Annotated in this window: 51 protein-coding genes, 1 pseudogene and 1 riboswitch (2 of these 53 running past the window's edge); of the genes and pseudogenes, 27 read left to right on the top strand and 25 right to left on the bottom strand. The window is 69.0% G+C overall.

Annotated features, from left to right (window positions below):
* The 5 genes in view from leuS to ASC81_RS15390 are tightly spaced (at most 40 nt apart) and all read left to right on the top strand, a layout consistent with a single transcriptional unit that may run on beyond the window.
* A protein-coding gene (leuS, locus tag ASC81_RS15410) for a leucine--tRNA ligase (protein ID WP_056268797.1) crosses the window boundary here: on the top strand, positions 1-928 show its 3' portion. The gene continues 1,703 nt to the left of window position 1, outside the view; 928 of the gene's 2,631 nt are visible here — the last part of the coding sequence; its start codon lies beyond the left edge, outside the window; it ends in the stop codon at positions 926-928.
* A complete protein-coding gene (gene lptE, locus ASC81_RS15405; RefSeq protein ID WP_056268795.1) occupies positions 928-1,413 on the top strand; it encodes an LPS assembly lipoprotein LptE in 486 nt (161 codons plus the stop codon). The genes leuS and lptE overlap by 1 nt, the downstream gene beginning before the upstream one ends.
* Positions 1,413-2,483 carry a DNA polymerase III subunit delta gene (holA, locus tag ASC81_RS15400; protein ID WP_056268793.1) on the top strand — a complete coding sequence of 357 codons (1,071 nt, stop codon included), beginning with the start codon at positions 1,413-1,415 and terminating at the stop codon, positions 2,481-2,483. Before lptE ends, holA begins: the two co-directional genes overlap by 1 nt.
* A gap of 40 nt (positions 2,484-2,523) precedes the next feature.
* Positions 2,524-3,126, top strand: a complete 603-nt coding sequence (locus tag ASC81_RS15395; RefSeq protein ID WP_056268791.1) for a methylamine utilization protein — start codon at positions 2,524-2,526, stop codon at positions 3,124-3,126.
* A 6-nt stretch (positions 3,127-3,132) separates the two neighbouring features.
* The gene (locus tag ASC81_RS15390) at positions 3,133-5,526 is read left to right on the top strand and encodes a bifunctional diguanylate cyclase/phosphodiesterase (RefSeq protein ID WP_056268789.1); all 2,394 of its coding nucleotides are present in this window, start codon (positions 3,133-3,135) and stop codon (positions 5,524-5,526) included.
* A gap of 7 nt (positions 5,527-5,533) precedes the next feature.
* Here ASC81_RS15390 and ASC81_RS15385 read toward each other — a convergent pair whose 3' ends face one another.
* The 3 genes from ASC81_RS15385 to thiL are packed head-to-tail and all read right to left on the bottom strand — an operon-like array spanning position 5,534 to position 7,498.
* Complete coding sequence (locus ASC81_RS15385; protein ID WP_056268787.1) at positions 5,534-6,028, bottom strand: CinA family protein; 495 nt, start codon at positions 6,026-6,028, stop codon at positions 5,534-5,536.
* A 4-nt stretch (positions 6,029-6,032) separates the two neighbouring features.
* Complete coding sequence (locus ASC81_RS15380; RefSeq protein ID WP_056268786.1) at positions 6,033-6,563, bottom strand: phosphatidylglycerophosphatase A; 531 nt, start codon at positions 6,561-6,563, stop codon at positions 6,033-6,035.
* Positions 6,560-7,498: a thiamine-phosphate kinase gene (gene thiL, locus ASC81_RS15375; protein ID WP_056268784.1), complete on the bottom strand. Its 939-nt coding sequence runs from the start codon at positions 7,496-7,498 to the stop codon at positions 6,560-6,562. The genes ASC81_RS15380 and thiL overlap by 4 nt, the downstream gene beginning before the upstream one ends.
* 92 nt (positions 7,499-7,590) lie before the next feature.
* On the opposite strand from thiL, the gene ASC81_RS15370 reads away from it, so the two are divergent.
* From ASC81_RS15370 to ASC81_RS15360, 3 genes are all read left to right on the top strand, one after another.
* Positions 7,591-9,888 (top strand): NADP-dependent malic enzyme, encoded by a 2,298-nt coding sequence (locus tag ASC81_RS15370; protein ID WP_056269083.1) that lies wholly within the window; start codon positions 7,591-7,593, stop codon positions 9,886-9,888.
* A 233-nt stretch (positions 9,889-10,121) separates the two neighbouring features.
* Entirely contained in the window at positions 10,122-10,556 is a 435-nt protein-coding gene (locus ASC81_RS15365; protein WP_056268783.1) for a ribonuclease domain-containing protein, read from the top strand.
* A gap of 46 nt (positions 10,557-10,602) precedes the next feature.
* A complete protein-coding gene (locus ASC81_RS15360) occupies positions 10,603-10,998 on the top strand; it encodes a barstar family protein (protein ID WP_056268781.1) in 396 nt (131 codons plus the stop codon).
* Positions 10,999-11,217: 219 nt separating this feature from the next.
* Here ASC81_RS15360 and rsmA read toward each other — a convergent pair whose 3' ends face one another.
* The 3 genes from rsmA to ASC81_RS15345 are packed head-to-tail and all read right to left on the bottom strand — an operon-like array spanning position 11,218 to position 15,607.
* Positions 11,218-11,994, bottom strand: a complete 777-nt coding sequence (gene rsmA, locus ASC81_RS15355; RefSeq protein WP_056268779.1) for a 16S rRNA (adenine(1518)-N(6)/adenine(1519)-N(6))-dimethyltransferase RsmA — start codon at positions 11,992-11,994, stop codon at positions 11,218-11,220.
* Complete coding sequence (locus tag ASC81_RS15350) at positions 11,982-13,277, bottom strand: peptidylprolyl isomerase (protein WP_235533667.1); 1,296 nt, start codon at positions 13,275-13,277, stop codon at positions 11,982-11,984. Before ASC81_RS15350 ends, rsmA begins: the two co-directional genes overlap by 13 nt.
* Positions 13,277-15,607: an LPS-assembly protein LptD gene (locus ASC81_RS15345; protein ID WP_056268776.1), complete on the bottom strand. Its 2,331-nt coding sequence runs from the start codon at positions 15,605-15,607 to the stop codon at positions 13,277-13,279. The genes ASC81_RS15350 and ASC81_RS15345 overlap by 1 nt, the downstream gene beginning before the upstream one ends.
* 137 nt (positions 15,608-15,744) lie before the next feature.
* Between ASC81_RS15345 and ASC81_RS15340 the strand changes: the two genes are divergently transcribed.
* A complete protein-coding gene (locus ASC81_RS15340; protein WP_056268774.1) occupies positions 15,745-16,296 on the top strand; it encodes a hypothetical protein in 552 nt (183 codons plus the stop codon).
* 61 nt (positions 16,297-16,357) lie between these two features.
* On the opposite strand, the gene ASC81_RS15335 is transcribed toward ASC81_RS15340, so the two are convergent.
* The 6 genes from ASC81_RS15335 to ASC81_RS15310 all read right to left on the bottom strand — a co-directional run bounded on the left by ASC81_RS15335 (position 16,358) and on the right by ASC81_RS15310 (position 23,077).
* Positions 16,358-16,915 (bottom strand): PEP-CTERM sorting domain-containing protein, encoded by a 558-nt coding sequence (locus ASC81_RS15335; protein ID WP_056268773.1) that lies wholly within the window; start codon positions 16,913-16,915, stop codon positions 16,358-16,360.
* A gap of 150 nt (positions 16,916-17,065) precedes the next feature.
* The gene (locus ASC81_RS15330) at positions 17,066-18,013 is read right to left on the bottom strand and encodes a LysR family transcriptional regulator (protein WP_056268771.1); all 948 of its coding nucleotides are present in this window, start codon (positions 18,011-18,013) and stop codon (positions 17,066-17,068) included.
* On the bottom strand, positions 18,013-19,488 hold the full coding sequence (locus tag ASC81_RS15325) for a M20 family metallopeptidase (protein ID WP_056268769.1): 1,476 nt from the start codon (positions 19,486-19,488) through the stop codon (positions 18,013-18,015). Before ASC81_RS15325 ends, ASC81_RS15330 begins: the two co-directional genes overlap by 1 nt.
* A 101-nt stretch (positions 19,489-19,589) precedes the next feature.
* Positions 19,590-20,165 (bottom strand): methionine biosynthesis protein MetW, encoded by a 576-nt coding sequence (gene metW / locus ASC81_RS15320; RefSeq protein ID WP_056268767.1) that lies wholly within the window; start codon positions 20,163-20,165, stop codon positions 19,590-19,592.
* The gene (locus ASC81_RS15315) at positions 20,162-21,340 is read right to left on the bottom strand and encodes a homoserine O-acetyltransferase (protein ID WP_056268765.1); all 1,179 of its coding nucleotides are present in this window, start codon (positions 21,338-21,340) and stop codon (positions 20,162-20,164) included. Before ASC81_RS15315 ends, metW begins: the two co-directional genes overlap by 4 nt.
* A gap of 82 nt (positions 21,341-21,422) precedes the next feature.
* A riboswitch (SAM riboswitch) is annotated at positions 21,423-21,498 on the bottom strand.
* A 4-nt stretch (positions 21,499-21,502) separates the two neighbouring features.
* Positions 21,503-23,077: a methyl-accepting chemotaxis protein gene (locus ASC81_RS15310; protein WP_056268763.1), complete on the bottom strand. Its 1,575-nt coding sequence runs from the start codon at positions 23,075-23,077 to the stop codon at positions 21,503-21,505.
* A 131-nt stretch (positions 23,078-23,208) separates the two neighbouring features.
* Between ASC81_RS15310 and ASC81_RS15305 the strand changes: the two genes are divergently transcribed.
* From ASC81_RS15305 to ASC81_RS15290, 4 genes and pseudogenes are all read left to right on the top strand, one after another.
* Positions 23,209-23,838 carry a TetR/AcrR family transcriptional regulator gene (locus ASC81_RS15305; protein ID WP_056268761.1) on the top strand — a complete coding sequence of 210 codons (630 nt, stop codon included), beginning with the start codon at positions 23,209-23,211 and terminating at the stop codon, positions 23,836-23,838.
* Between the two features lie 9 nt (positions 23,839-23,847).
* Positions 23,848-24,792 (top strand): HlyD family secretion protein, encoded by a 945-nt coding sequence (locus tag ASC81_RS15300; RefSeq protein WP_056268759.1) that lies wholly within the window; start codon positions 23,848-23,850, stop codon positions 24,790-24,792.
* Positions 24,789-25,451: pseudogene (ccmA, locus tag ASC81_RS15295) on the top strand (heme ABC exporter ATP-binding protein CcmA); the annotation flags it as partial. The gene ASC81_RS15300 and the pseudogene ccmA, both read left to right, overlap by 4 nt.
* A gap of 85 nt (positions 25,452-25,536) precedes the next feature.
* On the top strand, positions 25,537-26,664 hold the full coding sequence (locus ASC81_RS15290) for an ABC transporter permease (RefSeq protein ID WP_056268758.1): 1,128 nt from the start codon (positions 25,537-25,539) through the stop codon (positions 26,662-26,664).
* Positions 26,665-26,842: 178 nt separating this feature from the next.
* On the opposite strand, the gene sppA is transcribed toward ASC81_RS15290, so the two are convergent.
* The gene (gene sppA / locus ASC81_RS15285) at positions 26,843-28,711 is read right to left on the bottom strand and encodes a signal peptide peptidase SppA (protein WP_056268756.1); all 1,869 of its coding nucleotides are present in this window, start codon (positions 28,709-28,711) and stop codon (positions 26,843-26,845) included.
* 85 nt (positions 28,712-28,796) lie between these two features.
* Between sppA and ASC81_RS15280 the strand changes: the two genes are divergently transcribed.
* A complete protein-coding gene (locus ASC81_RS15280) occupies positions 28,797-30,482 on the top strand; it encodes an FMN-binding glutamate synthase family protein (RefSeq protein ID WP_056268754.1) in 1,686 nt (561 codons plus the stop codon).
* Positions 30,483-30,582: 100 nt separating this feature from the next.
* On the top strand, positions 30,583-31,230 hold the full coding sequence (locus tag ASC81_RS15275) for a response regulator transcription factor (RefSeq protein ID WP_156392146.1): 648 nt from the start codon (positions 30,583-30,585) through the stop codon (positions 31,228-31,230).
* Positions 31,231-31,268: 38 nt separating this feature from the next.
* Here the strand turns inward: ASC81_RS15275 and ASC81_RS15270 are convergent, their stop codons facing one another.
* Positions 31,269-31,895, bottom strand: coding sequence for a glutathione S-transferase family protein (locus ASC81_RS15270; RefSeq protein ID WP_056269081.1), 627 nt, complete (start codon positions 31,893-31,895; stop codon positions 31,269-31,271).
* Positions 31,896-32,247: 352 nt separating this feature from the next.
* Here ASC81_RS15270 and purB point away from each other — a divergent pair, with 352 nt between their 5' ends.
* Positions 32,248-33,624 (top strand): adenylosuccinate lyase, encoded by a 1,377-nt coding sequence (gene purB / locus ASC81_RS15265; protein WP_056268751.1) that lies wholly within the window; start codon positions 32,248-32,250, stop codon positions 33,622-33,624.
* Positions 33,625-33,628: 4 nt separating this feature from the next.
* On the opposite strand, the gene ASC81_RS15260 is transcribed toward purB, so the two are convergent.
* Entirely contained in the window at positions 33,629-34,138 is a 510-nt protein-coding gene (locus tag ASC81_RS15260) for a GNAT family N-acetyltransferase (protein ID WP_056268749.1), read from the bottom strand.
* 74 nt (positions 34,139-34,212) lie between these two features.
* Here ASC81_RS15260 and ASC81_RS15255 point away from each other — a divergent pair, with 74 nt between their 5' ends.
* From ASC81_RS15255 to ASC81_RS28100, 6 genes are read left to right on the top strand one after another with little or no spacing between them, the layout of a single operon-like run.
* Positions 34,213-36,435, top strand: coding sequence for a bifunctional diguanylate cyclase/phosphodiesterase (locus tag ASC81_RS15255; protein WP_056268747.1), 2,223 nt, complete (start codon positions 34,213-34,215; stop codon positions 36,433-36,435).
* Between the two features lie 37 nt (positions 36,436-36,472).
* Complete coding sequence (gene pyrF, locus ASC81_RS15250) at positions 36,473-37,276, top strand: orotidine-5'-phosphate decarboxylase (protein ID WP_056268745.1); 804 nt, start codon at positions 36,473-36,475, stop codon at positions 37,274-37,276.
* A 2-nt stretch (positions 37,277-37,278) separates the two neighbouring features.
* Positions 37,279-40,584, top strand: a complete 3,306-nt coding sequence (locus ASC81_RS15245; RefSeq protein ID WP_056268743.1) for a PAS domain S-box protein — start codon at positions 37,279-37,281, stop codon at positions 40,582-40,584.
* 28 nt (positions 40,585-40,612) lie between these two features.
* Positions 40,613-41,326, top strand: a complete 714-nt coding sequence (locus ASC81_RS15240) for a queuosine precursor transporter (protein WP_056268741.1) — start codon at positions 40,613-40,615, stop codon at positions 41,324-41,326.
* Between the two features lie 22 nt (positions 41,327-41,348).
* The gene (locus ASC81_RS15235) at positions 41,349-41,612 is read left to right on the top strand and encodes a hypothetical protein (protein ID WP_056268740.1); all 264 of its coding nucleotides are present in this window, start codon (positions 41,349-41,351) and stop codon (positions 41,610-41,612) included.
* Between the two features lie 48 nt (positions 41,613-41,660).
* Positions 41,661-41,792, top strand: coding sequence for a hypothetical protein (locus ASC81_RS28100; RefSeq protein WP_255354429.1), 132 nt, complete (start codon positions 41,661-41,663; stop codon positions 41,790-41,792).
* Between the two features lie 50 nt (positions 41,793-41,842).
* On the opposite strand, the gene ASC81_RS15230 is transcribed toward ASC81_RS28100, so the two are convergent.
* Positions 41,843-44,173 (bottom strand): xanthine dehydrogenase family protein molybdopterin-binding subunit, encoded by a 2,331-nt coding sequence (locus ASC81_RS15230; RefSeq protein ID WP_056268738.1) that lies wholly within the window; start codon positions 44,171-44,173, stop codon positions 41,843-41,845.
* Positions 44,170-44,637, bottom strand: a complete 468-nt coding sequence (locus ASC81_RS15225; protein WP_056268736.1) for a (2Fe-2S)-binding protein — start codon at positions 44,635-44,637, stop codon at positions 44,170-44,172. Before ASC81_RS15225 ends, ASC81_RS15230 begins: the two co-directional genes overlap by 4 nt.
* Positions 44,638-44,700: 63 nt before the next feature.
* On the opposite strand from ASC81_RS15225, the gene ASC81_RS15220 reads away from it, so the two are divergent.
* From ASC81_RS15220 to ASC81_RS15210, 3 genes are all read left to right on the top strand, one after another.
* On the top strand, positions 44,701-45,369 hold the full coding sequence (locus ASC81_RS15220; RefSeq protein ID WP_056268734.1) for a hypothetical protein: 669 nt from the start codon (positions 44,701-44,703) through the stop codon (positions 45,367-45,369).
* Positions 45,370-45,436: 67 nt separating this feature from the next.
* Positions 45,437-46,417, top strand: a complete 981-nt coding sequence (locus ASC81_RS15215; protein WP_056268733.1) for an XdhC family protein — start codon at positions 45,437-45,439, stop codon at positions 46,415-46,417.
* Positions 46,418-46,445: 28 nt separating this feature from the next.
* The gene (locus tag ASC81_RS15210; protein ID WP_056268731.1) at positions 46,446-47,072 is read left to right on the top strand and encodes a glutathione S-transferase family protein; all 627 of its coding nucleotides are present in this window, start codon (positions 46,446-46,448) and stop codon (positions 47,070-47,072) included.
* Here ASC81_RS15210 and ASC81_RS15205 read toward each other — a convergent pair whose 3' ends face one another.
* Positions 47,073-47,693 carry a glutathione S-transferase gene (locus ASC81_RS15205; protein ID WP_056268729.1) on the bottom strand — a complete coding sequence of 207 codons (621 nt, stop codon included), beginning with the start codon at positions 47,691-47,693 and terminating at the stop codon, positions 47,073-47,075.
* Positions 47,694-47,734: 41 nt separating this feature from the next.
* On the opposite strand from ASC81_RS15205, the gene ASC81_RS15200 reads away from it, so the two are divergent.
* Complete coding sequence (locus ASC81_RS15200) at positions 47,735-48,214, top strand: hypothetical protein (protein WP_056268727.1); 480 nt, start codon at positions 47,735-47,737, stop codon at positions 48,212-48,214.
* A 6-nt stretch (positions 48,215-48,220) separates the two neighbouring features.
* Here the strand turns inward: ASC81_RS15200 and ASC81_RS15195 are convergent, their stop codons facing one another.
* The 7 genes from ASC81_RS15195 to ASC81_RS15165 all read right to left on the bottom strand — a co-directional run bounded on the left by ASC81_RS15195 (position 48,221) and on the right by ASC81_RS15165 (position 54,776).
* Positions 48,221-49,381, bottom strand: coding sequence for a family 43 glycosylhydrolase (locus tag ASC81_RS15195; RefSeq protein ID WP_056268726.1), 1,161 nt, complete (start codon positions 49,379-49,381; stop codon positions 48,221-48,223).
* Between the two features lie 127 nt (positions 49,382-49,508).
* Positions 49,509-50,789, bottom strand: a complete 1,281-nt coding sequence (locus ASC81_RS15190) for an FAD-dependent oxidoreductase (protein ID WP_056268724.1) — start codon at positions 50,787-50,789, stop codon at positions 49,509-49,511.
* A gap of 28 nt (positions 50,790-50,817) precedes the next feature.
* Positions 50,818-52,197 (bottom strand): amidase, encoded by a 1,380-nt coding sequence (locus tag ASC81_RS15185; RefSeq protein WP_156392168.1) that lies wholly within the window; start codon positions 52,195-52,197, stop codon positions 50,818-50,820.
* Positions 52,197-52,727, bottom strand: a complete 531-nt coding sequence (locus ASC81_RS15180; RefSeq protein WP_056268721.1) for a peroxiredoxin — start codon at positions 52,725-52,727, stop codon at positions 52,197-52,199. The genes ASC81_RS15185 and ASC81_RS15180 overlap by 1 nt, the downstream gene beginning before the upstream one ends.
* 64 nt (positions 52,728-52,791) lie before the next feature.
* Positions 52,792-53,571, bottom strand: coding sequence for a DNA-binding domain-containing protein (locus ASC81_RS15175; RefSeq protein ID WP_056268719.1), 780 nt, complete (start codon positions 53,569-53,571; stop codon positions 52,792-52,794).
* Positions 53,568-54,392: a DUF692 domain-containing protein gene (locus ASC81_RS15170; RefSeq protein ID WP_056268718.1), complete on the bottom strand. Its 825-nt coding sequence runs from the start codon at positions 54,390-54,392 to the stop codon at positions 53,568-53,570. The genes ASC81_RS15175 and ASC81_RS15170 overlap by 4 nt, the downstream gene beginning before the upstream one ends.
* Positions 54,393-54,521: 129 nt before the next feature.
* The gene (locus ASC81_RS15165; protein WP_056268715.1) at positions 54,522-54,776 is read right to left on the bottom strand and encodes a hypothetical protein; all 255 of its coding nucleotides are present in this window, start codon (positions 54,774-54,776) and stop codon (positions 54,522-54,524) included.
* Between the two features lie 221 nt (positions 54,777-54,997).
* Between ASC81_RS15165 and ASC81_RS15160 the strand changes: the two genes are divergently transcribed.
* Positions 54,998-55,482 carry the 5' portion of an N-acetylmuramic acid 6-phosphate etherase gene (locus ASC81_RS15160; protein ID WP_056268714.1) on the top strand. Its footprint extends 397 nt past the window's final position, so 485 of the gene's 882 nt are visible here — the first part of the coding sequence; it begins with the start codon at positions 54,998-55,000; its stop codon lies beyond the right edge, outside the window.

Genomic DNA, 55,482 nt, shown 5'->3' with positions numbered 1-55,482 from the left:
GGGCCTGGTGACGATCAGCGAGCCGTTCGAAAAGCTGCTGACGCAGGGCATGGTCTTGAAGGGCGCGTTCTTCCACAAGCCTGAAGGCGGTGGCAAGGACTACTACTGGGACCACGAGATCGACGTCATCCACGACGACAAGGGCGGCATCGCCGGCGCGAAGCTGAAGAAGGACGGCACGCCGCTCGAGTACGAGATGACGACCATGTCCAAGTCGAAGAACAACGGCGTGGACCCGCAGGCGCTGATCGACCAGTACGGCGCCGACACGGCCCGCCTGTTCGTCATGTTCGCAAGCCCCCCGGAGCAGACGCTGGAGTGGAACGACGCGGCCGTCGAGGGCGCGCACCGCTTCCTAAAGCGCGTGTGGAACTTCGGCGCGCGCAACGCGGATGCCATCAAGTCCGGTGGCCAGGACTACGCCGCGCTGAGCGGCGACGGCAAAGCACTGCGCCGCGAGGTGCACAACGTGCTCAAGCAGGTCAGCTACGACTACGAGCGTATGCAGTACAACACCGTCGTCTCCGGTGCGATGAAGCTGTTGAATGCACTCGAAGGCTTCAAGGCCGAAGGCCAGTCGGCCGCGGTGCGCGATGGCTTCTCGGTGCTGTTGCGCGTGCTCTACCCCGCCACGCCGCACATCGCCCACCAGCTCTGGCAGGACCTCGGCTTCGCCGCCGAACTGGGCGACCTGCTCGACGCGCCCTGGCCGACGGTCGACGAGGCCGCGCTGGTGCAGGACGAGATCGAGCTGATGCTGCAGGTCAACGGCAAGCTGCGCGGCTCGGTCAAGGTGCCTGCGTCGGCCGACAAGGCGGCCATCGAAGCTGCAGCGCTGGCGACCGAGGAGTACGCGAAGTTCAGCGAAGGCCGGGCGCCGAAGAAGGTCGTCATCGTGCCCGGCCGGCTCGTCAACATCGTCGTCTGATGAATCGTCGCCTCGCCCTGTTGAGCGTCGCCGCCCTTGCCGGCTGCGGTTTCGAGCTTCGCCGCGAGCCGGTGCTGCCCTTCCAGACGCTGGCGCTGACCGGCTTTCCGGCCGACTCCCCGCTCGCCGCCGGCCTCAAGCGCCAGATCAAGCGCACACCGGTGCAACTGCTCGACGACCCGGCGCGCGCCCAGGTCGTGCTGGAGGCGCTGCTGGAGCACCGCGACCGCACGGTCGTCGCGTCCAACAGCGCCGGCCAGGTGCGCGAGTTTCAGCTGCGCCTGCAGTTCGACTACCTGATCCGCACGGCCAGCGGCGAGCTGCTTGTGCCCAAGGTCGAGTTGCGCCTGGCGCGTGACATGAACTTCACCGAAAGCGCCGCGCTGGCCAAGGAGCAGGAGGCCGCCAACCTTTACGGGGCCATGCAGTCCGACGCCATCGCCCAGGTGATGCGCCGCCTGGCAGCCGTCAAGCTCCCGAACTGATGCAGCTCCGCGCCGAAGGCCTGAGCGCCCACCTGAGCAAGGGTCTGGCCCGCATCTACACCGTCCATGGCGACGAGCCGCTGCTGGCGCAAGAGGCGGCCGACCAGATCCGCGCCGCCGCGCGCGCCAACGGTTTTGGCGAGCGCCAGGTCTTCATCGTCAGCGGTGCCTATTTCGACTGGGCGCCGGTGCTGGCGGCCGCCCAGGCGATGAGCCTGTTTGCCGAGCGCCAGTTCATCGAGATCCGCATCCCGAGCGGCAAGCCGGGCAAGGACGGCTCCGACGCGTTGCAGCGCTATGCGCAGGCCGCGCCCGACGATGTGCTGACGCTGGTGACACTGCCGCGTCTGGACAAGACGCAGTTGGCGAGCGCCTGGTTCACGGCGCTGGACGGCAACGGCGCGTCGATCCGCGTCGAGCCCGTCGAACGCCGCATGCTCCCCGCGTGGCTGGCGCAGCGCCTCAAGGCCCAGGGCCAGTCCGTGCCCGAGGGCGAGGACGGCCAGCGGGCGCTTGCCTTCTTCGCCGACCGCGTCGAGGGCAACCTGCTCGCCGCCCACCAGGAGCTGCAGAAGCTCGCGCTGCTGCATCCGAAGGGCGAGCTGTCGCTGGAACAGATCGAGGCCGCCGTGCTGGACGTCGCCCGCTTCGACGTCTTCAAGCTCAGCGAGGCCGTGCTGTCGGGCGCCGTGCCGCGGCTGCTGCGCATGCTCGACGGCCTGGAGGCCGAGGGCGAGGCCGCCGTGCTGGTGCACTGGACGCTGGCCGAAGACGCCCGGGCGCTGGCCCGCGTGCGCGCCGCGCTGGACGCCGGCAAGCCACTGCCGCTGGCGCTGCGCGAGGCGCGCGTCTGGGGCGCGAAGGAGCGCCTCATCGAGCGCATCGCGCCGCGGCTCGATGCCGCGCAGGCCGGTGCCCTCGTTCAAGCCGCGCAGATCTGCGACGGCCTCGTGAAGGGCTTGCGCCACCCGGACTGGCCATCCGCGCCATGGGCCGGGCTGCGGCGCCTGGCGCTGATGCTGGCGGGTGCCGCAGGCGCCAAAACCGGGGCAGTTCTCACGGTTCGCTGAGCCCGCATCGGCTATCGTCGGGGCGGAAAAACCTGCCGCCATGCCGACGCCACTTCACGCCCTTCGTCACGCCCTCATTTCCGCGGCTCTCGCGCTGGGCTCGCTCACCGCGCAGGCCGTGCCCGTCACGGTGCAGTTGCGCGGCCCGACCGGCCAGCCGCTGGCGGGTGCCGCGGTCGCCATCGAGGTCAAGGGCAGGGTCGGCAAGACCAGCACAGCCAAGGCGGACGTCGGCCAGCGTGAGCGCCAGTTCACGCCGCAGCTGCTGATCGTGCAGACCGGCACGGCCGTCAACTTTCCCAACTTCGACACCGTGCGGCACCACGTCTATTCGTTCTCGCCGATCAAGGTCATCGACATCAAGCTCTATACCGGCACGCCGACCGAGCCCGTCGTCTTCGACAAACCCGGCGTGGCGGCGCTGGGCTGCAATATCCACGACCGCATGAGCGCCCATGTCGTCGTCGTCGACACGCCGGTCTTCGGGCGCACCGACGACAAGGGCCAGGCCAGCTTCGACCTGCCCGCCGGCGAGCATGCCGTCAAGGCCTGGCGCCCCGGCCAGAAGTCGCCCACGCTGCAAAGCCTCAAGCTCGACGTGCCCGCGGCCGGCGGCACCAGCGTGCTGACGCTGGCGGACTGACCCCGCATGCGCTTGCCTGCCTGGCTGAACCTGCGCCGCCTGGAGGGGCGCATCGTCGCCCTGTTCCTGGCGCTGCTGCTGGTCGTGCAGCTGGTGAGCTTCTTCGCCATCCGCGCCAGCATCACGCGAAACGCCGAGGCCTCGCTGGCCGCCGAGCTGCAGACGGGCGAACGCGTGCTGCGCCGGCTGCTGGCGCAGCGTGCCGGCAAGCTGCATGACGCAGCCGAGCTGCTGGCCAAGGACTACGGGTTCCGCAGCACCGTGGGCCTCTCATTGGCCGAGGCCGGCACGGTCGAGACCATCAAGGACGCCCTCGTCAACCAGGGCGAACGCGTCGGCGCCTCTGTCGTCGCCTATTTCGACGACCAGCAGCAACTCGTGGCCGCAACGCGAGACGGCGCGGCGGCCTTCGGCACGGCGCTGCGCGCGCTGATCCAGAGCAATGACGGCGCCGCGCTGGCCGTGCAGGGCGACCGGGTCTACCAGGTCGTTGCCGTGGAGGTGCGCACGCCCGCGCCGGTGGGCTGGGTGCTGATGGGCTTTGCGCTGGACCGCGAGGTGCTGGACGACCTCCAGGCGCTGTCGGAGCTGCAGAGCGTCGTGCTGCTGCAGACGCCGGACAAGCAGTGGCTGAGCGTCGTCGACAACCTTGATGGCAAGGCCGGCACGGCGCTGCGAGCCAGCCTTGGCCAGGCCGCGCCGGCGGACGGCAGCATTGAGCTGGCCGGCGAGCGCATGCGCGCACGCTTCGTCGCGCTGATCGGTGGCGAGCAGCCGCTGGGTGTGCTGCTGCTGCGTTCGCTGGATGGGGCGCTGGCGCCCTACCGGCAACTGCAGTTGGTGCTGCTCGGCCTGACGGTGCTGGGCGTCGCCGTCTTCGCCCTCGTCAGCGTGCTGTTGGCGCGCGGCATCAGCGGGCCCATCACGGCGCTGTCGGCCTCGGCGCGGCGCCTGGAACGCGGTGACTACGACACACCGGTGCCGTCGACCTCGCGCCTGGACGAAGTGCACAAGCTGGCGCTGGCGCTGGAGAGCATGCGCGAGGGCATCCGCCGCCGCGACGCCCTGGTCAACAACCTGGCCTATGTCGACCCGCTGACCCTGCTGCCCAACCGCGCGCGCTTTGCCGAATTCCTGCAACACCACCTGAGCAACAGCGACACGCCGGGCGCGGTGCTGATGCTGGACCTCGACCGCTTCAAGCATGTCAACGACGTGCTGGGCCACGATGTCGGCGACCGCCTGTTGCAAAGCGTGGCCGAGCGGCTGCGGGCGCTGTGCGCGCCGGCCCACTCGGTGCTGGCGCGGCTGTCGGGCGACGAGTTTGCCGTGCTGCTGGCCCACACCGACGCCCATGCCGCCAGCGAAGCGGCGCTGGCCATCCTGAAGGACTTCGAGCGCCCCCTGCAGATCGACAACGAGACCATCGACCTGGGCGCGGGCATCGGCATCGCCCTTTTCCCCGAACATGGCCATGACGTCAACCTGCTGCTGGGCCGTGCCGAGCTGGCCATGTATGCGGCCAAGACGCGGCAGTGCGGCAGCCTCATCTATCACGCGCAGCTCGATGCCGGCAGCCAGGAGTCGCTGTCACTGCTGACGGAGCTGCGGCATGCCGTCGAGCAGGAAGAACTGCGCCTGTACCTGCAGCCCAAGATCGACCTGATCCACGGCCGCGTCGTCGGCGCCGAGGCGCTGGTGCGCTGGCAGCACCCCACGCGGGGTCTGGTGCCGCCGATGCAGTTCATCCCGTTCGCCGAGCAGACCGGCTTCATCCGCTTGCTCAGCGCCTGGGTGCTTTCCAACGCAGCGCGGTTCGCGCGGCAGGCTGCGGACGCGGGCCTGACGCTGCGGCTGTCGGTCAACCTGTCAACGCGCGACCTGATGGACCAGGACCTGCCGGCCAAGATCGAGGCCATGGTGGCACCGCTGCAGGTTGCACCCGAGACGCTGTGCCTGGAGATCACCGAGAGCGCCATCATGGACGACCCCGAGCGGGCGCTGTCGACGCTGGAGCACCTGCATGCGATGGGCTTCAAGCTGTCCATCGACGACTTCGGCACCGGCTACTCCTCGCTCGCCTACCTGAAGCGCCTGCCGGTGGATGAGCTCAAGATCGACAAGAGCTTTGTCATGGCCATGGAGCGCGACCTGGACGATGCGCGCATCGTGCGCTCGACCATCGAGCTGGCCCACAACCTTGGCCTCACCGTGGTGGCCGAAGGCGTGGAAACCATCAAGGCCTGGGCCATGCTGTCGCGCCTGGGCTGCGACGAAGGCCAGGGCTACTACATCTGCAAGCCGATGCCGCAGGAGCAGTTCATCGCCTGGGCGCGGAGCTGGCAGCCGCCCGACGCGTCGGCGCTGACGGCCGAGAGCGTCATGGCGAAGCTGGGTTGATCGCCGCCTAGTTGTCGCGATCTTCCAGCGCTTCGCACAGCGCCCTCAGCCCCGCCGTCACGGTCTGGGCGCGCACCGCCTGGCGGTCGCCGCTGAAGTGCTCGCGCCAGACCTGCGCCGGCCGGCCGGCGTGCACCAGCGCCAGCCAGACCGTGCCGACCGGCTTGGCCTCGCTGCCGCCGGTGGGGCCGGCGATGCCGGTGACCGACAGCGACCAGTCGATGGGCGCATGGGCCAGCAGGCCTCGCGCCATGTGCTCGGCGACCTCGGCGCTGACGGCACCGTGCAGCGCGATCAAGCCCTTGGGCACGCCCAGCAGCTCGCCCTTGGCTTCGTTGCTGTAGCTGACGACGCCGCGCTCGAACCAGGCGCTGGAGCCCGCCAAGCTGGTGCAGGCCGCGGCGATGAGGCCGCCGGTGCAGCTCTCTGCCGTGCCGATGCGCTCGCGACGCTGCATCAGCGCCACGGCGATTCGGTCGATCAGTTCAAGGTCGTGGGTCATGGCATCACCCCATGATGAAGCGGTAGAGCGCGATGACGGCGAGGGTACAGCCGGCCGCGACGAAGTCGTCGAACAGGATGCCCCAGCCCTGGCCCCAGCTGACATGGCCGCCGCGCTGGCCCTTGAACAGCCGGTCGGCCCAGCCGACCGGTCCGGGCTTGGCGGCGTCGAAGAAACGGAACAGGCCGAAGGCGATGAGCTGCGCGAGCAGGCCCGCTGGTGCGATCAGCCACAGGATGAGCCAGAAGGCCAACACCTCGTCCCAGACGATGGACCCCGGGTCGGCCGTGTTCATGTGCTGGGCGCAGCGCGTGCAGGCCCACCAGCCGACGAGCGTGCCGCCGCCGATCAACAGCGCCCAGCGCAGGTCGTCCATCCATGGCGCGATGACGGCAAACGCCGCCCAGGCCCACAGCGTGCCCACCGTGCCCGGTGCCTTGGGCGCGAGGCCGCTGCCAAAGCCCAGCGCGATCCAGCGTGCGGGGTGGCGTGCCATGAAGGCCAGCGTCGGGCGGACGGGTGCGCCGCTGGTCATGACTTGAAGTGGTCGAAGCTGCGCAGGCCATGCTCGACAGCGGCGCCGCGCGCATCGACGACGCGCAGGCCGGGCTGGGCCTCGATGACGCCGATGCGCGTCACCGTCACGCCGCCATCGGGCAGGCGTGCACCGGCGGGCGCGGTGAAGACGAGCTCGTAGTCGTCGCCGCCGGCCAGCAGGCATTCGCGCTGCATGGCCGCCGGCTGCGCAGTCAGCACGGCGCTGCGCGGCAGCGCATCGACATCCAGCCGCGCCCCCACACCGGAGGCCGTCAGGATGTGGCCCAAATCGCCGAGCAGGCCGTCCGACACATCGACCGCCGCCGTCGCGATGCCCCGCAAGGTCTGCCCCAGCGCCAGCCTTGGCGTCGGGCATTCCATCGCCAGACGGGCGCTGTCGAAGCCGGCGCCATCGAGCGCCAGCCTGCCGCGGAACACCTCCAGCGCGAGGCGCGCATCGCCCAGCCGCCCCGACACCCAGATCTCGTCGCCCACACGCGCGCCGCTGCGCAGCAGAGCCTGCCCCGGTGGCGCTTCGCCGAAGACGGTGATGCAGATGTTGAGTGGCCCTTGCGTCGTGTCACCACCGATCAGCGGGCAGGCATGCGCATCGGCCAGCGCCAGCAGACCCTGCGAGAAACCGGCCAGCCAGGCTTCGTCAACACGCGGCAGGGCCAGGGCCAATGTGAAGCCTCGTGGCGTCGCGCCGCAGGCGGCCAAGTCGCTGAGGTTGACGGCCAACGCCTTGTGGCCGAGGCGCGCCGCATCGACGGTCGACAGGAAATGCCTGCCCTCCACCAGCATGTCGCTGGAGACCAGCCAGCGTGCGCCGGGCGTCGGCACGATCACGGCGCAGTCGTCGCCCACGCCGACCTCGACCCCTTGCGCCGCGGGACGCTGGAAGTAGCGCCGGATCAAATCGAATTCACCCATGGCCGTGATTGTCTGCGTGTGGATAGCCACAGCAGCCCGATGCGGACTGCGGTGGCATGATTCCAGCCCCGCCGGCCCTTGTGATCCTCGCCATGCCAAGCTCAGAAGAAAAACGCGCCCAGCTCCGCCAGGCCGCCCTCGAATATCACGAGTTCCCGACGCCGGGCAAGATCGCCATCGCGGCGACCAAGTCGCTGGTCAACCAGCGCGACCTGGCGTTGGCCTATTCACCCGGCGTGGCTGCGGCCTGCGAGGAAATCGTGGCCGACCCGGCCAATGCCTTCCGCTACACCTCGCGCGGCAACCTGGTCGCCGTGGTCTCCAACGGCACGGCCGTGCTGGGCCTGGGCAACATCGGCCCGCTGGCGTCCAAGCCGGTCATGGAAGGCAAGGCGGTCCTGTTCAAGAAATTTGCTGGCATCGACGTCTTCGACCTCGAAGTGGCCGAGAACGACCTCGACAAGCTGGTCGACGTCATCGCTGCGCTTGAGCCGACCTTTGGCGGCATCAACCTCGAAGACATCAAGGCGCCGGACTGCTTTTACGTCGAGCGCAAGCTGCGCGAGCGCATGAAGATCCCCGTCTTCCACGATGACCAGCACGGCACGGCCATCGTCGTCGGCGCTGCCTTCCTGAACGGCCTCAAGGTGGTCGGCAAGGACATCAAGCAGGTCAAGCTGGTCACTTCGGGCGCCGGTGCGGCGGCCCTCGCCTGCCTGGGCCTGCTCGTCAAGCTGGGCCTGCCGCGCGAGAACATCTGGGTGACTGACCTGGCCGGCGTCGTCTACGAAGGTCGCACCGAACTGATGGACCCGGACAAGGCGGTGTTCGCTCAGCCGACTTCCCAGCGCAGCCTGCGCGAGGCGATTGCCGGTGCCGACGTCTTCCTGGGCCTGTCCGCCGGTGGCGTGCTGAAGGCCGACATGGTGGCCACCATGGCCGCGCAGCCGCTGATCTTTGCGCTGGCCAACCCGACGCCCGAGATCCTGCCGGAGGAGGTGCTGGCCGTGCGCAGCGACGCCATCATGGCGACAGGCCGCACGGACTATCCCAACCAGGTCAACAACGTCCTGTGCTTCCCCTACATCTTCCGCGGCGCGCTCGACTCAGGCGCGACGACGATCAATGTGGAGATGGAGATCGCCGCCGTCCATGCGATTGCCGATCTGGCGCAGGCCGAGCAGAGCGAGGTGGTCGCGGCGGCCTACGTGGGTGCGACGCTGAGCTTCGGGCCTGAATACCTCATTCCCAAGCCCTTTGACCCGCGGCTGATGATGCGCATCGCACCGGCCGTTGCGAAGGCGGCGGCTGACTCCGGCGTGGCCGCCCGGCCGATCACCGACTGGGACGCCTACCGCGAAAAGCTGCAGAGCTTCGTCTACGCTTCGGGCAACACGATGAAGCCCATCTTCAGCGCGGCCAAGCGTGCCCCCAACAAGCGGGTGGCCTATGCCGAGGGTGAGGAAGAGCGCGTGCTGCGCGCGGCCCAGGTCGTCGTTGACGAGGGCCTGGCACGGCCGACGCTGATCGGCCGCCCCGAGGTCATCGCCGAGCGCTGCGAGCGCTTCGGCCTGCGCCTGCACCAGGGTCGCGACTACGACGTCGTCAACGTCGAGCACGACGAGCGCTACCGCGACTATTGGCAGACCTATCTGCGCATGACCGAGCGCAAGGGCGTCACCCAGCAGCTCGCCAAGATCGAGATGCGTCGCCGCCTGACGCTGATCAGCGCCATGCTGCTGCACAAGGGCGAGGTCGACGGCATGCTGTGCGGCACCTGGGGCACGACGGCCACGCATTTGGCCTATATCGACCAGGTCATCGGCAAGCGCGCCGGCGTCAAAACGTACGCCTGCATGAACGGGCTGATCCTGCCGGGCCGCCAGGTCATGCTGGTCGATACCCACGTCAACTACGACCCCAACGCCGAGCAACTGGCCGAGATCACCATCCTGGCTGCGCAGGAGATGTGCCGCTTCGGCCTGAGCCCGAAGGCCGCGCTGCTGTCGCACAGCAATTTCGGCACCAGCGACAAGCCATCGGCCGTGAAGATGCGCGACACGCTGGCCCTGATCCAGCAGCTGGCACCTTGGCTGGAGGTCGACGGCGAAATGCATGGCGACACGGCACTGGACGCCGGCTATCGCAAGCAACTGATGCCGCACAGCCCGCTGACCGGCGAGGCGAACCTGCTGGTGCTGCCCAATATCGACGCCGCCAACATCTCCTACAACCTGCTCAAGACGGCCGCCGGCGGCGGCATCGCCATCGGCCCGGTGCTGCTCGGCGCAGCCAAACCGGTGCATATCCTGACGCCGTCTGCCACCGTCCGGCGCATCGTCAACATGACGGCACTGACGGTCGCGGATGCCAACGCCGCCCGCGCCTGAGTACGACCGAGGTACGGAGAAGTACGGCCGAACGAGCCGGACTCCCCCAATTGACATAAGTTTTCACGCCAGATTTAGCGTCATGCGCCAGTCACAGACCCTATAAAAACAATGGCTTAGCACAGCGTGAGCGCAGGCTCACATGACCCCATTCCAGACTCTGCCGCTCGGTGCTGGCTTGAGCTTTTGGGGTCGCTTCGGTACCATGTTGGTTTTCAGAACAGGGTAAACCCGTGTTTTCGCTCTCTTGGCTGGCGCGCTCCGGCGCCTCGGCGGTCGCCACCGCCCTGCTGCTGGCCGGCCTCGCCGGCGGCGCGCAAGCCAAGGAAGCCCCCAGCAATGGGATCTCCACCGCAACGCCTGCGCTGGCTGAAATTCAGCTGCGCGAGCTGCCCGTCCAGGCTCAGGAAACACACCGGCTCGTACACGCTGGCGGCCCGTTTCCCTATAGCAAAGACGGCGCGGTGTTCGGCAATCGCGAGCGTCTGCTGCCCCGCAAGGCCCGCGGCTTCTATCGCGAATACACGGTCAAGACGCCTAGCGCGCGCAACCGGGGCGCTCGTCGCCTCGTTTGCGGCGGCACACCCCAGACCGCGCCAGAGGTTTGTTTTTACACCGACGATCACTATGCCAGCTTCAAGCGCATCCGCGCCCAAGCGGTCCGGTGAAGGTCGGTGGTTAGCAGTTTTGTGACTTGAAAGGAGGAACGCGACCATGCTTTTGCAGACCGTCCGTCCCAATATCGTGCAGGCCATCCGGGCCTACCGAGTCGAGGACTTGATGCAGGCCGCTCAAGAGGCGGGCCAGCATTTCTTGTATGCCAATCTGTCGGAGGCGCAGTCCAAGCAGGACGTGCTCGACGGTATCGCGCAGGCGTTTCTGTTCCCAGCGCATTTCGGCAAGAACCTGGACGCCCTGCACGACTGCATGACCGACCTCGTTCACAAGGCCGGCAGCCAGCCGGGCTTTGTCGTCGTGCTGGAGCAGTTGCCTGACAACGTGCGCTTCGACCGCGAGGCGCGCGAACAGCTGCTCGATGTCTTCCGAGACACGGCCGATTACTGGGCCGACCGAAAGATAGCGTTCCGGTGCTTCTATTCTTTTCAGTAGCCCGCTCCCAAGAAAATGGGTCATGGGAGCGGGCTACTGAGGTGGCCCCGGTTATTGAGAAGCCTGCACCGAAAAGTGCAAAGACGACGATTGGCAACCCCAACTTCGGCATGAACATGCCGATGATGTGCAGCGCCTTCGATACGTCGATGTGGTTGAACGCAGCCTGAGCCGGCTGTTCGTCGATCGAAACGGGACCCTCGGGTCCCGTTTTTGTTTCTAGAGCTTCACTTCAAGGGCCAACGCGATGAACTCCGCGACCGGCACTTCCTCGGCGCGGCGCTGCAGGTCGAAGTGCCCTTGGTAGCCGCGCTCGGTCAGCCAACGGCCGAGGCTGTGGCGCAGCAGCTTGCGGCGCTGCGAGAAGGCGCTGGTGACCAGGGCGCCGAGCAGCGCCGGGTCTAGGCCAGGCGGCGCCTTCAACGGCAGCATGCGCACGATGGCGGAGTCGACACGCGGCGGCGGGTCGAAGGCTTCGGGCGGCACGTCGAGCACCGACTCGATGTCGTAGCGCCACTGCAGCATCACGCTCAACCGCCCGTAGTCCTTGCCGCCCGGGGCGGCGGCCATGCGGTCGACGACTTCCTTTTGCAGCATGAAGTGCTGATCGACCACATCGTCCACCGCGTCGAGCAGATGAAAGAGGATGGGCGTCGAGATGTTGTAGGGCAGGTTGCCGACGACGCGCAGCTTGGCGCCCTTGGCGGCGGCCAGCGCGCGGAAGTCCACCTTCAGCACGTCGCTTTCGATGACCTCGACGTCGTCGCGTGCGCGCAGCTTGGCGGCCAGGTCACGGTCGAGCTCGATGACCGTCAGCGGCTTGTGCCTGGCCAGCAGCGGCAGAGTCAATGCGCCCAGGCCGGGCCCGATCTCCACCAGCGTCTCGTCGGCCTGCGGTGCGATCAGGTCGACGATGGCCTCGACCAGCATGCGGTCGGTCAGGAAATGCTGACCGAAGCGCTTGCGCGGGATGTGCTGGCCGCTCAGTCGAGCCATTCACGCACTTCGACGAACGCCTTGGTGCGCAGATCCTTGACCCACTCCTGGTAGGCCTCGTCGTACTTCTGCTCGCGCAGCGCAGCACGGGCCTGATCGCGCAGCGTCTTCATCTCGACCTCGACGCTGCGGCGCTCCAGCACCTGGATCAGGTGCACGCCGAAACGCGACACGACCGGCCCCGAGATGCCGCCCAGCGGCAGCGCGTTCATGGCTTCCTCGAACTCCGGCACGAAGCCGCCGGCGCCCATCCAGCCCAGCTCACCGCCGGCTTCGGCACTCCCGTCCTCGGAGTTGGCCTTGGCGACATCCTCGAACTTGACCTGGCCGCTTTCGATCTGGCGCTTGAACTCGGCCAGGCGGCGGGCGGCAACTTCGGCGCTCAGCTGGGCCGACGGACGCAGCAGCACATGGCGTGCGCGGGTCTGGACAGACTGGGTTAGCGAGGCGTCGCCCTGGCGCTCGACGACCTTCAGGATATGGAAGCCGGCGCCGCTGCGCAGCAGCTCCGGCGCGACGGCGCCGCTCTTCAGGTCGCGGACGGCGGTGATGAAGATGTCTGGCAGACGGTCCGCCGCGCGCAGGCCGATCTCGCCGCCCTTGGCCTTGTTGCTGTCCTCTGAGACCTCGCGGGCGACCTTCGCAAAGTCCTCACCGCCCTTGATGCGTGCGAGCGCGCCTTCAGCGCGGGCGCGGCGTTCGGCAACGACGCTTTCGCTGGCGCCCTCGGGCACGGTCACCAGCACCTGGGCCAGGTTGATCTGCCCGCCGCGCGACAGCTCGGCACGCTTCTTTTCAAGATAGGCGTCGATCTCGGCGTCGGTGACGCGGATGCGGCCCTGCACCTCGCGCTCACGCACACGCTCGGTCATCATCTGATCGCGCAGGTTCTCGCGAAAGCTCTTGTAATCGGTGCCGTCGGCTTTGAGGCGCTCACGCAACTGGGCCATCGTCAGCTTGTTCTGCGCTGCCACGTTGGCGACCACCCGATCCAGCTCGGCCTCGTCGACACGCTGGCCGTTCTCACGCGCATAGGTGACGAGGACGCGATCCTCGATCAGCGCCTCCAGCGCCTGCTTGCGCAGGCCGGCCGTCTCGGGCATGACCTCGCCGCGCTGGCGGGCCTCCTGGCGCAGCCGCTCGGTGCGCTGGACGACCTCGCTGGCGGCCACGACGTCCTGGTTGACGACGGCGGCGATGTAGTCCCCGGGCTGCAGCGCGGGTGTCTGGGCCGAGGCATGGAGAGCGGCCAGGGCCAGAACAAGAGGAGCGAGGCGTTGCATCATGGTTGGGAATCTGAACTCGGTGAGCGATCGGAGCTCAGCCTTCGGTAACCGGGCACATTGTCCTTCAAGACATTGAGGGCGTTCGAACCGAGCTGTGACAGGCCGACAAGTTCGAGTTGCAGCATCAGCCGCGTGTTGGTCTCGGCACGCCCGGTGGACAGCCGCTCCACACCGACTCGCCACACCCAGCAGCCGGCGTCGTACTCGAAGCCGACGACCGAATCGGTCAGACGCCGGTCGCGCAGCGAATACTGCACGCGCCCGGCGCTGTACCAGGCGCCGCCGCAGGCCTTGCTGTCGGCACCGCGCGAGGTGACGGGCTGGCCGTAGATGGGCCATTGCCAGGCGAGCTCGACCTGCTCGCTCTGCGCCCGCGCCAGGCGGTAGGCGACGCTGACCGTCTTGAAGGGGCCCGGCGAGTAGCGCACGCGCAGCACCGAACGTTCCGAGCGGCCGGTATCGGAGTTGAACCGCACTGTGCCGTCGGCCCACCAGCGCTCGTCGAGCTGGGCGGCGGCGGCCAGTAGCAGATCGGAAAAGCGCTGCGTGACGGGCTGCCCGTCGGGCGTGATGCGCTGATCGCGGAACAAGAAGCGCTGCACGGCGCCCAGGCGCAGGATTTCCTCGCCCTTGGCTGCACTGACCCAGCGGCTGGTGGCCCCAACGCTGACCGCGTGCAGATCGGACACCCGGTCCACCCCGGAGAACTGGTTCTCGGCGTAGATCGAGTCGAAGTTGAAGTCCTTCGCCGCGGCATCGAAGTTGGGCAGACTGCTCTGATCACGGAACGGCGTGTTCACGTAGAGCAGGCGCGGCTCCAGGCTCTGGCGCATCGGACGGCCGAACAGCTTGGTGTCGCGTTCGAAGACCCAGCCGTGGTCGACGCTCACTGTCGGGATGATGCGATCCATGCGGCGGCGGCCATCGGGCCCGGGGCGTTCCAGGTCGTAGGCCGCCGCGTTGAATGATGCGCGCGGAATCAACCACCAGGCCTCGCCACCCACCGGCGCGCTGACGTGGCCCAGCGCATGGACGCGCTGGCCACCGCGCGCCTGGCCTGGCAATGCCGAGCTGGGCAGGTCGAAGCGGTTGTATTCCAGCTCCAGCCCGCCTTCCAGCCGGGCCTTGCGGCCCCAGGGGCGGAAGCTGTCGAGCACCGCCTCGTCCGCCGCCGTCGTCAGGCGGGCGCCCACCTGGGGGCTGCGCTGGTAGGGGGAATCGAACTGCGAAGGCACATCGGTGCCCTGCAGCGTCTGCCAGCGCTGGATGCGGGCATAGGTGTCGATGACGCCCCAGCTCAGCTCGCGCTGCCGGTTCAGCTTCAGGTCGCCGGCCAGCAGGCGCGGCGTCTGGCTCTCGACGCGGCGCGACATGTCCTTCCAGTAGTCGTCGTCGGACACGCGCTCGCTCTTGAGCCGGTAGCGCCAGTCGCCGAGAACGCCGTCGTTGTTGAACTTCAAGCCCCAGCGTGAGCGGCCGAAGACGCGGTCGCCCGGCAGCAGGTCGATGTTGACGCGGCCCGCATGGCCGGGCTCCAGGTAGCGGAATTCGCTATCGAGGCCCACGCCGCGCTTGGTCATGACAAAGGGGGAGAACGTCGCATCGCGCTGCGGCGCGATGTTCCAGTAGTAGGGCACGCCGAATTCGAGGCCGCCGCGGTTGTCCAGAAAGATGCTCGGCGGCAGCCAGCCCGACTTGCGCGCCGAGGTGAGCGGGAAGCTCAGGGACGGCGCGGCCAGGATGGGCACGCCCAGAAAGCGCAGCACCGCGCCATCGGCCCGGCCCTCGTTGGCTGCCAGATCCATGCGCAGCTCCCTGGCCGTGATCTGCCAGTCCGGCTCCTGGTTCTCCACCGCCGGGCAGCTGCTGTAGCTACCTTCCAGCGCGCTCATGTGCTCGCTGTCCTGAAACTTCAACACCTTGGCCTTGCCGCGGCCGCCGGTCGCAGCGAGGAAGAAGTTCGGCGTCAGGAACTCGCCCTGGAAGCGGTTGACATAGAGCTGCAGCAGCGGCCCGGTGAAGACATTGCCGTTGTGGTCGATGCGCACATTGCCCTCGGCCCGGGCAAAGTCGTCGACGACGCGGTAGTTCAGCGTGTCGGTGTTCAGCACCAGTTCGCCATAGCGCAGTTCGACGCCGTCCGTGCCCTCGGCTTGCTGGTCCGTCTGGGCCGTCAGCCTGGTCGCGGAGATCACCAAGGCTGGCTTGGTACCCGTCGCCTTGGACGGTGCCCCCAGCACGCGGCTGCCACGCAACTGCACGCTGCTGGCCGCTTCGGCCTGCTGTGCCGAGGCCTCACCCCAGGCGCACAGGGCCAGGGCGATCAAGACGGGCAGTCGGGCGGGGTGGGGTAGGCGGAACAGGCGCGGCACGGGCGGCACGGACGACAAGGAGGCTCGGAGTCGGTGAGGATGCCGGGGCCGGCGGTTCTTAGAATTTGATTATCCACGAGGGCTTTCACCCAATGACGCTGCCAACTTCCGCCCTGATCCAGGCCCTGCAAGCCCACCCCGAAGACGCCGACCGTCTGATGCGCGCCGCCTGCGCCGAGCTGCGCGCCCAGCCGGTGTCTCCGACGCCGCCTGACGCGGCCGCCCTGCGCGTCGGCCTGGTCAGCATCGCGGAGACCGGCCTGGACGGCGTGCTGCAGCGCCTGCTCGACGACGCGCCCCGGGGCGCCGTCACCGACGGCATTGCCGCCCTGCTGCGCCCGGCGGAGCTCGCCTGGGACGAAGCCCAGGAGATCGACTGGGCGGCACGCCATTGGGAAGCCTGCCGTGCCGACGGCCTGCTCGACGAGGGGCTGGCGGCCGACTTCGGCGAGTACTGGCGGCAGCTGGAGTGGAGCGCGGTGCGCCAGCACCTCGTGCTGCTGGGCCGGGGCCACCCCGAACAGCGCCGACTGCTGGCCCAGATCGTCAAGACGGCGAGCCGCTATGTCGCCTTCGGGCCGCTGAAGCGCGCGCTGGAGGCGCGCTTCCCGGAGTTCTTCGAGTTGGGATTCAGCCTGCGCTGAGCCTCATGAAAAACGACCCCGGGGCCGAGGCCGCGGGGTCGCTGCGCTGAGCGCCGCGAGATCAGGCCTTGCGGCGGCGCTTGGCCAGGCCCAGGCCGGCCAGGGCGACGGCCACCAGCGCGTAGCTGGCCGGCTCCGGCAAGGCGCCGGCGTTGACGTTCAGCACGACGCGGGTGTTGCCGTTGAAGTTGAGGCCCGCCCAGTTGACGGCAATGGAATCGGCGTCGAACGTGATGCGGCTGGCGTTGAAGCCGACCATGTTGCTGCCAGCGTCCAGCGTGACGTTGGTGATGTTGGGCGCGCCCAGGAAGTTCAGCAGGTTGCCGTTCTCGATGTAGAGGCTGCCGCTCGACCAGCCGGCGCCTGTGCTCCAGGTGGCGCTGCCGGTGTAGTCGTAAATGACTTGGTTGTCCTTGACCTGCACGTCGAAATAGCCAAAGGAATTGCCACGGGCGACGCCGTCCACCGTGAAGCTCTGGACGCCGCTGTAGGCACCGCCGTCGAAGTAGTACTGCGAGCCGGCGGTAGCGCCGATCAGGCCGGCTTGCGCGGGCAGGCTGACGGCGAGCAGGCTGGCCGTGGTGAGCGCGGCGGCCAGGAGCTTGGAGGCGAAGGTCATGGATTTATGAGTTAGGGGTTGACGACGAACGCATGTTGCATTCGCCGGCCCTCTTTGCCGCCCCCGCGCCTCCAGGGGGTCAGACCTTGCCGTGTGAACAAGTGCGCAGGCCTGAGACCCCGCCTCCCCCCGCAGCCGCGGGAGGCGAGTTCAGGGGCAGGTCGCGCAGCCCGCCGCGACCAGCCAGGGGTCCTTGTCCTCGCCGCCGAAGATCTCGACCAGGAAGTCGAGGAAGGCCCGCGTGCGTGCCGGCACGTATTTGCGCGTCGGCATGCCGGCCCACAGCGTCGTGCTGAACAGCCGCCACTGCGGCATCACGCGCTCCAGCGCCTGCTCCAGCAGCGCGTCTTCGACCATGAAGCTGGGCAGCCCGGCCACGCCCAGCCCGTGCAGGGCGGCGGCGTAGTTGGTGTCCATGTGCGTCGTCGACAGCGCCGCGCGCGAGGGCACGATGGGCAGGGTGATCTCCTCGCCACCATCGCCGCGCTGCAGCGTCAGGCCGCGCATCAGCATCGCCGTCGGCGGCAGCAGCGCGTCATGCTCCTTGAGGTCGGCCGGATGCTGCGGCCGGCCGCGCTGGTCCAGGTAGTCCGGCGAGGCACACATGATGAACTCGCTGCGGGCCAGGCGCCGCGCGACGAATTCCCCGTCGAGCGCATCGCGCGCCAGCAGGATGGTCAGGTCATAGCTGTCGTCCACCGTGTCGACGGCGCCCGGCGACGTGATCTCCAGCGTCACGGCGGGATAGTCGCGGTGGAACTTGGGCAGGTGCTTGGCGAGCTGGTGCACGGCAATCGCCGGCGGACACAAGATGCGCAGCAGGCCGCGCACTTCCTGCGTGGCCGATGCGGCCAGCGCCGCCGCCTCGTCGACATCTGCCAGGATGCGCCGCGCGCGCTCAAGATAGGCCTCGCCGATCTCCGTCAGCGCCAGTCGCCGCGTCGTGCGGTTCAACAGCCGCGTGCCGAGGTGATCTTCCAGCTCGGCGATGAGGCGGGTGACGACAGCGGGTGCCAGGTCCAGCGCCCGCGCCGCGCCTGCAAAGCTGCCCTCGTCGATGACGCGGACGAAAATCTTGATGGCCCGCAGTTGATCCATCAGGGGTGAGCAGCCATCACTTGGGCAACCGCAGCGGTCAGCCGCTTGCCATAGGGCACATGCAGGAACTCGTTGGGCCCGTGCGCATTGCTCTTCGGGCCCAGCACGCCGCAGACCATCATCTGCGCCTGCGGGAAGCCCTTCTGCAGCATGCTCATCAGGGGGATGGTGCCGCCCTGGCCGATGTAGCCGACCGGCGCATTGAAGTGGGCCTGGCTGGCGTCATTCAGCGCCTGGCTCAGCCAGGGCGACAGCTCTGGTGTGTTCCAGCCGGTGGCGCCGAGTGCACCGGCGCGGCCGTCGGGCGTGAAGGTCACCTTGGCGTTGTAGGGTGCGTTGTCTTCCAGCAGGCGCTGCAGCTCCAGCGCCGCGGCATTGCCATCGATCAGCGGCGGCAGGCGCAAGGACAGCTTGAAGGCCGTGTAGGGCCGCAGCACGTTGCCGGCGTTCTTCAGCTCGGGGAAGCCGTCGGCACCCACAACCGACAGCGTCGGCCGCCAGGTGCGGTTGAGCAGCACCTCCACCGGGTCGGTCGTCACCGGCAGCACCGGGCCGCCGTCGGCGCCGCAGGCCCAGGGCATGCGCTTGTAGACCTCGTCCTTCAGGATGGCCGCAGTCGCCTGCGCCTGCTCCAGGCGGGCGCCGGGGATCTCGCAGTGGAAGCTTTCAGGCAGCAAGCGCCCGGTCTTGCTGTCCTCCAGCCGGTCCAGCACCTGGCGCAGGATGCGGAAGGATGACGGCACGCAGCCCGAGGCGTCGCCGCTGTGGATGCCCTCGGTCAGCACTTCGACCTTCAGCACCCCGGACACCATGCCGCGCAGCGAGGTCGTCAGCCACAGCTGGTCGTAGTTGCCGGCACCGCTGTCCAGGCAGACGACCAGGGACACGTTGCCCAGACGCGGCTTGAGCAGGTCGATGTAGGCCGGCAGGTCGAAGCTGCCGCTCTCCTCGCAGGTCTCGATGACGCCGACGCAGCGCGGGCGCGGGATGCCCTGCTGGTCCAGCGCCATGATGGCCGTCAGCGACGCATAGACCGCATAGCCGTCGTCGGCACCGCCGCGGCCGTAGAGCAGGCCGTTCTCGTACTTGGGCGTCCAGGGCCCGAGGTCGCTGCGCCAGCCGTTGAACTCGGGCTGCTTGTCCAGATGGCCGTAGAGCAGGATGGTGTCCGTCGAGCCCGTCTTGGTGGCGGGCACCTCGAAGAAGATCACCGGCGTGCGGCCAGGGATGCGGACGACTTCGAGCTTCAGGCCGGCGACCTTCTTGCCCTCTACCCAGGCAGCCGCCTGGGTCAGCACCTTTTCGAGGTGGCCGTTGGCCGCCCAGTCGGCATCGAACATCGGGCTCTTGGCCGGAATGGCGATGTAGTCGGTCAGCGCGGGGACGATTTCCTCGTCCCAGACGCGGGCGGCAAACTCGCCCAGCGCGGTCGCCTCGTCGGCTTGCAGAGGCAGGTGGGGATCTCGTGCGTTCATGGCAGGCTCCTTGCTCGCGCTTGTGGCGCGGCCTGCCAGTTTAGGCTTCCCGACGCCCACGCTTCATGCCCGCGGGCAGACGACCCGGCAGCGCGAAGTGCCTACTCGCGCTCGAACTTGAACACCGCTACGCTGGCCATCAGGTTGGGCCGCCTGCGCACGACGCGGCCGTCCTGCAGGCCGAAGCTGTCGAGGATCTTGAGCCGGTTCTTGCGTGCCAACACGCCGAAATCGGCAAAGGTGCCGACGCGGATATTGGGCGTGTCGTACCACTCGTAGGGCAGCGCCTTGGTCACCGGCATGCGGCCGAACAGCACCTGCAGCCGGTTGGGCCAATGCGCGAAGTTCGGGAAGCTGACGATGCCCATCTTGCCGACGCGCGCCGTCTCCTTGAGCATGGCCTCGGCATTGCGAAGGTTCTGCAGCGTCTCCAACTGCAGCACGACGTCGAAGCTCTGGTCCTCGAAGATGGCCAGGCCTTCCTCCAGATTGCGCTGGATGACGTTGACGCCGCGCTTCATGCAGGCCAGCAGGTTGGCATCGTCCAGCTCCACGCCGTAGCCGCTGCAGCCCTTGTGCTTGATGAGGTGCTCCAGCAGCTCGCCGGTGCCGCAGCCGAGGTCGAGCACGCGCGCTCCCGGCGGCACGAGTGCCGCGATGGCGGGGTCGAAGCTCATACAGCCATCCCCTTGAACTGCAAGGGTGGCCTGGCCGCCGGGCACAGCCCGCCGGCGATGCGCTCGAAGTAGGCGCCCAGCACGCCGTGGTAGCGCGGGTCGTCGAGCAGGAAGGCATCGTGGCCGTGGGGCGCGTCGATCTCGGCGTAGCTGACCTCCAGCCGGTTGTCGAGCAAGGCCTTGACGACCTCGCGCGAGCGCTCGGGGGAGAAGCGCCAGTCGGTCGTGAAGCTGGCAATCAGGAACTTGGCCCGCGCGCTGGCAAAGGCTCGCGTCAGGTCACCGCCGTGTTCGGCGGCCGGGTCGAAGTAGTCCAGGGCGCGGGTGATCAGCAGATAGGTGTTGGCGTCGAAGTAGTCGCTGAACTTGTCACCTTGATAGCGGAGGTAGCTTTCGATCTGGAATTCGATCTCCTGCGTCGAATAGCCGAGCACGCCGTTCTTCAACTGCCGGCCGAACTTCTCGGCCATCACGTCGTCGCTGAGATAGGTGATGTGGCCGATCATGCGAGCCACGCGCAGGCCGCGCTGGGGCACCACGCCATGGTCGTAGAAGTGACCGCCGTGGAAGTCCGGGTCCGTCACGATGGCGCGGCGTGCCACCTCGTTGAAGGCGATGTTCTGCGCTGACAGATTCGGTGCCGTCGCGATGGCGATGCAGTGCGCCACGCGCTCCGGATAGCGCAGCGCCCAGTCCAGCGCCTGCATGCCGCCGAGCGAGCCGCCCAGCACCGCCGCCAGCTTCAGGATGCCGAAGCGCTCGACCAGGCGGGCCTGCGCGTCCACCCAGTCCTGGACCGTCACGACGGGGAAGTCGGCGCCCCAGGCACGGCCGGTCGCAGGGTTGACATGCATCGGCCCCGTCGAGCCGAAGCAGGAGCCGAGGTTGTTGACGCCGATGACGAAGAACTTGTCGGTATCCAGGGCCTTGCCGGGGCCGATCAGGTTGTCCCACCAGCCCTCGCTTTTCGCCTGGCCGGCATAGGTGCCGGCGACATGGTGGCTGGCGTTGAGCGCATGGCAGACCAGCACCGCATTGCTGCGCTCGGCATTGAGCTGGCCATAGGTCTCGACCATCAGGTCGTAGGCCGGCAACCTGGCGCCGCTGCGCAGCGGCAGCGGCTCGTCGAAATGGAAACTCTGCGGCGACACGTCGCCAACGCTCAGGCCCGTCATGGCCTCACTCCAAAGATCAGACTTTTCGCGCCGTTCAGGCGCGACGAGTCAATAAAAAACCGGCGCCACTATTGCGGACGCCGGTTTGATCTCGGAGTCCTGTTTAGCGGCATTTATTGAGCGCCCGCAATCCGGAACAAATCGGCGCTATGGGATGCGATTCTAGTCACCCCGGCCGTCGAGCCGGAACTGCGCCACCGCGCCCGTCAGCAGCTGCAGCTGCTGGCGCAGGCTGTCCGCCGCGGCCGCCGACTCCTCCACCAACGCCGCGTTCTGCTGCGTCATGTGGTCAAGCTGGTTGACGGCGCCGTTGATCTGGCCGATGCGCGCGCTCTGGTCGGCAGCGCCTTCGGCCACCTCGCCGATCATGTCGCTGACCTTCTGCACATTGCTGACGATCTCCTGCATCGTCGTGCCGGCATGCTGCACGAGGCGCGAGCCGGCCTCGGTGCGCTCCAGGCTGGCGGCGATCAGCGATTTGATCTCGCGCGCCGCGTCGGCCGAGCGCTGGGCCAGCAGCCGCACCTCGCTGGCGACAACCGCGAAGCCGCGGCCCTGCTCACCCGCGCGCGCCGCCTCGACGGCCGCGTTCAGCGCCAGGATGTTGGTCTGGAAGGCAATGCTGTCGATCAGCCCGAGGATGTCGCCGATGCGGCGCGAGCTGGTGTTGATCTGGTCCATCGTCGTGACCACCTCGGCCACCTCCTGGCCGCCGCGTCGCGCCACCTCCGCGGCCCCTTCGGCGAGCTGGCGGGCCTTGCCGGCCGCATCGGCACCATGGCGCACGCCGCTGGTCAGGTCTTCCATCGAGCTGGTCGTCTGCTGCAGGCTGGACGCCGCCTGTTCGGTACGCTGACTCAGGTCCTGGTTGCCGGAGGCGACCTCGCTGCTGGCCGTCTCGATGCTCTGGGCCGAGGTTTTCACCTGCCGCACCAGGTCACGCAGGCTGCTTTGCATCGCGTCCAGCGCGCGAAGCAGGTCGGACGCCTCGTCGCGGCCGACGACGCGGATGTCGTTGTTCAGGTCGCCGCTGGCGATGGACTGGGCCACCGTGCCGGCATAGCGCATCGGGCTGGTGATGGTGGCCGAGTTGATCAGCGTCAACGGCACGACCAGCACCATGACGACGATGAGCACGGCCGCCGAGCGCCAGCCGATGCCGCGCAACTCGGCGGCAAACGCGGTTTCGCTGGCCTTGGCCTGCTGGTCGATGAGGCCGGCGATGCGCTCGACGCGCTGCTCGATCTCGCGCATCGCCGCCTTGGGCCGGTTCAGCATGCGGTCGGCCACCTTGGCGGTGTCGAAGCCGCCCGCCTCGATCTGGCTGAGCACCGGCTGGGCACCGGCTCGGTAGTCCTGCAGGAACCTCAACGCCTCCAGGCCCAGGGCCTTGTTCTCTTCCTGCTTGCCCTGCTGCAGGCCCTGCAGCGCCGCCGTCAGCCGCTGCGCGGCGGCGTCCCAGCGCTGGCGGAATTGTTTGACCTGCTCGGGGTCTTCATAGGCGATGACCATCTGCTTCTCCTCCAGCCGCACGTCGGCGAGGGCCTGGCGGATGGTGCTGACCTGCTGGAGGTCACGCATCGCATGCGTCGTCACGTCGGCATTGAGCGCCATCAGCTGGCGGCCGCCGAGCAGGCCCGTCAGGCCCAGCGCAGCAAACATCAGCAGCACCATCGCAATGGCGCCCTGCATGCGGGTGCGGATGGTGAAGCTGCGCATCCAGGTGGCGAGGTCCATGGCGGTGTCTCCTTTTCTGGGTCCGCTCGGAGCGGCTGGGGGTCTGGCGATGCTAGTCAAGCCTGGGCTGCTGGCAAGCGACGTTTTGCCCAAACTTGTAGTTACTGAACACTTGACCAATAATTCAGCCCATGCCCCGCCCCAGCCAGGATCAGGACCAGGCCTTGCTCGCCGCCGGCGCCGCCCTCTACCCCGAGCTGGGCTGCGCCGGCCTGTCAGTGCGCCGCGTGGCCGAGGCGGCCGGCGTGAATCCAGCCATGGTGCATTACCACTTCGGCAGCAAGGACGGCTTTCTGCGCGCGCTGCTGCAGCGCCATTACGAGGAGATGTTCACGGCGCTGTCGCTGAACAGCCAGGGCGACGCCGATGTGATGGAGCGGCTCGCCGCGGCCTTGCTGGGCGTGGCTCGCTTCGTGCGCGAGCACCGGCCGCTGATCGCGCGTGTCTGGGCCGATGCGCAAGGCGGCCAGGCCGTGGCGCAGGACTTCCTGCGCGCCAATGCGCCGCGCCATCTGGGCGTGCTGATGGCCTTGCTGCAGGAGGCCGAAGCCCTGCAGCGGCTGCCGCGCCAGCCGCTGCTGACCCGCTTTTCTTTCCTGATGGGCGCCGTCGTCGCGCCCCTCATCCTGGTCGGTGGCATGAAGTCCATCGACGCGGTGCCGCCGGCCCTGCTGGCGATGGTGGACGACGACGTGATGTCCGACGCGGCCCTGCAGCGGCGCATCGAATGGGCGCTGCTTGGCCTGGCCAGCGGCGTCTGAGGAGTGACCATGAAGCGCGTTCTCATGCTGCTGTTGCCAGCGCTGTTGGCCGCTTGCGGCGACAAGCCCCCCGTCGGATGGACGGGTTATGCCGAAGCCGAGCTGGTCTACATCGCGCCGCCGGCCGCGGGGCGGCTGACGGCGCTGGCCGTGCGCTCTGGCGAGGCGGTTGCGGCCGGCCAGGCGCTGTTCGAGCTGGACGCGACGCCCGAGCTGGCCGCCGACGCGGAGGCGCAAGCCCGCGCGCAAAGTGCACAGGCGCAGGCGGCCAATGCCGACAAGGGACGGCGCGCGCCCGAGGTGGCCGTCACGCGGGCGCAGCTCGACCAGGCGCGCGCAGCAGAGCGCCTGGCCGACCTCGACCTCGCGCGTCAGCGGCAACTGCTGGCGCAGGGCTTCGTCGCCATGTCGCGGGTCGACGGCGCCGCGACGGCGCTGGCCCAGGCGCGCGCCCGGGTCGCCGAGCTGCAGGCCGCGCTCAATGTGGCCCAGCTGCCGGCCCGCGAGGACGAACGCGCCGCCGCCCGGGCGCTTGCGCAGGCCGCCGAAAGCGGCCGCGCGCAGACGGCCTGGCGCGTCGAGCAGAAGCGCCAGAGCGCCCCCATGCCGGCGCGCGTGCAAGACGTTTTCGTACGCCCGGGCGAATGGGTGGCGGCAGGCCAACCGGTGCTGGCGCTGCTGCCGCCGGCCCACCGCAAGGCTCGCTTCTACGTGCCGCAGTCGGCGGTGGGCACGCTGAAGCTGGACGCGCCGGTGAGCCTGCACTGCGATGGCTGCGGCGCGCCCATTGCCGCGCGCATCAGCTTCATCGCGGCCGGCCCCGAGTACACGCCGCCGGTCATCTACTCCAACCAGCAACGCGACAAGCTGGTCTTCCTCGTCGAGGCGCGGCCGGTGAAGTCGGAGGATGCAGAGCGGCTGCATCCGGGACAACCGCTGGACGTCACGCAATGAGCGATCTCGCCATCGACGTGAAGGGGCTGTCCAAGTCCTACGGCGGCCGCCAGGTCGTCGACGCCGTCGACATGCAGGTCGCCACCGGCCGCATCGTCGGCTTCCTCGGCCCCAACGGCAGCGGCAAGACGACCTCACTGCGCATGCTGTGCGGCCTGCTGACGCCCGACGCCGGGGAGGGCCGCGTGCTGGGGCTGGACTTCCGCCACCAGGCCGCCGAAGTGAAGCGCCAGGTGGGCTACATGACGCAGAAGTTCGGCCTCTACGAAGACCTGTCGATCCGCGAGAACCTGGACTTCGTCGCACGCCTGTTCTCGATGCCGAACCGGCCCGAGGCCGTCGACGTCGCGCTGGAGCGGCTCGGGCTGGCGACACGGCAGAAGCAGCTTGCCGGCGCGCTGTCGGGCGGCTGGAAGCAGCGCTTGGCGCTGGCCGCCTGCCTTTTGCACCAGCCCCGCCTGCTGCTGCTGGACGAGCCGACGGCCGGCGTCGACCCCAAGGCGCGGCGCGAGTTCTGGGACCAGATCCATCAGCTGGCCCGCGAGGGCATCACCGTGCTCGTGTCCACGCACTACATGGACGAGGCCGAACGCTGCGACGAACTGGTCTACATCGCCTACGGCCGCGTGCTGGCACGCGGCACGGCGGCGGCCATCGTGCAGGCGTCGGGCGCCGAAGACCTGGAAGACGCCTTCGTCAAGCTGGTCGACCAGGCCACCGACAACTTCGCGGAAAGCTGAGGCGATGCAAGTCCTGGCCCGCATGTTCGCCATCGCGCTGAAGGAAGTGCAGCAGATGCTGCGCGACAAGCTCACGTTCGCGATGGCGGTGGGTGTGCCCATCATGCAGCTGGTGCTGTTCGGCTATGCCATCAACACCGATCCCAAAGGACTGCCGACGGCCATCGTGTCGCAGGACACCAGCCCGATGGCGCGCAGCATCGTCGCGGCGTTGCAGACGAGTGGTTATTTCCGCGTCGTCGAAAGCGGCATCGCCGAAAGCCGCGGCGACGCCTTGCTGCAAAGCGGCGACATCCAATTCCTCGTCGTCGTGCCGGCCGACTTCGGCGCCCGCGTCGTTCGCGGCGAGAGGCCGGCCCTGCTGGTTGCCGCCGACGCGACCGACCCGTCGGCCGGCGGCAATGCCATCGCCGCACTCAGCCAGCTCGGCGCGACCGCGCTGAACCGCGACCTGCGCGGTGCGCTGGCCTCGCGGGCACAGCAGGCACCGCCGTTCGAGGTGCGCATCCAACGCCGCTACAACCCCGAGGGCCTGAGCCGCTACAACATCGTGCCCGGGCTGGTCGGCACCATCCTGACGATGACCATGGTCATGCTGACGGCACTTGCAATGACGCGCGAACGCGAGCGCGGCACCATGGAGAACTTGCTGGCCACGCCGGTGCGGCCCATCGAGGTGATGGCCGGCAAGATCCTGCCCTATGTCGTCCTCGGCTATGTGCAGCTCGGCGTCATCCTCGGCGCGGCCTTCCTGCTGTTCGACGTGCCGATGGTCGGCAGCGCCACGTTGCTGCTGGCCATGATCGGCGTGTTCATGCTGGCCAACCTCGGCGTCGGCTTCACCTTCTCGACGCTGGCCAGGAACCAGCTGCAGGCCCTGCAGCTGACCTTCTTCTTCTTTCTGCCCTCCATGCTGCTGTCGGGCTTCATGTTCCCGTTTCGTGGCATGCCGCAGTGGGCGCAGGTTCTGGGCGAGGCGCTGCCGCTGACGCACTTCCTGCGCATCGTGCGCGGCGTCATGCTCAAGGGCTCGGGCGCGGCGGAGCTGCTGCCCGAGGTCTGGCCGATGCTCGCCTTTCTCGCCGTAGCCGGCGGCATCGCGTTGATGCGCTATCGGCAGACCCTGGACTAGGGCCTGTTAACACTACGGCAACGGGTCGCGTTGTGGCCAGAAAGGCCGCGAGCAAGGCGCAAAGCGGAGCCGGGTTGGACACCCGGCGAGCATTTGCAACGCCGCGCGCGGTCTTTATGGCCACAACCCGAAGGGAAGGCCCGCCGCCAGGGGCCCATTGCCGTAGCGCTAACAGGCCCTAGGGCGCGCCGCAGAGGCAATGGGCGATGGCCGCCTTGTGCCATTCGCCGCGCGCTGCCACCTGCGCCAGCGCCTTCAGGGCCGACAGCTCCTCCGCGACGGGCGCTGGCAGCAGGTCCAGGCCCAGGGCCTGCACCAGCGATGGCGCCATCACGTCGGTCAGCGAGGCCAGCAGGCGCTCGCTGCGGCTGAGGTCGCGCTCGACATAGACGACGCGCGGCTTGTCGCCGGCCTTGAGCTCCAGCTTGGCCAGCTGCACCGCCGTCTGAAGCGCATCGTCGAAGCTGCCGAGCCGGTCCACCAGGCCGCGGGCCTTGGCCTGGGCGCCGGTCCAGATGCGGCCCTGGGCCACGACGTCGATCTTTTCGGGCGTGCTCTTGCGCGACTCGGCCGCCAGCCCCGTGAAGCGCGCGTAGGTGTGGTCGATGCTGGCCTGCAAGGCCGCCTGCAGCCGCGGGTCCAGCGGGCGGCGCGCGTCATAGCCGCCCGCCAGCCAGGTCGTCGTGATGCCGCCGGTGTGCAGCGACAGCTTGTCCATCAGGCCCTCGGCCGTCGGCAGCATGCCGTAGACACCGATGCTGCCGGTGATGGTGCCGGCATCGGCGATGACGGCATCGCTGGCCATGGCGATCCAGTAGCCGCCCGAGGCCGCCACGTCGCCCATCGACACGACGACCGGCTTGCCGGCCGCGCGTGTCAACTCCAGCTCGCGACGCACGATCTCGGAGGCAAAGGCGCTGCCACCGGGCGAGTTCACGCGCAGCACGACGGCCTTGATGGCGTCGTCCTCGCGCGCCTTGCGGATCAGGCGGGCGGTCGAGTCGCCGCCGATGCGGCCCGCGCCGGCCTCGCCGTCACTGATCTCGCCCTCGGCCACGACGACACCGATGCCCGGCTGCAGCTTGGTCGGCGTGCCGGCATCCTTCACATAGGCCATGTACTGGCCCATCGACACCTGCCGGAAGCTCTTGCTCTCCTCGTCCTTGGCGCCCTTGGCGATCAGCAGGTCGCGCATCTGGTCGCGCGTCTTCAGGCCGTCGACGAGCTTGTCCTGCAGCGCCAGCTTGGCAGTGTCGCCCTGCACGGCGGCCAGGCGCTGCGGGAGTTCGTCGATGCCCTTGGCGAGGCTGCCAGCCTGCAGCTTGCGCGCGGCCTCGATGGTGGTGGTGAAGCCGCTCCAAAGCTCCCCGTAGACCAAGCCGACGGACTCGCGCGTGGCGGCGCTGGGGCCGTTCTCGGTATAGGTCTCGGCAGCGCCCTTGTAGGTGCCAGCCTTGACGACATGGGCCGTCACGCCGATGCGGTCCAGCGCGTCCTTGTAATAGGTGCGGTAGCGACCGAAGCCTTCCAGCCCCACCATGCCCATGGGGTGCAGATAGACCTCGCCGGCCTGGGCGGCCAGGAAGTAGCCGCGTTGGCTGTAGCTGTCGGCATACGCCATGACCGGCTTGCCGCTCTTCTTGAAGCGCTGCAGCGCGCCGGCGACTTCATGCAGGCCGGCGAACCCGGCGCCCTGCAGCGCCTCGACATCCAGCAGCAGGGCGCCGATCTTGTCGTCACTGGCGGCATGGTCCAACACCGCCAGCACATCGCGCAGCCGCGTCTGGCGCGGTGTGCTGCGGCCCTGGGCCTGGGCCATCACCTGTTCGCGCGGGCTGCCGGAGAACTGCTCGACGAGGTTGCCGTCGAGCTTGAGCACAAGGGTGGTCTTGTCGGCCAGCGGCTTGGGGCCGCGCGTCAGGAAGGCAGTGACGAGGACGACGATGAGCAGCAGCACGAAGAGATTCATTAGCGCCCGGCGCGTGCCGTCGAGCAGCCACCAGGCCTTGGAGAAAAACCAGCCAATCGCAGAGAACACGGACTTCATCGACAAAACCTTGAGGGTTGATGCGGTCCATTGTGGAGGCCCGCGACCCTTAAGCTCCGTTGGTCACGGTTTGTGAGGAAACCACATGCTTGCCTGGCCCGGCTGGACGAGACGTATCAACGAGCACTTCCCGCTGCGCTATATGACGTGGATGCTGTGCGGGCTGCTGGCGCTGTTATTCGCCCTCGGCTGGATGGGCGGCCTCACCGACGGCGTGCTGGTGCTGGTCTTCCTCGCGCTGACATTGCTGGGCCTGCGCGACTCGCGCCAGCAGCGCCACTCCATCCTGCGCAACTATCCCGTCATCGGGCATCTGCGCTTCCTGCTGGAGTTCATCCGCCCCGAGATCCGCCAGTATTTCCTGGAGGGCGACAACGACGCCGCGCCGTTCTCGCGCGCGCAGCGCTCCATCGTCTACCAGCGCGCCAAGGGCGAGGCCGACCAGCGCCCCTTCGGCACGCAGCTCGACACAAGCGCGCGCGGCTACGAGTGGATCAACCATTCGCTGGCGCCGACTCATCTCACCAGCCACGACTTCCGCATCACCATCGGTGCGGACCGGCCGCAGCCCTATTCCTGCAGCGTCTTCAACATCTCGGCGATGAGCTTCGGCGCGCTCAGCGCCAATGCCATCCTGGCGCTGAACAAGGGCGCCAAGATCGGCGGCTTCGCCCACGACACGGGCGAGGGCTCGATCAGCGCGCACCATCGCCAGCACGGCGGGGACCTGATCTGGGAGATCGGCTCGGGCTACTTCGGCTGCCGCAACGACGACGGCAGTTTCAGCGCCGAGCGCTTCGCCGCCAATGCGCGCGACCCGCAGGTCAAGATGATCGAGCTCAAGCTCAGCCAGGGCGCCAAGCCCGGCCATGGCGGCGTGCTGCCCGGGCCCAAGGTCAGCGAGGAAATCGCCGCGGCGCGCGGCGTGCCGGTCGGCATCGACTGCATCTCCCCCGCCCGCCACAGCGCCTTCTCGACGCCGGTCGAGATGATGCAGTTCATCGAACAGCTGCGCGAGCTGTCCGGCGGCAAGCCCACCGGCTTCAAGCTCTGCATCGGCCACCCGTGGGAATGGTTCGCCCTGTGCAAGGCCATGCTGGAGACCGGCATCACGCCCGACTTCATCGTCGTCGACGGGGCCGAGGGCGGCACGGGCGCGGCGCCGCTGGAGTTCACCAATCACGTCGGCGCCCCGGTGCAGGAAGGGTTGCTGCTGGTCCACAACGCCCTCGTCGGCCTGAACCTGCGCGACAAGATCAAGCTCGGCTGCGCCGGCAAGGTGACGTCGGCCTTCGACATCGTGCGCCTGATGGCCCTGGGCGCCGACTGGTGCAATGCCGGGCGCGGCTTCATGTTCGCCCTCGGCTGCATCCAGGCGCAGGCCTGCCACACCGGCCACTGTCCGACGGGCGTGACGACGCAGGACGCGCTGCGCCAGCGCGCCATCAACGTGCCCGACAAGGCCCAGCGCGTCGCCAACTTCCACCAGAACACGCTCAAGGCGCTGAAGGAGCTGGTCGAGGCCGCCGGCCTGTGCCACCCGCAGGAGATCACGGCCCAGCACATCGTGCATCGCCTGGACAAGCACGAGGTCAGGCTGCTGGCCAACCTGCTGCCCTTCGTCGAGCCCGGCTGCGTGCTGCGTGGCGAGATGCCGCACAACACCTTCAAGATCTATTGGCCGCTGGCCAGCGCCCACAGCTTTGCGCCCCAAGGCGCCATCGCGCGCATGCACTCAGGCGCCGTCGCCCCCTCAAACCAGGTGGCATGAAGCAGGCCCGCGCTACCGCCTGGACGCGGGGGAGGACGGTTCCAAGTTAGGGGGATGACGCCTTAAACGCGCACAATGCGGAACGTTGTCACGCCACGCCATGCCTACCGTTTTTCTCCTCCGCCTCAGCGACACGACGTTGCAGCGCACCCGCTCCCTGCTGCTGCAGGCGCCGGGCGTGGAACTGGCGGGCAGCGCGAGTCATCTGAACGACGCGCTGCAGGAGATCGCGGCGCTGGCGCCCGACATCGTCGCCAGCGACCTGCGCCTGATGGACAGCCATGCGATGCGCGTCGCCCACGAACTCGGCCGCCTGCCCGTGCGTCCGCAGCTCCTGCTGCTGACACCGACGGCCGACGACCTGCAGCTGTTCGCCGCGCTCAGCGCGGGCGCCAACACCTATCACGTGGACGATGGCAGCGGGACCGGCCTGGTCGCCGCGTTGACGCGCCTGCATGAACGCCGCGCCATGCTGAGCCCGCAGCTCGCCCGCCAGGCCCTGGCGGCCTTCGGCATCGAGCGCAGCCCCATCGTCACGGCCCGCCAGCCCTCAGCCCCATTGGATGCGACACCGGCCGGCCGCCAGATCGAGCAGGCCAGCCGCCATCTGCTGACGCTGCTGGCGCAGGGCCTGTTGCTGGCGGAGATCGCGACGCTGTGGAAGCTGGAAGTGGCGGAGATCGAGCGCCGCATCTGGCGTCTGGTACGCCTGCTGCATGTCCGGTCCCGGGAACTTCTGATCGCCTGAGGCGCATCGCGCCCGCAGCGCGATGGTGGCTGCAAGCCTCAGGCCGTCGGCACGGTGTCCGCAAAGCTCTGCCGCTGGGAGAGCTTGTCCATGTGGCGAGCCAGACTCGGATAGTCCTCGCGCCAAGTGATCTCCGGGAAGCGGAACTCCAGCCACCCGAGCGCGCAGCCAAGCGAGATGTCGGCCAGCGAAAAATGGTTGCCCGAGCACCAGGGCTTTTCGCCCAGGCCCTGGCTCATCGCGGCCAGCGCGGCGTTGACCTTGGTCAGCTGCCGGTCGATCCATGCGGGGCTGCGCTGCTCGGCGGCGCGCTGCGTCCAGGTGCGCTCCATGCGCACGAGGATGCCGGCGTCCATGATGCCGTCGGCCAGCGCTTCCCAGGTGCGCACCTCGCAGCGCTCACGGCCGCGCTCGGGGATGAGCTTGCCGACCGGCGACAGCGTGTCCACGTACTCGACGATGACACGTGAATCGAAGACGGCGCCGGTGATGGAGTCCTGGCCTTCCATGACCAGGCAGGGCACCTTGCCCAGCGGGTTCATCTTCAGGATGGCGTCGCTGCCCCAGACATCTTCCAGCACCAACTGGTAATCGAGCTTCTTCTCGGCCATCACGATGCGCACCTTGCGCACATAAGGGCTGGTGAGCGAACCGATCAACTTCATGGTCATAGGGACAACACGGGGGTCACAGGTCGAAACGATTCTAGCCAGCGCCCCTTGCTTGGCCGCCGGTGAAAAAGGCCTGTCGGATGGGGCCGACAGCCACCGCAGGCGGGGGTTGCCAGCGGCGCGAGGCGCGTCCAAAGTGCGCGCCGGCCCATGACGGCCGCGGTCGGGCCGATGTCCCACCACCCGCGCGGCCAGTCCGTGAGCGACGGCCGGGTCGCAGCGCCGGGCACCACCCTGTCCTCCAAATCCGCTTCACGGCGCACAGGGGCAGCCATGCGCAGCCGCGAAAGAGCGGCGCCGCAGGCACTTCTAGAATTGCGGGTTTTCCACGACCTGCCGGCCTGCCATGACGACCTCCGACTACTCCGCGATCAGCGCGCTCTCGCCGCTGGACGGCCGCTATGCCGCCAAGGTCGCCGCGCTGCGCCCGCTGCTTTCCGAGTTCGGGCTGATGCACCGCCGCGTGCAGGTCGAGGTGGAGTGGTTCATCGCGTTGTCTGACGCCGGCTTCAAGGAGTTCAAGCCGCTGTCGTCCGCTGCGCGCTCGCGCCTGCGCCGGCTGGTGAAGAAGTTCAGCGAGACCGATGCCGAAGAGATCAAGGCCATCGAGCGCACGACCAACCACGACGTCAAGGCCGTCGAGTACTGGATCAAGCGCAGCTTCGAGGGTCAGCCCGAGCTGCAGGCTGCCGGCGAGTTCGTGCACTTCGCCTGCACCAGCGAGGACATCAACAACACCAGCCACGCGCTGATGCTGAAGGCTGCACGCGACGAAGTCATGCTGCCGGCGCTGGACGGCATCGTCGCGACGCTGCGCAAGATGGCCCACCAGTTCGCCGCCGTGCCGATGCTGAGCCGCACGCACGGCCAGACCGCCAGCCCGACGACGGTGGGCAAGGAGATCGCCAACGTCGTCGCCCGGCTGCTCACAGCTCGTGCGCGCATCGCTTCTGTGAAGCCGCTGGCCAAGATGAACGGCGCGGTCGGCAACTTCAACGCCCACCTGTCGGCCTGGCCCAAGCATGACTGGGAGGCGTTCAGCAAGACTGTCATCGAGAAGCAGCTCAAGCTGACCTTTAACCCGTACACGATCCAGATCGAGCCGCATGACTACATGGCTGAGCTGTTCGACGCGTTCACGCGTGCCAACACCATCCTGATCGACTGGTCGCGCGACGTCTGGGGCTATATCAGCCTGGGCTACTTCAAGCAGCGCACCAAGGCCGGCGAGATCGGCAGCTCGACGATGCCGCACAAGGTCAACCCCATCGACTTCGAGAACGCGGAAGGCAACTTCGGCTTGGCCAGCGCCGTGCTGACGCATCTGTCGCAGAAGCTGCCGGTGAGCCGCTGGCAGCGCGACCTGACCGACTCCACCGTGCTGCGAAACATGGGCGTCGGCCTGGGCTACGCGCTGCTGGGCTATGACTCGCTGGCCAAAGGCCTGGGCAAGCTGGAGGTCAATGAAGCGGCCCTTGCCGATGACCTCGACGCCGCCTGGGAAGTGCTGGCCGAGCCCATCCAGACCGTCATGCGCCGCTATGGCCTGCCCAACCCCTATGAGCAACTCAAGGAGCTGACCCGCGGCAAGGCCATCACGCGCGAGTCGATTCAGGCCTTCATCGAAGGGCTGGACTTGCCCAAGGCAGAAAAGGCGCGCCTGCTGAAGATGAGCCCGGGCAGCTACACCGGCCTGGCGCAAGACCTGGCACGTCGCGTTTAAAGCTTTAAAGCTTCAGCTTGAAAACCCGCGAGGGCTCGTTGTAGCCCTCGATCTGTTGCTGGGGCTGTTCGATGAATCCCAGCTTGGCGAGCAGGGACACGCTGGACGGGTTGTCCAGTGCCGTGATGGCCATCAGCAGCGGCCAGCCCATCACCTCTCGCGCATGCGCGACACAGCCGCGCGCCGCCTCCAGCGCATAGCCGCGGCCCTCATGCTCGGCCAGCAGCGCGTAACCCAGGTCGGGCTCGGGCAACGTCGGGCGCTTGAACAGGCCGCACATGCCGAGCAGCTCGCCGTCCTCGCGGCGCTCGACGCCCCAGAAGCCGTGGCCAAGCTCGCGGTAGGCCTTGAAGAGCCTTCCCTCGGCCCAAGTCAGGGCATCGGCGACGCTGCGCACGCCGGGGTCGTTGATGTTGCGGATCCAACCGGGCTCGTTGACAAGGCGGAGCAGGAAGGGCGCGTCTTGCGGTGTGAATTCACGCAGCGACAGGCGTTCAGTGGTCAGTATGTGCATGCAGCCAGACAATAACCGGTCATGCTCCGGTCCCTGCCCGCTCAACCGACCAACAGCCGCCGCATAGACGCTTCATGAGCTCCGCGCCCGACTCCAGCGACAACCCCGCGCTCAGCCAGGCTTTGCGTGAACTGGACGTCATCCTGGCCAACGCCGGCGTCGGCATCGTCTTCGTCAAAGCGCGCACCCTCGTGCGCTGCAACCAGCGCTACGCCGAGATCTACGGCTTCGACGGTGTCGAAGGCGCCATCGGCCGCAGCAGCATCGAACTCTACGAGACCGAGCAGGACGCCCGCGGCCTCGGGGCCCGCGCCTATGCGGTGCTGTCGGCCGGCGAGACCTTCCGCGGTGAGCAGCTGATGCGGCGCCAGAACGGCGAGCTGTTCTGGGCCCACCTGACCGGCCGCCTCATCAACGCCGACCACCCGGCCGATGGCTCCATCTGGATCGTCGACGACGTCCACGAACGCAAGCTGGCAGACGCCGCACTGGCCGACCTGCATGCCGAGCAGCAGCTCATCTTCGACCACGCCATGGTCGGCATCGTCTTCCTGCGCGGCCGCCGCGTGACGCGCTGCAACCGCGCCTTCGAGCAGTTGTTCGGCTACGAGCCCGGCGAACTCGACGGCCTGCTGTCGCGCGCCTGGTATCTCAGCGACGACGACTGGAAGGCTGCCGGCGACCTTTGCTACGAGCCCCTGTCGCGCGGCGACTCCTTCCACGCCGAGATGCTGTTGGCGCGCAAGGACGGCAGTTCCATCTACTGCGAGGTGCGCAGCAAGGCCATCGACCGCAGCGACCTGTCGCGCGGCTCCATCTGGATCACGCAGGACATCACTGCCCGCAAAAAGGCCGAGCTGGAACTGGTGCAGGCCAAGGCCCAGCTCGAAGCGCTGGTGCAGCAGCGCACCGAGCAGCTCAGCCAGACCGTGGCTGCGTTGGAGTTGAAGGTCGCCGAGCAGCAGGCCGCCGAGGCGCGCGCCGAGCGGCTGGCGCTGTTCGACGGCTTGACCGGCCTGCCCAACCGCCACCTGCTGGCCGACCGCGCCAGCCAGGCCATCGACATCGCCCGCCGCAGCGACGAGCCGCTCGCCGTGCTCTTCCTCGACCTGGACCACTTCAAAAACGTCAACGACTCGCTCGGCCACCGCGTCGGCGATGCGCTGCTGACCCAGCTCGCCGCCCGGCTGCGCGGCGCCGTGCGCGAGCAGGACACCGTGGCCCGCATGGGCGGCGACGAGTTCGTGCTGGTGCTGCCACTGACCGACATCGCCGGCGCGGCCCACCTGGCTACCAAGCTGATGGCGCTGGCCAGCGCGCCCTTCCATGTCGAGCAGCAGGAGCTGACCGTCACGCCGTCGATGGGCATCGCCGTGTTCCCGACCGACGGCGACGACTTCGAGACGCTGTGCAAGTGCGCCGACGCGGCCATGTACCGCGCCAAGCGCGATGGCCGCAACGCCTACCGCTTCTTCACCAGCGAGATGCAGGCGCAGTCGGCCCGGGCGCTGCAGCTGGAAAACGCGCTGCGCCGCGCGCTGGAGCGCAACCAGCTCAGCCTGCACTACCAGCCACAGTTCGCATTGGACGACGGTGACGAGACCCGCATCGTCGGTGCCGAGGCCCTGCTGCGCTGGCACCACCCGGAGCTGGGCAGCGTGTCGCCCGCCGAATTCATCCCGGTGGCCGAGTCCTCCGGCCTGATCCTGCCCATCGGCGAGTGGGTGCTGCGCGAGGCCTTGAGCCAGCTCGGCCGCTGGGACGCCGCCGGCCTGCCCGAGCTGACCATGGCGGTCAATCTGTCGGCCGTGCAGTTCCGCCACGACGACCTGCCCGAGCTGGTCGGCCGCGTGCTGGAGGAAGTCGGCATGCCGGCCGAGCGTCTGGAGCTGGAGCTGACCGAGGGCGCCGCCATGGACAACCCGGCCGTCGCCATCACCGTCATGAACGAGCTGCACGCCCGTGGCGTGCGCCTGTCCATCGACGACTTCGGCACCGGCTATTCGTCGCTCAGCTACCTGAAGAAGTTCCGCGTCAGCAAGCTCAAGATCGACCAGTCCTTCATCCGCGACCTGACGGACGACGCCGAGGACCGCGCCATCGTCGACGCCGTCATCCGCATGGCGGGTGCGTTAGGTCTGCACATCCTGGCCGAGGGCGTCGAGACCGAAGGCCAGCTGGCCTTCCTGCGCCGCCAGGGCTGCCAGGCCGTGCAGGGCTATCTGTTCAGCCGGCCGCTGCCGGCCGAGGCCTTCGAGGCCTTTGTGCAAAGCCGCGTACTGACCAGCGTGCTCTGAGCCGCGAGGCCGCACGCCACCCTGGACAATCCCGCGCATGAACTTCCTTTCCCAGCTTCAAGACCTGACCCCGCGCTCACGCCTGTGCGTCGGCCTCGACCCCGAGCCCTCCAAGCTGCCGGGTGCCTGGGCGGGCGACGCGTCCAGGATCTACGACTTCTGCGCCGCCATCGTCGACGCCACCAAGGACCTTGTCTGCGCCTTCAAGCCGCAGATTGCCTACTTCGCCGCCCACCGCGCCGAGGACCAGCTCGAGCGCCTCATCGCCCACATCCATGAGGTTGCGCCGGGCGTACCCGTCATCCTCGACGCCAAGCGTGGCGACATCGGCTCCACCGCCGAGCAGTACGCCCGCGAGGCCTTCGTCCGCTACCAGGCTGATGCGGTGACCTTGTCGCCGTTCATGGGCTTCGATTCGGTCGAGCCCTATCTCGCCTACGAGGGCAAGGGCGCCATCCTGCTGTGCCGCACCTCCAACAAGGGCGGCGACGACTGGCAGATGCAGCGCCTGGCGGACGTGCCCGGCCAGCCGCGCCTGTTCGAGCACCTGGCGCACCTGGCCGAAACGCAGTGGAACCGCAATGGCCAGCTCGGCCTCGTCGTCGGCGCCACCTATCCGGCCGAAATCGCCCGCGTGCGCGAGCTCGCACCGACGCTGCCCCTGCTCGTGCCCGGCGTGGGCGCGCAAGGCGGCGATGCGGCTGCGGTGGTGCAGGCTGCGGGCCGCAGCGCACCGCTGGTCGTGAACTCTTCGCGCGCCATCCTCTATGCCAGCAGCGGCGCCGACTTTGCCGAGCGCGCTCGCGCGTTGGCCGAGGCCACCCGCACCAGCCTGCTCTGACCATGGGCCGCGCCGACGAAGACCTCAGCAGCCTCGTCGGGCACGCCGCCCCGCCCGAGGAGCAACGCGAGCGCCTGCAGACCAGCATGCGCTGGCAGGCATCGCGGGTCTTCCTGCTGGCCTGCGCGCCGGTCTTCGCGCCGGTGGCGCTGCTGCTGTGGTTCACACGCCAGCCGCAGGAATGGCAGGGCGGCTGGGTACCGCCGGCGCTGTCGCTGCTGATCTCGGTGCTGGCCGGGTTGCGGCTGGTGCAGATTGCGAACGCGCCGCGACGCCGCGAGCAGCCCTTCGTGGCGCTGGCCATGATGTCGCTGGTGCTGTCCTTGCCTGTTGTCGTCGCGGTGTCGCGCGACCTGGGCCTGTGGTCGCTGGGCCTGCCGCTGATGGCCCTGGTCATCGCCTTTGCGACCGGCCTGCTCGGCATGGTTGTCGGCGTGGTGCTGACGGTACTGGGCGGGCTCGCGTTACTGGGGCTGGGCGTGGGCGAGGTACTGGGCTGGGCCACGCATCCAACGGCTTCATCCAGCCTGGAGCTGCGCGCCATCGTGCAGTTCAGCCTGCTTGGCTCCGGCCTCGTGGCAGGTCTGGGCCTGCTGAAGATGGTCAAGCGCTCGCTGGCCGAGGCGGACGAGCGCACGGCGCGCTTTCGCGGCCTGCTCGGCATGGCGGTGGACTGGTATTGGGAGATGGACCGCGAGTTCCGCTTCACCCATGTCGCCGAGGAGAGACCGGGCAGTTCCGGCCTCGACCTGCAATGCCGGCTGGGCAAGACACCCTGGGAGGTCGACGGCCTGGGCCTGAGCGACGACGAGCTGGACGCCCACCGCGCCGATCTGGAATCGCACCGCCCCTTCCACGGCATGGTGGCGCGCCGCACCGGCCTGGATGGCAGCCCCCGCTGGGTGTCCATCAGCGGCGAACCACGCTTCGATGCCCAGGGCAATTTTCGCGGCTACTGGGGCGTGGGCCGCGACGTCACCCATGAGGTCGCCGCCGAGCAGACCGTGCAGGCGACCGAGACGCGCTACCGCGAGTTGTTTCGCCGCTCGCCCAGCCCGCTGGTGCTGCACCGCTGGGGCCGCGTCGTCGACGCCAACCCGGCCGCCATGGCCATGTTCGGCTACGCGCAGCGCTCCAGCATGATCGGCCAGGACCTGTTCAGCCATTACGAACCCGGCGACGACGAGACCGCCCGCCAGCAGGCCGCGCGCATGGAAGGCCTGGCGCCGGGCGCGATGCAGCCCATGGCGGAGTACCGCCTGCGCACACTGTCGCGCCGGCGCCGGCTGGTGCAGGCCACCAGCGTGCGCGTCGAGACCGCATCGGGCCCGGCCACGCTGACCTTCTTCACCGACCAGACGGAGCAGAGTCGCGCCCAGGACGCGCTGCGCCGCAGCGAAGGCCTGCTGAGCCACCTGGTGGCCACCAGCCCCGACCTGATCACGCTGACCGAGGCCGAGACCGGCCGCTATGCGATGGTCAACAAGGCGTTCGAGAGCCTGACCGGCTGGAGCAGCACCGAGGTGCTGGGGCGCACGTCCGAGGAGATCGGCATCTGGCACAACCCGGCCGACCGCACCGCCGTGCGCGAGTCCATCCGCCGCGACGGCATCGCCAGCAATGTGCCCATCAGCTTCCGTCGCAAGGACGGCAGCACGGTCTCCATGCTGGTGTCGGTAGCGCCCTTCGAGATGGACGGCCAGAACTACCTGGTGCTGTATGCGCGCGATGTGTCGGAGAGCGAGCGCACCCGCCTCGTGCACGGCGCCATCCTGGAGAACGCCTCCATCGGCATCACGCTGACGCGCGACCAGCAGTTCGTGCTGGCCAACCCGCGGGTCGAGGCCATGTTCGGCTGGGAGCGCGGCGCGCTGATCGGCCAGCATGGCAGCGTCGTCTGGCCCAGCGTCGAGGATTGGCAGGCCGTCGGCCGCGACCTCGGCCCGCGCCTGGCCGCCGGCGAGCAGGTCGAGGCCGAGCGCACCATGCGCCGCCGCGACGGCACCAACTTCCTGGCCCGCCTGCTGGCCCAGGTTGTCGACCCGGCCCACCCCAGCCGCGGCGGCACCATCTGGATCATCGAAGACGTCACCGAGCGCCGCCGCGTCGAGGACCAGCTCGCCCATGCCAAGGACGAGGCCCAGGCGGCCAGCCGTGCCAAGAGCGCCTTCCTGGCCAACACCAGCCACGAGATCCGCACGCCGCTCAACGGCCTGCTCGGCCTGGGCCGGCTGGCCCAGCAGCCTGATATCTCCGAGGTCCAGCGGCGCGACTATCTCAACCAGATGATGGACAGCGCCGAGAGCCTATCGGGGCTGATCTCAGACATCCTCGACCTGTCCAAGATCGAGGCCGGCCGCCTGACGCTGGAGACCCAGCCCTTCTCGCTGCGCGAGCTGCTGGCGTCCATCCGCCTGGCCTACCTGACGCTGGCGCAGGCGCGCGGCCTGACCTTCGCCGTCGAGATCGACCCCGGCCTGCCGGCCTGGGTGTTCGGCGACCCGCTTCGCACGCGGCAGATCCTGTCCAACTACCTGACCAATGCGCTGAAGTTCACTGCCACCGGCGGCATCACCGTCAGCGTGCGCGCCCTGACCGTCAACGCCCACGGCAGCGCCGGCGAGTGGGTGCACATCGAAGTGCGCGACACCGGCCCGGGCATCGCGTCCGAACAGCAGGCGCGCCTCTTCCAGCCCTTCACGCAGGCTGACGAATCGACCACGCGGCGCTTCGGCGGCACCGGCCTGGGCCTGTCGATCTGCCGCGAGCTGGCCACGCTGATGGGCGGCGATGTCGGCGTCGACAGCAAGCCCGGCGACGGCTCGGCCTTCTGGGCCGAGCTGCCCTTGCCGGCCGCGCCGGCGCCCATGGCCCACCAGCCCCGCGAGACACGCGCGCATGGCGCCGGCCACGAGGCCCTGCATGGCCGCCGCGTGCTGATCGCCGAGGACCACCCCGTCAACATGCTGATCGCCGTGGCCCAGCTGGAGCAATGGGGCATGGAGGTCGCCCAGGCCAGCGACGGGCGCCAGGCCATCGAGGCCGTGCTGGCCGCGGCCAGCGTGGGCAAGCCCTTCGACATCGTGCTGATGGACGTGCAGATGCCGGTCATGGGCGGGCATGACGCGACCCGCGAGCTGCGCAAGCATTTCGCCGTCAACGAGTTGCCCATCGTCGCGCTGACCGCGGCCGCATTGGTCTCCGAGCGCGACGACGCTTTCGCTGCGGGCATGAATGACTTCCTGACCAAGCCCATCGACACGCCCAAGCTGCACCAGACGCTCCTGCGGCTCACAGGCGCGCGCTGACAATGCCGGCTCCAAGGAGGAGCCCCCCATGAACCCGTCAGCGCCCCGCAGCTTCAAGTACTACGACTTGATCATGGCGGCATGCGTCTGCGTGCTGCTGTGCGCCAACCTCATCGGCCCGGCCAAGGCGGCGCAGGTGCAGCTGCCGTTGATCGGCACGGTCACCTTCGGCGCGGACCTGTTCTTCTTTCCCATCAGCTACATCTTTGGCGACGTGCTGACCGAGGTGTACGGCTATGGCCGTGACCGCCGCGTCGTCTGGGCCGGTTTCGGCGCGCTGCTGTTCGCGGCCTTCATGGCCTTTGTCATCGTGCATCTGCCGCCGGCGCGCAACGGCTTCATGGATGCCTACCAGCTCCACGTCGAGGCGATGTTCGGCAACACCTGGCGCGTCGTGGCGGGCTCGATGGTCGCTTTCGCCTGCGGCAGCTTCGCCAACAGCTTCGTCATGGCCAAGATGAAGATCGCCACCAATGGCCGCTACCTCTGGGCCCGCATCGTCGCCTCCACCGCGGTGGGCCAACTGCTGGACACCGGCCTGTTCCTGACCATCGCCTTCTGGGGCATCTGGCCGCAGGAGCAACTGCTCGCCGTGTTCGTCGCGCAGTACTGCTTCAAGCTGATCTGGGAGGCGGTGCTGTTCCCGGTCACGGCGCGCTTCATCGCTTTCCTCAAACGCGTCGAAGGCCTGGACCATTACGACCGCGACACCAACTTCAACCCCTTCTCGGTGAAGGTCTGAGCGGCTGCGCTAAGGTCACGCCATGCTGCGCCGCCTGCTCCTGTTGCTGACGCTGTTCGCCGGCCTGACGCTGGCGCCACTGGCCCGTGCGGGCCAGCCCTGTTGCGAGCAGGGCTGCGACGCGATGCCGGCCTGCGCAGCCATCTGCTCGATATGCGTCAGCCCGGCGGCATTGCCGTTGGCCGAACCGGTATTGCCCCGCAGCGCAGCCGCCTGCACCCGCCCCGCCACCGTGGGCCTTGCCTTTGACGATTGGACCGACGAGATCTGGAACCCGCCTGATTGAGGCCGGCGTGTTCCGTTTCGTTTCCTCCAACACTTTCAAAGGACATCCATGAAATCCAGACTCATCCGGGCCGCTGCGGCGATGACCCTGCTGTCGGCCTCGGCCGCCGCCTTCGCTGCACAGTCCTGCTGCGGCGACCTGGCCTGCTGCCTGCAGCAGCTGATGGCCTGCTGCCTGTAAAGCAGGCCTGACGAGCCGGCGCCCGCCTCGCGAGCGCCGGCTTTTTTCATTCAGTCGATCAACGGCAGGCTGCGCCGACGCTCACCGGTCAGCGCGAACCAGGCATTCGCGACCGCCGGTGCCACAGGCGGCGTGGCCGGCTCACCGACGCCCGTCGGCGGTCCTTCGCTGGCCATCAGATGCGTCTCGATGGCCGGGCACTGGGCCAGCGTCAGCAGCGGCTGGTCCGGGAAGTTCTTCTGCTGCACCTCGCTGCCGACGATGTCGATGCGGCCCCAGAGCGCCGCCGTCAGGCCGAAGACGATGCCGCTTTCGACCTGGCGCACGACGATGCCGGGGTTGACGACGGTGCCGCAGTCCATCGCGCAGACGACACGGCGCACGCCAGGCCTGCCGCGGTCGTTCACGACCTCCACCACCTGGGCCACGATGCTGCCGAAGCTCTCGTGAACGGCCACGCCGCGCGCCACGCCGGCCGGCAGCGGCCGACCCCATTCCGCGGCGTCGGCGGCGCGCTGCAGCACCGCCTGGTGGCGCGGCAGGCCGTCCAGCAACGCCAGGCGAAAAGCCACCGGGTCGGCTTGGGCCGCGTGGGCCAGCTCGTCGATGAAGCCTTCCTTGAAGAAGGCGTGATGCGAATGGCCGACCGAGCGCCACATGCCGACCGGCACGCCACTGCGCGTGGGCTGGTGCGCGATGCGCATGTTGGGAATGGCATAGCCGAGGTCGAACAACCCCTCCGACGCCGTCTTGTCCGGCGCGTCGCCTCGCATGAACAGGGCCGCCATCGCACGGCCATCAGGGAAGGCATTGCGGTTCAGCACATCCAGCGCCGGCGCCAGGCCGGGCATGACGCGCTCGGCCCAGCGCGGCAGCACGGCGTCCGCGGCGTTGGTGATGGACAGCGCCACCGGCCGGCCCGACGCATTCAACCCGCCCTGCAGCACGGCGACCTCGGCAGGGCGATAGAAGTCGTGCGTCATGTCCTCTTCGCGCGACCAGACGAGCTGCACCGGCAGGCCGCCCATCTCGATAGCGACGCGCACCGCCTGGCCGATGAAGTCGACGTCCAGCCGCCGGCCGAAGCCGCCGCCGAGGTAGTTCACATGCACCGTCACGTCCTCCGGCGCCACGCCGGCCACACGTGCAGCGACGTCGCGGGCAAAAACTGGCACCTGGGTGGGCGCCCAGACGGTGACATGACCCTCGCGCACCTGCGCCGTGCAATTCATCGGCTCCAGCGTCGCATGGGCCAGATAGGGCGCGCTGTAGATGGCCTCCAGCCGGGACGCAGCGCCCACCAGTGCCGCCTTGGCGTCGCCCTGCGCCAGGAAGGCAAAGCCGTCCCCCGCTTCATGGGCACGGCGCGCCTCGCCCTCCAACGCCGCGAGGATGGCCTTGGAGTCGACCCGCCCGCCCGGCGGCGCCTGCCAAGCCACCTCCAGCGCCTTGGCGGCCTCGCTTGCATGCCAGGTCGTGCGCGCGACCACGGCGTACGCCGCCGTCGAGCCTGCCATCGTCCCTAACGCCACCACGCGCAGCACACCGGACCGCGCGCGTACCGCGTCGACATTGGCCGGGCCCAGTCCACCGCCCAGCATCGGGCAGTGGCGGATGGCCGCGAAGACCTGGCCCGGCTCACGCACGTCCAGCCCGTAACGCGCGCTGCCATTGACCTTGGCCGCCAGGTCGATGCGCGGCAGCGCCTTGCCGATCTGCGTCCACTGGCCACGGTCCTTCAGCCTGACCTTGCCGGGCGGCGTCAGCGCGGCCTGGGCGGCCAGGCTGCCGTAGTGGTCGAGTGCGCCGCTGGCATGGTGGATGACACCGTCCTTGACCATCAGCTCGGCCACCGGCAGCCTGTGCTTGAGCCCCGCGGCGCCGAGCAGCTGCGCACGCGCCGTCGCGGCCGCCAGGCGCAGCGGGGCCCAGGCATCCGCCGTCGTCGACGACCCGCCGGTCAGGTTCAGGCCCAGCTCGCGTGCCAGCTTGGCGGTGACCCAGGCCGACAGCTTGAAGGCGCCGCGCCCGTGGTCGCGCGGGCCGAAGGGCAGGCTGCCTGCGAACGCCGCGACATTGCCGTAGATGGCGTCATGCCCGGCCGCCGTCAGGCGCACGGTGGCCAGCGGCACGTCCAGTTCCTCCGCCACGAGTTGGGCCAACGCCGTGTGCACGCCCTGGCCCATCTCGCTACGCGGCATGGCCAGCAGCACGCTGCCGTCGGCGGCGACCTTGATCCAGCCGTTCAGCCCCACCTCGCCGTCGACCGGCACCAGCGTGCGCGCATCGCCCAGCCGCGAGCGTGGCGGCAGCACGCCCCAGCCGACGATCAGCGCGCCGGCCGCACCCAGCCCGCTGAGCAGCAAGCTGCGCCGCTTCATTTCTTCTTCACCGCGGCGCCGGCTTGCTTGATGGCAGCGCGCACGCGCGGGTAAGTGCCGCAGCGGCAGAGGTTGGTCATGGCCGCGTCGATGTCGGCATCGCTGGGCTTGCTGTTGCGCGCCAGCAGCGCCGCGGCGGCCATCAACATGCCGCTCTGGCAATAGCCGCATTGCGGCACCTGTTCGGCCAGCCAGGCCAATTGCAGTGCATGCGGCTGGTCCTTGCCGGCCAGCCCTTCGATGGTCGTGACGGCCTTGCCGGCGACGGCGCCCAGCGGCGTGACGCAGGCGCGCACCGCCTGGCCGTCGACATGGACCGTGCAGGCGCCACAGGCCGCGATGCCGCAGCCGAACTTGGTGCCGGTCAGGTCCAGGCCGTCCCGCAGCACCCACAGCAGCGGCATGGCCGGGTCGCCCGCCACCTCGGGCAAGGTCATGATCTGGCCGTTTACTTTCAGATCCATCGCAAGCGGTCGGGGTCGGGGAAAGAACGCGCCAGGATAGCCGTCACGGTCGACAATCCCCGCATGAGCCAGCCCCTAGTTGCAACAGCACCTGACCTGCTGTTCGTGCTGCTGCCCGACAGCGGCCTTGCCCCCGACGGCCCCGACACGATGGCGCCCCTGGCCGCCGCGCTGCATGCCCAGTATCCGCAGTGCGCGACGCTCAACCTGCACCCGCCGCTGCGTGATGCCGAAGGCCGCTGCCGCTGGTGGGCGGGCGCGGCGCCGAACGCCGAAGGCGTCGACGCGGCGCTGCCGCCCTTGATCGAGCGGCTGCGCCTCGCGGCCGGCAAGCTGGACCTGCCCTGGCAGCGCGTCGCCGTGGCCGGCGTGGGCGACGGGGCGCTGCTGGCGCTGGAGGCCGTTCAGGCCGAAGCCCGGCTCGTCGGCCGCGTGCTGGCCTTTGCCGGCGGCTACCTGGCGAGGCCGGAGCATGCGCCGCAAGACGTTTGCGTGCACCTGCTGCATGGCCTGGCGGACCAGCGTTTTCCTTACCGGCATCTGGTGGATGCCGCGCAGTCCCTGGTCGATCTGGGCGCCGACGTGACCGCCGACCTGCTGCCCCACCTGGACCATGGCCTGCACCCTGCCATGATCGACAAGGCCATGGAGCAGCTGCGCACCTTCATTCCCGCGCGACTGTGGCGCGAGGCGGTGGTGGCGGCACAGGAAGGCGAGCGCCCCGTCGCTTGACCCCAGCTGCCTGCCGGATGTCGCGGGCGATTAGGCTCGCGCCCTCGCCAAGGAGGAATTCGCAACGATGGACAACCTGGACCTGAGCGTGCTGCGCACGGCCGCCGGCTGGCGGGCCGAGGCACGTGGCGTCGTGCTGGGCACGATCACGCGCACCTGGGGCTCGGCGCCGCGGCCGGTCGGCTCGCTCGTCGCCGTGCGCGACGACGGCCTGATCACCGGCTCAGTCTCGGGCGGCTGCATCGAGGATGACCTCGTCGCCCAGCTGCGCGCCGGCAGCCTGGCCATCGCCATGCCGACACCGCTGCGTTATGGCGTTGGGGCCGAGGAGGCGCGCCGCTTCGGCCTGCCTTGCGGCGGCACGCTGGAGCTGCTGCTGGAGCCGCTGGGGCCGCAGTCGGGCGTGGACGAGCTGCTGACCCGCCTGACCCGTGGCGAGCGCGTGCGCCGCACGCTGGACCTGGCGACGGGTGCCGTCACGCTCGCCGACGCCGAGGCCGGTGCCGACACCTTGACGCTGACCGACACCCAACTCGTCAGCCACCATGGCCCGCAGTGGCGGCTGCTCGTCATCGGTGCCGGCCAGATGACCGACTACCTTGCGCAGATGGCGCTGGCGCTGGGCTATGGCGTGACGGTCTGCGACCCGCGCGCCGAGTACGCCGACGGCTTTGCGCTCGCCAGCGTCGCGCTGACGCGCGACATGCCCGACGATGTCGTCACCGCCTTCAAACCCGATGGCGCGACGGCCATCGTTGCGCTGACCCACGACCCCAAGCTTGACGACCTGGCGCTGATGGAGGCACTGAAAAGCGCGGCCTTCTACGTCGGCGCCATCGGCTCGCGCGTCAACCAGGCCAAGCGGCGCGCGCGGCTGGCCGAGCATTTCGGGCTGACCGACGCCGAGCTGGACCGCCTGCACGGCCCCGTCGGCCTGGACATCGGCGCGCGCACGCCGCCGGAGATCGCACTGAGCATCCTGGCGGAGATGACAGCCGTGCGCTATCGCGCGGCGGGCGCGCGGCCCGAGGCCGGCTGTGCGACGTAGAGTTCAGGGCTTCGCCCGCCGTCACGTCATGATCGAACTGCACTACTTCCCCAGCAACGCCAGCTTCGCGCCCCATATCCTGCTCGAAGAGATGGGCGTGCCCTTCACGCTGCGCGAGGTCGACCGCGCCAACAACGGCCACAAGTCGCCCGAGTACCTGAAGCTCAACCCCAACGGGCTGATCCCCACGCTCGTCGATGGCGACGTGGTGCTCTACGAGACCGCCGCCATCCTGATGCACCTGGCCGATTGCCACGCCGGTTTTGCGCCCGCTGTCGGCACGGCCGAGCGGGCCCAGTACTACAAGTGGATGGTCTGGCTGACCAACACGCTGCAGGCCATGCTGATCCACTACTTCTACCCGGACCGCATGGCCAGCGACGCCGATGAGGTCAAGGCGCGGGCCGAGGCCCAGGTTGCGCCGATGCTGGACCAGATGGAGGCGGAACTGGCCCGCCATGGCGGCCCGTGGTTCCTCGGCGAGCACTACACCGCCGTCGACCCGCTGGCCTTCATGTTGTGCCGCTGGACGCGCATGCAGGCCCTGCCGGCGAAGACGCGGCCCGCACTGGGCGCCTACCTCAAGCGGGTGTTCGACCGGCCGGCCACGCAGCGCGTCGTCGCCAAAGAAAAGCTGGCTGACCCGGTCTATTGATCAGGGCCAGTGCCGCTGGAACACGGCGGCGACCTCGGGGTGCTGCTCCACGCGCACCAACTGCGCATGGAAGCTCGGGCGCTCGGTCTGCAGATGGGCGCGCGCGCCCGACCAGCGTGACACCACCGTGGCCATCAGCTCCAGCGCGCCAGGAGAGCCGGCATCGAAGCCGATCTCGAACTGGTCGGCAAACAGCCGCCAATGTTCATGCAGCCGCGCCCGCGTGCCGGCGCGGATCTGGGCCTTCATCGCGTCGTCGCAGGGCTCGCACCAGCGCTCCGGGTAGTCGAGGATGCTGATGGCCGCATAGCAGTTGGCGGCGATGTAGACCAGGCCGCGCAGCGCACGCGCACGCGCGCCGACGTCGGCGGGCAGCAGCAGCCCGGGCGACACCGTCAGACCCAGGTGGATGAGGATGGCCGCGCTCTCCGTCATGACGGTGCCGTCGGCCAGCAGCAGCGTCGGAATCTGGCCCAGCGGGTTCACGCGCAGCAGTTCATCCAGGCCCGGGCCGGGGTTCCACGACGCCGCGTCGACGCCCGTGTAGGCCAGGCCGGCGCGGGCCAGGGCCGCCTCGATGATGGCGGAACCCGAGCCCTTGGTGCCGTACAAAGTCAACATGTCCTGACTCCTTCATTGAGCGTGCAAAATCATCACGCATCATGAGCCCGACGCCCGCATTGCCGCCATCCCGCCGAAGCGCGCCCAGGACGAGCTTCGGTCGCGTCAGCGTCGGCGTCTATGGCCGCGTCATGCTGTCCATCGCCGAAGGCCCCTTCGACGCCGAGCTGATGGCCGCCACGCAGCGCGCCATCGCCCTGGCCGGCAAGCGGTTGCCGGTTGACCGGCGCTTCGGCGACCTGCTGGAGATCCGCGGCAGCATGCAGATGGACGGCGACGCGCTGGCGCAGCTGCGCGCCAGCATCGACAGCTTTGCGTCGCGCGGCATCGTCGCCCTGTCCACCGTCTTCCTGGTGCGCCCCGGCATCCCGGGCATCGAGCGCCTGCCCGCGCTGATGGACATCTGGCGCGCCAGCCGCCCGGTGCGCCGCGCCGACAGCTTCGACGCCGCCTGGGCCCTGGTCAACGCCGACCTGATCGCGGCGGGGTTGCCGCCGCAAGAGCCGCCGGCCCGCGCCTGAACGGCGTCAGGCCAGCGCCAGCGCCACCGCGGCAGCCTGCGCCGCGTCGTGAAGGACGGCGCCTGCGGGAGCATCTGCGACGGGCGCGGGGCTCACCGCCAGTCGTGCCGGTTCGGGCATCAGCAGGCCGGGCGCGACCGGCGCACCCAGCATCGGCAGGCCGTCTGCCGTCCAGTCGAAACGCTGGGCGCGCACGCTCCGCCGCGACCAGCCGCCGCCGGAGCGGTCGATGGCGTGATAGACGATCCAGTCCTCGCTGCCATCGGGTGACTTGACGAAGCTGTTGTGTCCGGGGCCGAACACGCCGTGCTCGGGCTGCGCCGCGAAGACCGGCGTGGGGCTTTTGTGCCAGGAGGCCGCCGACAGGATGTCGCCGCCGTCATGGCGCAGCAGTCCCACGGCGTAATGGTCGGTCCAGCTGGCGCTGGCCGAGTAGGTGATGAACAGGCCGCTGTCACCGTAGAGGACAGCCGGGCCCTCCAGCAGCGGCGCGCCCTGGCATTCCCAGGCCAGGTCCGGCGCAGCGATCTCGTGGCGTTCGCCGCTGATCGTCCATGGGTTGCTCATCGCCGCGATGTAGAGCACCTGCGGGAAGCCATCGTCGTCGTCGCGCCAGCCCGACCAGACAAAGTACAGCTCGCCAGCGCTCTCGACCGCGATGCCGTCGATGGCCCAGCGGTCCGTGGGGTCGGTGATCTGGCCCTTGAAGACGTATTCGCCTTGCGGATCGTCGGTCTTGGCCTCCAGCACGTACATGCGGTGGTTGCGGTTGTCGCCGTCGCTGGCGGCGAAATAGATGTACCAGCGGCCGCGCACGAACTGCAGCTCGGGGGCCCAGATCTCGGCGCTCCAGCGCGTGCCGGCCTCGGGCTCGAACACGCTGACCATCTCGGCCTGGCCGATGTCCTGCAAGCGCTCGGCGCGCGCCACGCCGAGGAAGCGGTCATCGACGCTGCGGCAGTAGTAGTAGTGCCCGTTGGCATGCACCACTGATGGATCGGCCGACCCCGCGGGCACCGCCGGGGCGACGATGGGGTTGGCGAAATGGCCAGTTGACTCGGCACCGCCAGGCAGGCGCAATTCGTTCGCCGCGCTGGGGTCGGCAAGGACCAGCGCGGCCTGCGCGGGCCGGCGCCGGCGCGACTGTGAGATGACTTGGGGGTGCATGGCGAACCGAGGTGCAAATCCAGGCCCGCAGCATCGCCGCAGCCGACGCCGGCGAATGTTGAAGAGTGCCGCAATCCAGGCCCCCGTTGCGCGGCTGGCATCGCCGACGGCTTGGTCGTGAACTCCGTTACGCCGCGCGGCCCATCGCCTCAGCGTCCGCGCAGACCTCCACCCGCGCGGCCACCGCCAGCGCTGACCGCACCGCGCTTTCCAGCAGCGGCACACCGGCTTCGGCGTAGGAGCCGCACCACCACACGCGGCGGCCGGGCTGCGCATGCAGTTGCTGCAGCGCGGCCAACGCCGCAGCACTGCCGGCGTCGACCAGCGGGCGCTCGAAGCGGGCGTGGCCGATGACGCTGTCATCCCGCGGCGAGCGCTGCGGCATCACGGTCTGGAACAGCGGCGCAGCGTGGCGCAGTGCCGGCTGCACCCGGTTGATCCAGATGGTGCTTTCGGGTTGCGCGTGTTCGGCGCAGACACGGGCGTTCACCGGTGACCAGTCGGCACGGCGCTGCGGCATCAGCGCGGTGTCGCGGTGCATCAACACCTCCAGCGCGCGGTAGTGGAAGGCGGCCAGCGCCGCGACCTCGTCTGGCGCCGCGTCGGCCAGCAAGGCCAGGGCCTGGTTGGCCTGGGTGGCGAAGACGACTTGGTCGAAGACCTCTTCACCTGCGGCGCTCTGCACCATCACCTGGCCATTGCGGCGCCGCACGGCCACCACGCCGGCGCTGCATTGCACGCGGGCGATGCCGGCCAGCAGCTTGGCGGCCACCGCGTCGGCACCGTCGCGCGCACGGTGCACGCTCTGGCGTCCCACGCCGGCGGTGGCGTAGCCGGCGACCACGGCAGCGGGGTAGGCGCGGGCGTCGGCCGTGCTGCAGGTGCCGATGGTGGCGATGGCTGGCAGCAGCAGGCCGTCGACGAAGTCGGGGGCGATGCGCTCGGCGGCGACGAACTCGCCGATGCTCACGCCGCCAAGCTGCCCGGCAGCCTGCGCCGCGCGCGCCCGGGCCTGGAAGCGCAGCGCGCCCTGCGCGATGCGCCAGCCGCGCGCGCTGGCGACGTCCTGCGGCAGCACATAGGGCAACGACCAGCCCCCCAGGCGCGCATTGCGCCAGCGGAAATAGGCGCGTCCGTCAGCGCCGCTGAAGGTGGTGGCGTAGTCGACCGGCTCGGTGGACACGCCAAGCTCGGCATACAGCCGCGTCAACGTCGGGTAGTAGCCAGGGTAGAAGACGCGCAGCGGCACGTCGACGCGCAGGCCCGCGGCGGCGCCGTCAAGCGCCACCGAGCTGGCGACGAAGCCGGGCATCGCGTGGCGTTCGAACAGCGTCACCGCGTGGCGCCGCGACAGCTGCCACGCGGCCACCAAGCCGGCGATGCCGCCCCCGATGACGGCGATGTTCATGGCGGCAGGTTAGCCGGTGCCGTTGCGATCAGGCGGCGGCGAATGGCCACGCACGTTGCGCGGGCCGCAGCTGCTCCCACAGCGCACCCAGCGCCAGCACGCCGGCATCGTCGAAACGGCGGCCGGCAATTTGCAGGCCGATGGGAAGCCCGGCAGCCGTGAAGCCGGCGTTGATCGACAGCGCCGGTTGCTCGCTCATGTTGAACGGCAGCGTGAAGGCGATGTGCTCGAAAGGCCGCGCCGGGTCGTGCAGCGGGCTGGCGAGATGGGCCGGGTAGGCGGGCATGGCTGAAACCGGCGACAGCACGAAGTCGAACGGCTCGCAGGCGGCGTTGGCCGCCTCGCGCAGCGCCTGCATCTGGCTGTAGCCACGAAAGACCGTGCCGCCGTCGTAGCCGGCCGCGGGGGCCACCCAGTCGAGGATGTAGGGCAAGACCTCGGCGCGCTTCTCGGGCGACAACGCCGAGATGTCGAGCCAGGAGCGCATGCGCCAGAAAGCGTCGATACCGTCGGCCATCTCGCGCGTCGTGAAAGGCGCCAGCGGCTCGACGATGACGCCGGCCTGCTCGAAGGTGCGCGCCGCGGCAATGACGGCGGCCTGCACTTCTCGCTCCACGGCCTCGCCCCAGCCGGCGTCGAGCATCAGGCCGATGCGCAAGCCGCGCAGCGCAAGCGCCCGGGGTCGAACCGATTGCGGCGGCAGCTGCGTGGGGTCACGCGCATCCGGCTGGGCCAGCACGGCCAGCATCAGCGCGCTGTCGGCTACCGTGCGCGTCAGCGGTCCGGCGACCCGGCCGGCATAGCCGGGTTTGATAGGCACCCGACCATGGCTGGGCTTGAGCCCGACAAGGCCGCACCAACCGGCCGGCAACCGGATGGAGCCGCCGATGTCGGTGCCCAGGTGCAGCGGCCCATAACCCGCCGCCGCAGCGGCAGCGGCACCGGCACTGGACCCGCCCGGCGTCAGCGCGGTGTCCCAGGGGTTGCGCGCCGGCTCGGCGTAGAGGCTGGACAGGCCCGAGCTGAGCATGCCGTAGTCCGGCATCGTCGTACGGGCCCAGGCAATCGCGCCGGCCTCGCGCAATCGGGCGGCCGGCGGCGCCTCGAAATCGGCTCGCGCGTCGTTGGCCGTCGCCGCGGTGCCGAGGCGGTAGCTGGCGCCGGGCACGGCGATGTTCTCCTTGAGCGTCACCGGCACGCCGTCCAGCATCAGTGCGCTGCCGTTGCGCCAACGCGCCTCGCTCGCGCGGGCGGCGGCCATGGCGCCTTCGGCGTCAACGGCGCTAAGCGCATGCAGCTCACCCTCGCGGGCGTCGGCATGCGCGAGCACCGCCTGCATGACTTCGACCGGCGACAGCTCGCGTGATCGAAAGGCGTCCAGCAGCTCGGCCGCACCGAGGCCGGCGATCACTTCTTCAATTGCTGAGCGGCCTTCAGCATCGCGTCGATGTGGCCGTCGGGGTTCATGCTGGCGTGCACGGCGGCGATCTTGCCGTTGGGCGCGATCAGGTAGGAGACGCGGTCGGCCATCGTGCCGGGCACCATCTTCAGCGCGACGTCGTAGTCCTTGATGACCTTGCCGCCGGCATCCGCCGCAACGGCGAACTTGCTGCGGCAGGCCTCGACGCTGAACTTCTTCAGCGTCTCGATGTCGTCGTTGGACATGCCGATGACGGTGGCGCCCACGGCAGCGAACTTGTCGGTCGCCTCGGCGAACTGGTGGGCCTCGACCGTGCAGCCGCTGGTGAAGGCCTTGGGATAGAAGTACAGCACCACCGGGCCCTTCTTGAGGGCGTCGGCGAGCTTGAACTTGAAAGGCTGGCCACCGACGGCGGCATCGGTGCTGAAGTCCGGGGCCGGCGCGCCGACGCTGAGCGCGGCCTGGGCGGTAGGGATGAGCAGAGCCGCGAACAGGGCGGTGAACAGACGTCGTGACATGGCGGACCTCGGGTGACGGAAGGCGCAGGATAGCCAAGCCCCGAAGGCCCAGTGAGCCGATGGGTCAGAGCGCGCGTAACAACCCGTCGGCCAGCCAGCGCTGCAGCGCGCCGATGACGGCGGGCGCGGCGGCCTCGGTGTCGCCCAGCTCGGTGGCGGCGCGTTCGCAAAGCAGCGCGAAAGGAGCGCCCTCGGCCACTGCAGCCAGCAGCGCGGCCTCCAGGGGCGCCAGCGACCGCCAGCGGGTTTCGCCCGCCTGGCGCCACGCCAGCAGCGTGTGCGGGTGGGGCGCGGGCTCCGGCAAATCGGGTTGCTCATCGCCCGACGCCGGCACCCATTCGCGCAGCAAGCGCCAGGCGGGCTCGATGGCATGGGCCAGGGCCACGCGCTGCACGCCGGGCTGCAGGTGCAGCACCAGGCCTGCCCAGTCGTCCGGGTTCAGCGCGGCGAGCGTTGCGGGGTCGAGCAGCGGCGCATCGGCCGCATCGAAGGCGCCGCGCAGCGCCCAGTCCATGGCCGCGAAGTCGATCAGGCTGGCATGGGGCACGAGTTCGTCGCTCGCCGTGGCCATGAAATCCGCCAGCTCATGGCCGAACCAGCGGATGGACGGGTGGCGGCTGGGATGCGCGGCGATGTAGGCCTGGGCCAGCGCGTCGAAGGCCTCATCGCCCAGCGCGCGCGCCAGCACCGTGTAGTTGTCGGCCAGCGCCTCGGCCAGCCGCGCGCGGTAGGCGTGGCGGTAGACCTGGAGGCCGGTCGCGAAGTCGCCGGCCAGCAGCCCGGCCGGGTCGGCGCCATCGCGGATGGCGGCGGCGAGCAGCTGCTGTTGCGCGATGACGCTCATGACACGGCAGTTGCCAGGCGGCGCGCGGTGGCCAGTTCGCCGAGCAGCTCGGCCAGCGGCGGGATGTGGTCGTCGCGCTCGATCATGGTCGGCACTCGGCCGAAGCGCTGCAACGCGTGCTGGTAGAGCGACCAGACCTCGTCGCGCACCGGGTGGTCATGGGTGTCGATGACGATGTCGCCGCGGTCTTCGTGGCCGGCCAGGTGGATCTGGCGCACGGGCTCGACGGGAATCGCGTCCAGGTAGGCGACGGGGTCAAAGCCGTGGTTGCGGCCCGAGACATAGACGTTGTTGACATCCAGCAGCAGCTCGGCGCCGGTGGCCTTCAGCAACTGGGCGATGAAGTCCCACTCCGTCATCTCGTCGGCGGCGAATCGCACATAGCTGGACACGTTCTCCAGCACGAGTGGCCGGCCGAGGATGTCCTGCACCTGGGCAATGCGGCCACCGACGTGGTCCAGCGCCGCGCGCGTCAGCGGCACCGGCAGCAGGTCGTGCAGCTGGCTGTGAGCGTCGGCGCTCCAGCAGAGGTGGTCGGACACCCAGCCGGGCTCCAGGCGGTCGGCCAGGGCTTTCAACTCGCGCAGATAGCCGAGGTCCAGCGGCGCCGGCCCGGCAACGGACAACGACACGCCATGCATGACCAACGGATAGTCGGCGCGGATGCGCTCCAGATGCGCCAACGGCGGGCCGCCGGGCACCATGTAGTTCTCGGAAATGATCTCCAGCCAGTCGGGCCGCTCGCCGGCATCGACACCGGCCTCGAAGGCGGCGTAGTGCTCGACGCGCAAGCCGAGGCCAAAGCCTTGGATTCGGGTCATAGAAGGAAGACTAAACGGCGCGGCGCCGCAGGCGTCGCGCCTCATCCAGCGGCAGCCGTGGAACTGGCTCTGCCAGGCCACTGGCTGCGCCCCCTTGAGGGGGAGGCGCGTGAGCGCCTCGGGGGTGGGCTACTTCTCTACCTTGCCGCCGGCCTTGGTGCATTCCTCGGCGGTCTTCTTGCTGACCCAGCCCTGGCCCTTGCAGCCGTTCTGGCCCTTGCAGCCGCTCTTGGCGGTCTTGCATTCCGAGCTGCCCTTGCAGCCGTTGACGCCGGAGCACTTGACCATGCCATCGGCGGCCATCGCGGTGGTGGGCACGGCGGTGGCAAACAGCGCGGCAGCGGCGGCAGCGATGCCCAGGCCGGTCTTCATGGATGCGTTCATGGGGAGTCTCCTGAAAAGGAAGTGGTTGAGATCGGTCATCGCCACAAGTCGATCCCGGTGCTTCGACATCGACTTGCCGGCATCCGTCGGGGGCCTCGCCCAAAATCTTCAGCCGACGGTTGGATTCTGATTACCTACCGTTATGGCTGCAATGGCGCGTGGCATTCGTCATGTCGCTGTGCCAGCCGCTAGAGTCCGGCAGCTTGCCGCCACCTCGTCCCATGCTGAAAACCGAAACACCGAGCACCCGTCATCCCGACCTGGACACATACGCCACGCCGGCCTTGCTGGATGCGTTCATTGCCGACCAGACTGCCGCCGTCGCTGCCGTCCAGGCGGCCGCGCCCCAGCTGGCCGCCGCGGTGGATGCCGCGCTGCCGCGCATCCGCGCTGGTGGGCGACTGCTGTATGCCGGTGCAGGCACGTCGGGGCGGCTGGGCGTGCTGGACAGCGTGGAGCTGTATCCGACCTTCTCCTGGCCGCGCGAGCGGGCAATGGCCGTCATTGCCGGTGGCCAGGGCGCGATGTTCGTCGCCGTCGAAGGTGCCGAGGATGACCGCGCCCAGGGCGCCGCCGACCTGGCCGCACTCAACCCCGGCCCCAACGACGTGGCCCTGCTGCTGGCCGCCAGCGGCGGCACGCCCTATGTGCTGGGCGCCATCGAGGCCGCGCGTGCAGCAGGTGCGCTGACCATCGGTTTCGCCAA

The organism is Pelomonas sp. Root405, assembly GCF_001425165.1.
Taxonomy (GTDB): domain Bacteria; phylum Pseudomonadota; class Gammaproteobacteria; order Burkholderiales; family Burkholderiaceae_C; genus Pelomonas.
This window is presented reverse-complemented; position numbering and strand designations above follow the sequence as displayed.

What these genes read in the sequence shown, in the direction of transcription:
- lptE (WP_056268795.1), top strand. Translation starts at nt 928, where the DNA reads ATGAATCGTCGCCTCGCCCTGTTGAGCGTCGCCGCCCTTGCCGGCTGC.
- holA (WP_056268793.1), top strand. Translation starts at nt 1,413, where the DNA reads ATGCAGCTCCGCGCCGAAGGCCTGAGCGCCCACCTGAGCAAGGGTCTG.
- ASC81_RS15395 (WP_056268791.1), top strand. Translation starts at nt 2,524, where the DNA reads ATGCCGACGCCACTTCACGCCCTTCGTCACGCCCTCATTTCCGCGGCT.
- ASC81_RS15390 (WP_056268789.1), top strand. Translation starts at nt 3,133, where the DNA reads ATGCGCTTGCCTGCCTGGCTGAACCTGCGCCGCCTGGAGGGGCGCATC.
- ASC81_RS15385 (WP_056268787.1), bottom strand. Translation starts at nt 6,028, where the DNA reads ATGACCCACGACCTTGAACTGATCGACCGAATCGCCGTGGCGCTGATG.
- ASC81_RS15380 (WP_056268786.1), bottom strand. Translation starts at nt 6,563, where the DNA reads ATGACCAGCGGCGCACCCGTCCGCCCGACGCTGGCCTTCATGGCACGC.
- thiL (WP_056268784.1), bottom strand. Translation starts at nt 7,498, where the DNA reads ATGGGTGAATTCGATTTGATCCGGCGCTACTTCCAGCGTCCCGCGGCG.
- ASC81_RS15370 (WP_056269083.1), top strand. Translation starts at nt 7,591, where the DNA reads ATGCCAAGCTCAGAAGAAAAACGCGCCCAGCTCCGCCAGGCCGCCCTC.
- ASC81_RS15360 (WP_056268781.1), top strand. Translation starts at nt 10,603, where the DNA reads ATGCTTTTGCAGACCGTCCGTCCCAATATCGTGCAGGCCATCCGGGCC.
- rsmA (WP_056268779.1), bottom strand. Translation starts at nt 11,994, where the DNA reads ATGGCTCGACTGAGCGGCCAGCACATCCCGCGCAAGCGCTTCGGTCAG.
- ASC81_RS15350 (WP_235533667.1), bottom strand. Translation starts at nt 13,277, where the DNA reads ATGCAACGCCTCGCTCCTCTTGTTCTGGCCCTGGCCGCTCTCCATGCC.
- ASC81_RS15340 (WP_056268774.1), top strand. Translation starts at nt 15,745, where the DNA reads ATGACGCTGCCAACTTCCGCCCTGATCCAGGCCCTGCAAGCCCACCCC.
- ASC81_RS15335 (WP_056268773.1), bottom strand. Translation starts at nt 16,915, where the DNA reads ATGACCTTCGCCTCCAAGCTCCTGGCCGCCGCGCTCACCACGGCCAGC.
- ASC81_RS15330 (WP_056268771.1), bottom strand. Translation starts at nt 18,013, where the DNA reads ATGGATCAACTGCGGGCCATCAAGATTTTCGTCCGCGTCATCGACGAG.
- ASC81_RS15325 (WP_056268769.1), bottom strand. Translation starts at nt 19,488, where the DNA reads ATGAACGCACGAGATCCCCACCTGCCTCTGCAAGCCGACGAGGCGACC.
- metW (WP_056268767.1), bottom strand. Translation starts at nt 20,165, where the DNA reads ATGAGCTTCGACCCCGCCATCGCGGCACTCGTGCCGCCGGGAGCGCGC.
- ASC81_RS15315 (WP_056268765.1), bottom strand. Translation starts at nt 21,340, where the DNA reads ATGACGGGCCTGAGCGTTGGCGACGTGTCGCCGCAGAGTTTCCATTTC.
- ASC81_RS15310 (WP_056268763.1), bottom strand. Translation starts at nt 23,077, where the DNA reads ATGGACCTCGCCACCTGGATGCGCAGCTTCACCATCCGCACCCGCATG.
- ASC81_RS15305 (WP_056268761.1), top strand. Translation starts at nt 23,209, where the DNA reads ATGCCCCGCCCCAGCCAGGATCAGGACCAGGCCTTGCTCGCCGCCGGC.
- ASC81_RS15300 (WP_056268759.1), top strand. Translation starts at nt 23,848, where the DNA reads ATGAAGCGCGTTCTCATGCTGCTGTTGCCAGCGCTGTTGGCCGCTTGC.
- ASC81_RS15290 (WP_056268758.1), top strand. Translation starts at nt 25,537, where the DNA reads ATGCAAGTCCTGGCCCGCATGTTCGCCATCGCGCTGAAGGAAGTGCAG.
- sppA (WP_056268756.1), bottom strand. Translation starts at nt 28,711, where the DNA reads ATGAAGTCCGTGTTCTCTGCGATTGGCTGGTTTTTCTCCAAGGCCTGG.
- ASC81_RS15280 (WP_056268754.1), top strand. Translation starts at nt 28,797, where the DNA reads ATGCTTGCCTGGCCCGGCTGGACGAGACGTATCAACGAGCACTTCCCG.
- ASC81_RS15275 (WP_156392146.1), top strand. Translation starts at nt 30,583, where the DNA reads ATGCCTACCGTTTTTCTCCTCCGCCTCAGCGACACGACGTTGCAGCGC.
- ASC81_RS15270 (WP_056269081.1), bottom strand. Translation starts at nt 31,895, where the DNA reads ATGAAGTTGATCGGTTCGCTCACCAGCCCTTATGTGCGCAAGGTGCGC.
- purB (WP_056268751.1), top strand. Translation starts at nt 32,248, where the DNA reads ATGACGACCTCCGACTACTCCGCGATCAGCGCGCTCTCGCCGCTGGAC.
- ASC81_RS15260 (WP_056268749.1), bottom strand. Translation starts at nt 34,138, where the DNA reads ATGCACATACTGACCACTGAACGCCTGTCGCTGCGTGAATTCACACCG.
- ASC81_RS15255 (WP_056268747.1), top strand. Translation starts at nt 34,213, where the DNA reads ATGAGCTCCGCGCCCGACTCCAGCGACAACCCCGCGCTCAGCCAGGCT.
- pyrF (WP_056268745.1), top strand. Translation starts at nt 36,473, where the DNA reads ATGAACTTCCTTTCCCAGCTTCAAGACCTGACCCCGCGCTCACGCCTG.
- ASC81_RS15245 (WP_056268743.1), top strand. Translation starts at nt 37,279, where the DNA reads ATGGGCCGCGCCGACGAAGACCTCAGCAGCCTCGTCGGGCACGCCGCC.
- ASC81_RS15240 (WP_056268741.1), top strand. Translation starts at nt 40,613, where the DNA reads ATGAACCCGTCAGCGCCCCGCAGCTTCAAGTACTACGACTTGATCATG.
- ASC81_RS15235 (WP_056268740.1), top strand. Translation starts at nt 41,349, where the DNA reads ATGCTGCGCCGCCTGCTCCTGTTGCTGACGCTGTTCGCCGGCCTGACG.
- ASC81_RS28100 (WP_255354429.1), top strand. Translation starts at nt 41,661, where the DNA reads ATGAAATCCAGACTCATCCGGGCCGCTGCGGCGATGACCCTGCTGTCG.
- ASC81_RS15230 (WP_056268738.1), bottom strand. Translation starts at nt 44,173, where the DNA reads ATGAAGCGGCGCAGCTTGCTGCTCAGCGGGCTGGGTGCGGCCGGCGCG.
- ASC81_RS15225 (WP_056268736.1), bottom strand. Translation starts at nt 44,637, where the DNA reads ATGGATCTGAAAGTAAACGGCCAGATCATGACCTTGCCCGAGGTGGCG.
- ASC81_RS15220 (WP_056268734.1), top strand. Translation starts at nt 44,701, where the DNA reads ATGAGCCAGCCCCTAGTTGCAACAGCACCTGACCTGCTGTTCGTGCTG.
- ASC81_RS15215 (WP_056268733.1), top strand. Translation starts at nt 45,437, where the DNA reads ATGGACAACCTGGACCTGAGCGTGCTGCGCACGGCCGCCGGCTGGCGG.
- ASC81_RS15210 (WP_056268731.1), top strand. Translation starts at nt 46,446, where the DNA reads ATGATCGAACTGCACTACTTCCCCAGCAACGCCAGCTTCGCGCCCCAT.
- ASC81_RS15205 (WP_056268729.1), bottom strand. Translation starts at nt 47,693, where the DNA reads ATGTTGACTTTGTACGGCACCAAGGGCTCGGGTTCCGCCATCATCGAG.
- ASC81_RS15200 (WP_056268727.1), top strand. Translation starts at nt 47,735, where the DNA reads ATGAGCCCGACGCCCGCATTGCCGCCATCCCGCCGAAGCGCGCCCAGG.
- ASC81_RS15195 (WP_056268726.1), bottom strand. Translation starts at nt 49,381, where the DNA reads ATGCACCCCCAAGTCATCTCACAGTCGCGCCGGCGCCGGCCCGCGCAG.
- ASC81_RS15190 (WP_056268724.1), bottom strand. Translation starts at nt 50,789, where the DNA reads ATGAACATCGCCGTCATCGGGGGCGGCATCGCCGGCTTGGTGGCCGCG.
- ASC81_RS15180 (WP_056268721.1), bottom strand. Translation starts at nt 52,727, where the DNA reads ATGTCACGACGTCTGTTCACCGCCCTGTTCGCGGCTCTGCTCATCCCT.
- ASC81_RS15175 (WP_056268719.1), bottom strand. Translation starts at nt 53,571, where the DNA reads ATGAGCGTCATCGCGCAACAGCAGCTGCTCGCCGCCGCCATCCGCGAT.
- ASC81_RS15170 (WP_056268718.1), bottom strand. Translation starts at nt 54,392, where the DNA reads ATGACCCGAATCCAAGGCTTTGGCCTCGGCTTGCGCGTCGAGCACTAC.
- ASC81_RS15165 (WP_056268715.1), bottom strand. Translation starts at nt 54,776, where the DNA reads ATGAACGCATCCATGAAGACCGGCCTGGGCATCGCTGCCGCCGCTGCC.